Source organism: Leucobacter celer subsp. astrifaciens, from assembly GCF_001273835.1.
Taxonomy (GTDB): domain Bacteria; phylum Actinomycetota; class Actinomycetes; order Actinomycetales; family Microbacteriaceae; genus Leucobacter; species Leucobacter celer.
On record NZ_JHEI01000147.1, the window covers coordinates 1 to 57,671 of the forward strand.

General features: G+C 69.9%; 39 protein-coding genes and 1 tRNA gene (1 of these 40 running past the window's edge). 8 read left to right on the top strand and 32 right to left on the bottom strand.

Annotated features, from left to right (window positions below; translation table 11 throughout):
- From AMS65_RS16395 to AMS65_RS16435, 9 genes are all read right to left on the bottom strand, one after another.
- On the bottom strand, positions 1 to 1,266 hold a 1,266-nt coding region (locus AMS65_RS16395), incomplete at its 3' end, for a hypothetical protein (protein WP_162231782.1).
- A gap of 5 nt (positions 1,267 to 1,271) precedes the next feature.
- The gene (locus tag AMS65_RS16400; RefSeq protein WP_053385254.1) at positions 1,272 to 1,700 is read right to left on the bottom strand and encodes a hypothetical protein; all 429 of its coding nucleotides are present in this window, start codon (positions 1,698 to 1,700) and stop codon (positions 1,272 to 1,274) included.
- Positions 1,697 to 2,389, bottom strand: coding sequence for a biliverdin-producing heme oxygenase (locus tag AMS65_RS16405; RefSeq protein WP_053385255.1), 693 nt, complete (start codon positions 2,387 to 2,389; stop codon positions 1,697 to 1,699). Before AMS65_RS16405 ends, AMS65_RS16400 begins: the two co-directional genes overlap by 4 nt.
- 181 nt (positions 2,390 to 2,570) lie before the next feature.
- On the bottom strand, positions 2,571 to 6,011 hold the full coding sequence (locus tag AMS65_RS16410) for an Ig-like domain repeat protein (RefSeq protein ID WP_053385256.1): 3,441 nt from the start codon (positions 6,009 to 6,011) through the stop codon (positions 2,571 to 2,573).
- Between the two features lie 178 nt (positions 6,012 to 6,189).
- A complete protein-coding gene (locus AMS65_RS16415) occupies positions 6,190 to 8,616 on the bottom strand; it encodes an HtaA domain-containing protein (RefSeq protein WP_083451791.1) in 2,427 nt (808 codons plus the stop codon).
- Positions 8,613 to 9,551, bottom strand: a complete 939-nt coding sequence (locus AMS65_RS16420; protein ID WP_157502382.1) for a hypothetical protein — start codon at positions 9,549 to 9,551, stop codon at positions 8,613 to 8,615. Before AMS65_RS16420 ends, AMS65_RS16415 begins: the two co-directional genes overlap by 4 nt.
- Positions 9,551 to 10,396: a heme ABC transporter ATP-binding protein gene (locus tag AMS65_RS16425; protein WP_075201052.1), complete on the bottom strand. Its 846-nt coding sequence runs from the start codon at positions 10,394 to 10,396 to the stop codon at positions 9,551 to 9,553. The genes AMS65_RS16420 and AMS65_RS16425 overlap by 1 nt, the downstream gene beginning before the upstream one ends.
- A 56-nt stretch (positions 10,397 to 10,452) precedes the next feature.
- Positions 10,453 to 11,622 (bottom strand): FecCD family ABC transporter permease, encoded by a 1,170-nt coding sequence (locus AMS65_RS16430; RefSeq protein WP_075201053.1) that lies wholly within the window; start codon positions 11,620 to 11,622, stop codon positions 10,453 to 10,455.
- Entirely contained in the window at positions 11,619 to 12,725 is a 1,107-nt protein-coding gene (locus AMS65_RS16435) for a heme/hemin ABC transporter substrate-binding protein (protein WP_053385259.1), read from the bottom strand. Before AMS65_RS16435 ends, AMS65_RS16430 begins: the two co-directional genes overlap by 4 nt.
- Positions 12,726 to 12,944: 219 nt before the next feature.
- Between AMS65_RS16435 and AMS65_RS16440 the strand changes: the two genes are divergently transcribed.
- On the top strand, positions 12,945 to 16,709 hold the full coding sequence (locus tag AMS65_RS16440; RefSeq protein WP_053385260.1) for a S8 family serine peptidase: 3,765 nt from the start codon (positions 12,945 to 12,947) through the stop codon (positions 16,707 to 16,709).
- Complete coding sequence (locus AMS65_RS19580) at positions 16,706 to 17,356, top strand: class F sortase (RefSeq protein ID WP_157502386.1); 651 nt, start codon at positions 16,706 to 16,708, stop codon at positions 17,354 to 17,356. Before AMS65_RS16440 ends, AMS65_RS19580 begins: the two co-directional genes overlap by 4 nt.
- A 254-nt stretch (positions 17,357 to 17,610) precedes the next feature.
- On the opposite strand, the gene AMS65_RS16445 is transcribed toward AMS65_RS19580, so the two are convergent.
- The 5 genes from AMS65_RS16445 to AMS65_RS16465 all read right to left on the bottom strand — a co-directional run bounded on the left by AMS65_RS16445 (position 17,611) and on the right by AMS65_RS16465 (position 24,638).
- A complete protein-coding gene (locus tag AMS65_RS16445) occupies positions 17,611 to 20,709 on the bottom strand; it encodes a metallophosphoesterase family protein (RefSeq protein WP_053385261.1) in 3,099 nt (1,032 codons plus the stop codon).
- A 48-nt stretch (positions 20,710 to 20,757) separates the two neighbouring features.
- Positions 20,758 to 21,606 carry a phosphonate ABC transporter, permease protein PhnE gene (gene phnE, locus AMS65_RS16450; RefSeq protein WP_053385262.1) on the bottom strand — a complete coding sequence of 283 codons (849 nt, stop codon included), beginning with the start codon at positions 21,604 to 21,606 and terminating at the stop codon, positions 20,758 to 20,760.
- A 26-nt stretch (positions 21,607 to 21,632) separates the two neighbouring features.
- Positions 21,633 to 22,430, bottom strand: a complete 798-nt coding sequence (locus tag AMS65_RS16455) for a phosphonate ABC transporter ATP-binding protein (RefSeq protein WP_206542006.1) — start codon at positions 22,428 to 22,430, stop codon at positions 21,633 to 21,635.
- Positions 22,430 to 23,356 carry a phosphate/phosphite/phosphonate ABC transporter substrate-binding protein gene (locus AMS65_RS16460; RefSeq protein WP_053385263.1) on the bottom strand — a complete coding sequence of 309 codons (927 nt, stop codon included), beginning with the start codon at positions 23,354 to 23,356 and terminating at the stop codon, positions 22,430 to 22,432. The genes AMS65_RS16455 and AMS65_RS16460 overlap by 1 nt, the downstream gene beginning before the upstream one ends.
- 136 nt (positions 23,357 to 23,492) lie before the next feature.
- A complete protein-coding gene (locus tag AMS65_RS16465) occupies positions 23,493 to 24,638 on the bottom strand; it encodes a TIGR03364 family FAD-dependent oxidoreductase (protein ID WP_053385264.1) in 1,146 nt (381 codons plus the stop codon).
- A gap of 164 nt (positions 24,639 to 24,802) precedes the next feature.
- Between AMS65_RS16465 and AMS65_RS16470 the strand changes: the two genes are divergently transcribed.
- Both AMS65_RS16470 and AMS65_RS16475 read left to right on the top strand, forming a co-directional pair.
- Entirely contained in the window at positions 24,803 to 25,582 is a 780-nt protein-coding gene (locus tag AMS65_RS16470) for a GntR family transcriptional regulator (protein ID WP_053385265.1), read from the top strand.
- A 43-nt stretch (positions 25,583 to 25,625) separates the two neighbouring features.
- Positions 25,626 to 26,342, top strand: a complete 717-nt coding sequence (locus tag AMS65_RS16475; protein ID WP_053385266.1) for a phosphonatase-like hydrolase — start codon at positions 25,626 to 25,628, stop codon at positions 26,340 to 26,342.
- Positions 26,343 to 26,484: 142 nt separating this feature from the next.
- On the opposite strand, the gene AMS65_RS16480 is transcribed toward AMS65_RS16475, so the two are convergent.
- The 3 genes from AMS65_RS16480 to AMS65_RS16490 form a co-directional block, all read right to left on the bottom strand.
- Entirely contained in the window at positions 26,485 to 27,489 is a 1,005-nt protein-coding gene (locus AMS65_RS16480) for a hypothetical protein (protein WP_157502388.1), read from the bottom strand.
- 353 nt (positions 27,490 to 27,842) lie between these two features.
- Positions 27,843 to 28,538: an endonuclease/exonuclease/phosphatase family protein gene (locus AMS65_RS16485; protein WP_053385268.1), complete on the bottom strand. Its 696-nt coding sequence runs from the start codon at positions 28,536 to 28,538 to the stop codon at positions 27,843 to 27,845.
- A gap of 107 nt (positions 28,539 to 28,645) precedes the next feature.
- Complete coding sequence (locus AMS65_RS16490; RefSeq protein WP_053385269.1) at positions 28,646 to 29,560, bottom strand: LysR family transcriptional regulator; 915 nt, start codon at positions 29,558 to 29,560, stop codon at positions 28,646 to 28,648.
- Between the two features lie 214 nt (positions 29,561 to 29,774).
- Here AMS65_RS16490 and AMS65_RS16495 point away from each other — a divergent pair, with 214 nt between their 5' ends.
- Together AMS65_RS16495 and putP are read left to right on the top strand one after the other, a co-directional pair.
- The gene (locus AMS65_RS16495) at positions 29,775 to 33,344 is read left to right on the top strand and encodes a proline dehydrogenase family protein (protein ID WP_053385270.1); all 3,570 of its coding nucleotides are present in this window, start codon (positions 29,775 to 29,777) and stop codon (positions 33,342 to 33,344) included.
- Positions 33,345 to 33,468: 124 nt separating this feature from the next.
- Positions 33,469 to 34,962 carry a sodium/proline symporter PutP gene (gene putP, locus AMS65_RS16500; protein ID WP_053385292.1) on the top strand — a complete coding sequence of 498 codons (1,494 nt, stop codon included), beginning with the start codon at positions 33,469 to 33,471 and terminating at the stop codon, positions 34,960 to 34,962.
- A gap of 152 nt (positions 34,963 to 35,114) precedes the next feature.
- Here the strand turns inward: putP and AMS65_RS16505 are convergent, their stop codons facing one another.
- The 12 genes from AMS65_RS16505 to AMS65_RS16560 form a co-directional block, all read right to left on the bottom strand.
- The gene (locus tag AMS65_RS16505) at positions 35,115 to 35,984 is read right to left on the bottom strand and encodes an AraC family transcriptional regulator (protein ID WP_053385271.1); all 870 of its coding nucleotides are present in this window, start codon (positions 35,982 to 35,984) and stop codon (positions 35,115 to 35,117) included.
- Positions 35,985 to 36,213: 229 nt separating this feature from the next.
- Positions 36,214 to 37,629 (bottom strand): DUF5684 domain-containing protein, encoded by a 1,416-nt coding sequence (locus AMS65_RS16510; protein ID WP_053385272.1) that lies wholly within the window; start codon positions 37,627 to 37,629, stop codon positions 36,214 to 36,216.
- Positions 37,630 to 37,728: 99 nt separating this feature from the next.
- Positions 37,729 to 38,412 carry a hypothetical protein gene (locus AMS65_RS16515; protein ID WP_157502392.1) on the bottom strand — a complete coding sequence of 228 codons (684 nt, stop codon included), beginning with the start codon at positions 38,410 to 38,412 and terminating at the stop codon, positions 37,729 to 37,731.
- Positions 38,409 to 39,254, bottom strand: coding sequence for a PP2C family protein-serine/threonine phosphatase (locus tag AMS65_RS16520; RefSeq protein WP_075201054.1), 846 nt, complete (start codon positions 39,252 to 39,254; stop codon positions 38,409 to 38,411). The genes AMS65_RS16515 and AMS65_RS16520 overlap by 4 nt, the downstream gene beginning before the upstream one ends.
- A complete protein-coding gene (locus tag AMS65_RS16525; RefSeq protein WP_083451792.1) occupies positions 39,251 to 41,710 on the bottom strand; it encodes a DUF3488 domain-containing protein in 2,460 nt (819 codons plus the stop codon). The genes AMS65_RS16520 and AMS65_RS16525 overlap by 4 nt, the downstream gene beginning before the upstream one ends.
- Positions 41,707 to 43,089, bottom strand: coding sequence for a DUF58 domain-containing protein (locus tag AMS65_RS16530; RefSeq protein WP_053385274.1), 1,383 nt, complete (start codon positions 43,087 to 43,089; stop codon positions 41,707 to 41,709). The genes AMS65_RS16525 and AMS65_RS16530 overlap by 4 nt, the downstream gene beginning before the upstream one ends.
- Entirely contained in the window at positions 43,086 to 44,084 is a 999-nt protein-coding gene (locus AMS65_RS16535) for an AAA family ATPase (protein ID WP_053385275.1), read from the bottom strand. The genes AMS65_RS16530 and AMS65_RS16535 overlap by 4 nt, the downstream gene beginning before the upstream one ends.
- 82 nt (positions 44,085 to 44,166) lie before the next feature.
- Positions 44,167 to 50,157 (bottom strand): Ig-like domain-containing protein, encoded by a 5,991-nt coding sequence (locus AMS65_RS16540; protein WP_241489487.1) that lies wholly within the window; start codon positions 50,155 to 50,157, stop codon positions 44,167 to 44,169.
- On the bottom strand, positions 50,157 to 51,296 hold the full coding sequence (locus AMS65_RS16545; protein ID WP_306455235.1) for a serine/threonine-protein kinase: 1,140 nt from the start codon (positions 51,294 to 51,296) through the stop codon (positions 50,157 to 50,159). The genes AMS65_RS16540 and AMS65_RS16545 overlap by 1 nt, the downstream gene beginning before the upstream one ends.
- Before the next feature lie 202 nt (positions 51,297 to 51,498).
- On the bottom strand, positions 51,499 to 52,188 hold the full coding sequence (gene rplA, locus AMS65_RS16550) for a 50S ribosomal protein L1 (protein WP_053385277.1): 690 nt from the start codon (positions 52,186 to 52,188) through the stop codon (positions 51,499 to 51,501).
- A gap of 12 nt (positions 52,189 to 52,200) precedes the next feature.
- A complete protein-coding gene (rplK, locus tag AMS65_RS16555; RefSeq protein ID WP_053385278.1) occupies positions 52,201 to 52,629 on the bottom strand; it encodes a 50S ribosomal protein L11 in 429 nt (142 codons plus the stop codon).
- Between the two features lie 170 nt (positions 52,630 to 52,799).
- Complete coding sequence (locus AMS65_RS16560; protein ID WP_157502394.1) at positions 52,800 to 53,552, bottom strand: IclR family transcriptional regulator; 753 nt, start codon at positions 53,550 to 53,552, stop codon at positions 52,800 to 52,802.
- A gap of 111 nt (positions 53,553 to 53,663) precedes the next feature.
- On the opposite strand from AMS65_RS16560, the gene AMS65_RS16565 reads away from it, so the two are divergent.
- Positions 53,664 to 55,874 (top strand): malate synthase G, encoded by a 2,211-nt coding sequence (locus AMS65_RS16565; RefSeq protein ID WP_053385280.1) that lies wholly within the window; start codon positions 53,664 to 53,666, stop codon positions 55,872 to 55,874.
- Between the two features lie 74 nt (positions 55,875 to 55,948).
- On the opposite strand, the gene nusG is transcribed toward AMS65_RS16565, so the two are convergent.
- The 3 genes from nusG to AMS65_RS16580 all read right to left on the bottom strand — a co-directional run bounded on the left by nusG (position 55,949) and on the right by AMS65_RS16580 (position 57,206).
- A complete protein-coding gene (gene nusG, locus AMS65_RS16570) occupies positions 55,949 to 56,752 on the bottom strand; it encodes a transcription termination/antitermination protein NusG (RefSeq protein ID WP_053385281.1) in 804 nt (267 codons plus the stop codon).
- Between the two features lie 52 nt (positions 56,753 to 56,804).
- Positions 56,805 to 57,080, bottom strand: coding sequence for a preprotein translocase subunit SecE (gene secE / locus AMS65_RS16575; RefSeq protein WP_053385282.1), 276 nt, complete (start codon positions 57,078 to 57,080; stop codon positions 56,805 to 56,807).
- 53 nt (positions 57,081 to 57,133) lie between these two features.
- Positions 57,134 to 57,206 (bottom strand) — tRNA-Trp (locus tag AMS65_RS16580).
- A 332-nt stretch (positions 57,207 to 57,538) separates the two neighbouring features.
- On the opposite strand from AMS65_RS16580, the gene AMS65_RS16585 reads away from it, so the two are divergent.
- On the top strand, positions 57,539 to 57,671 hold the 5' end (the start) of the coding sequence (locus tag AMS65_RS16585; protein WP_053385283.1) for a pyridoxal phosphate-dependent aminotransferase. The gene runs 1,070 nt beyond the window's last position; the window shows 133 of its 1,203 coding nt (coding positions 1-133); its start codon is at positions 57,539 to 57,541; its stop codon lies off the right edge, out of view.

Genomic DNA, 57,671 nt, shown 5'->3' on the forward strand with positions numbered 1-57,671 from the left:
ATCCACCGGATCCACCGGATCAACAGGGTCCACCGGCTCTGCGACCTCGGTGAAGCTCAGCGTGATGGGGTGCGGCACCTTCGAGGCGTCCGTGGCCACCGCGCTCTTCGCGAAGAACAGGTTCACCCCCGGGTTCAGCAGCGCTACGAACTCGGTGGGGAAGGAGTCGTCGTAGTCGTGGGCCCAGGTGCCCGGCCCGTTCGCCTGGCCCTCCCAGTTCAGCGGGATCCGCGCCTCGACGGTGCTGATACCGCCGGCACTCGCCTCACCCGCTCCCGATGCACCGCTCTCGAGCTGCGCTCCCGAGAACGTCGCGATGGTGACGCGCACCGGCCCGTACTGCTGCGTGCTACCGACGCTGTAGAACCCGCTGAATTCCGCGGTGATGTAGCCGTCGCCGTTCGGCGCGATATGTATCTGCGGATCCTCGAAATTCCAGCGGTTGCCGCTGCCCGAGGTGAGGCGCGCGACCCCCTCGAAAGTGATCAGGCGGTTCCCCGCGGCGTCCGCCGACCCCGTTCCGCCCGAGAAGGTGAAGGGTCTGAAGTAGTAGGCCTGCTTCTCGGCGATCGTCGTACCGGGCTGCAGATCCGGAAGCGAGACATCACCGCTCACCACCTCTCGTTCGAAACCGACCCCGAAGTTGCTGAACCAGATGTTGGCGATGGTCCATTCCAGGGAGGCGTCCTGGATCTTCGCGGCGTCATCGCCGGTGAGCGCGATATCGGGCACGATCCGCGTCGTGTCGACCACGCGGTAGGTCTGCGTCGCGGCGGAGACCGCGGAGTCGAACGCCGTCCCCTCAGCCGGGGTGAAGACGGCGGAGACCTGCCGCGCTCCGCCCTGCGACCAGAGATCCGTCTCCAGCGTCGCGACACCGGCCAGAGCGGTCGTCGCGGCGACCTCCGCCGACCCGAGCGAGACGGCCCCGTCGAAGAACTCGACGATGCCGACCGGCGGGCCCGGATCTGGCCGCTCCTCGGTGGCCGAAGCGGTGACCGTGGCCCGCACCACCCCCTTCTGCCCGACGATGTACAGCGAGCGATCTCCGAGCAGCGGGAGCGCGACGGAGACGCTCGTGTCCACCGCGCCCGCCGCGAGGGTTTCCGCGGGATCGCCCGCGAGCTCCGCCCCGTGCTCCTGCGCGACGATCCCGAGCTGCCCTCCGGTGCGCTCCACCGCGACCGCGGCCGTGCCGGGCAGGAGCAACGCGCATATCAAGCCGGCCCCGAGGCCGGCCCGCAGCACCGATCCAGCGGCTGCCATCCTCGTCACCCCCTCACCGTGATGAGGATCTCGTCGGCCGCACCGTCGATCGAACCCGAGAACTCCACGTGCGATTCACCCGCGGCCCGAGCGATCAGGCGCACGGTGCGGGGCGTGCCGCCGCCGTCCACGATCTCGACCGCGTCGGGATTGCTGTTGCTGATCTCCCACTCGATCTCCGGAGTGTCCACGAGCACGCTGATCTCTTCTCCCACCGCCAGCTCTCCGTCTACCGAGGCCAGCTCCCCCAGCGGCACGGAACCGATCGTGGCCGCCGTCTCCCCCGGGCCCTCCCCCGCATCCGCAGGAGCAGCGGCCTGCCCGGACGGCGCCCCGCCCGAGGCTTCCTCAGCGCCGCTGCACCCGGTGAGCACCGCGAGGCAGAGTGCGATGCCGGCGACCGCGAGACCCGTGCGATTCGTTCTGCGGATCATGCTGCCCGGTACTCCTCGAATCGCGACTCGAGGTCGGCACCGGCGAGATTGTTGAGGCGGTACGCGAGAGCGACCTCCTCGGCGACCACACGCTTCTCGTCCTCCGTCAGCTCCGTTTCGTCGAGGAGGCGACGGTACTCCTCTTTGTAGAGCCCGGCGTCGTCGATGCCGTCGAACACGTAGAAGCGCACGCCGTCGTCGTCCTCGATCCCGTAACTGGTGCGGAACATCTTGGCGATCATCAGACCGCCCGAGAGATCAGCCAGATAGCGGGTGTAGTGATGGGCGATGAAGTGCGGCAGCGAGTCGTGAGAGGTCTTCTCGATCCGCGTCACGTACTCGCGGATCCCCGGCGTCGCGTATCGGCCTCTGACCTGCTGCTCCCAGTCGGCCCCGATCCAGTACTCGAGGTCCTGTTCCAGCGCGGGAAGCCTGCGCAGCTCCGGCAGCGCGAACGGGAACTCCGGCCCATGCCGCCGCAGCTGCGCGTCCGTGGCACCCTCGAGCGCCTCGTAGATGAGGTAGTGCTGCGCGGCTTGCGCGGCGATGCCGGCACGATTCAACCCCCCGCGCAGGTAGGCGGTGTAATACTGCGGCTCCGCCGGAGCTTCCTCCTCGGACCCCGTCCAGCTGTCTCCTCCGTGTCCGCCGAACGAAACCTGGCGGAGCGTCTCTGAGAGCGTCGTCACTTCGAATCCTTCCACACTCGTATGCATGTCGGGGATGCCTCCCTTGCCGTCCGTGCGAACGGACGGCGCCTCCGCCGGTCGAGCGGGGCGGAGCCGAGTCGAAGTCACCGAAGTATCGGGTTTCGACCGGCTCCGCTCGCTCGACCGGCGATGCTCATCCGCGCGATGAGCGCGCGAACGGCTACTGCTTCAGGCGGTAGATGAACGCGGCCATCGCCTCGCGCGTCACCGAGTTCTTCGGCTGGAACGCGGGCTTGCCCGACGGCTGCTGCACACCGGTCGTGATGCCGGCGGTCTTCATCCAGTGGATCTCAGCGAAGAACTTGTCGCCCTTCTTGAGATCCGCGAACGCCGAGGTGCTCGGAACCGAGTGCTTCGGGCTGCCCGCGAAGCGGTACATGAACGCGGCCATCGCCTCACGCGAGATCTTCGCCTTCGGCAGGAACTTCGGCTTGCCCGAGGCCTGCTGCACACCGGTGGTGATGCCCTTGTTCGCCATCCAGGTGATCTCCTTGTAGAACTTGTCGCTCGGCTTCAGATCCGAGAACGGAGACACCTTCGGAGCCGAGAACTTCGGGCTCCCCTCGAGACGGTAGAGGAACGCCGCCATCGCCTCACGGGACACCCCGGCCTTCGACTGGTACTCGATCGTGCCGTCGGCCTGCTTCACGCCGGTCGTCAGCCCGTTCTGGTACATCCAGTCGATCTCCTTGAAGAACTTCGCACCGGACTTCACGTCCGTGAACGGCAGCGTCTTCGGCTTGGTGGGCTTGGGATCCACCGGCTCGGGATCGACCGGCTTCGGATCCACCGGCTTCGTGATGTCGCTGACCGTGTAGTTCACGCCGATCGGCAGACCCGGCTTCGTCAGGTTCGATCCGGTCGTACCGCTCTGGAAGAGGAATGACCGGACGCCGCTGTTGACGTACTGCAGGAACTGGTTGGTGAGCGTGGCGCCCGTGAAGGCACCGGTCCAGGTGCCCGCGGCGACCTGCCCCTCGAACACCGGGGTCACGTCGAAGGACACGCTGGTCCCGTTCACGGAGGCGGCGCCGCCGAGGAACGTCGCGACGACGATGCGGCCGGGTGCGAACTCCTCGTCCTCGCCGCCGATCAGGCTGGCGAAGTACTCGGTCTTCACGTCCGCCGTGATGTAGCCGTCACCGGCGGCATCGGTGTGCACCTGCGGGTCCGTGAAGGTCCATCGCGGCAGCGTGCCCGAGGTGAGCTGGATCGTCCCCTCGAACGAGATCACGCTGTTGCCGGCAGCGTCGGCGAAGCCGGAGCCCCCGGAGAACACGAAGTTCCGGTTCGCACGATCGTCGACCGTGGGCGACTCGGGAAGCTCCGCCAGCGCGACGTTGTCGCCGCTCACGACTTCCTTCCCGGGGCCCGCGTTGAAGCTCACCCAGTTCGCGACCGACCACCGGAGTTCGGCATCGGACACGGTCTTGGTGTGCTCGCCGAGAGTGATGCTCGGCACGACGGGCTCGAGATCGACGATGCGGTAGGTCCGCTCCGACGACTCGGAGGCGGCGTGGGCTGCGGGATCCTCGGGGGTGAAGACGGCCTTCACCTGGTGCGCACCGCCGGTGAAGCCGTCGGTGGTGAGCGTCGCGGCTCCCTCGGTCACGGGGGCGGCACCCAGGCTCTCCGCACCGGCGAAGAACTCCATGCTGCCGGCGACGGCCGGCGCGACGGTCGCCGAGAGGGTCACGTCATCACCCGCGAAGTCGGTCGGGTATGCACCCGTCGCCTGTGCCGCGAGGATCGTGGTCGTCTCGGTCGGCCGGGTCTCCTCGACCTCGTAGCTCACCGAGATCGGCTGCACCGGCTTGGTCAGGTTGGCACCGGTGGTGCCCGTCTGGAAGAAGAAGGATCGAATGCCCGAGTACAGCAGCGAGGTGAACTCGTTGGGGAAGGACCCCGTGAACTCGCCGCCCCAGGTGCCCGCCGCGGTCTGGCCCTCCCAGATCGGGGTCGCCGTGAACGAGGTGGTCGTGTCGTTCGTTGCGGGTGCGGCACCCGTGAAGGTCGCCACAGTCACGCGCTGGGGTGCATAATCGTACTCCGCCATGCCCTCGATCTTGAAGTAGCCGGAGAACTCGGCGGTGACGTATCCATCACCCGCTGCGTTGACATGCACAGCCGGATCCTTGAAGTTCCACTGACTCGCGCTTCCCGAAGTCAAGCGCACCTCGCCCGTGTACTCGATGACCGTGTTTCCGGCCGCGTCCTGGGTACCGATGCCCCCGGTGAAGTCGAAGGTGCGGTTGGAGTTGTACTCCTTATCGCCCTCGATCGGATCCTCGATGGTCACATCGCCCGAGAGCACCTGCTTGCCGAACTCGTACCCGACCGAGCTGTAGTAGTTGGCGACCGACCAGCTGAACTCGGCATCGGAGATCGACTTGACCGGCGCACCCACCGCGATGTCGTCGACGACGCGCGCGAGATCGACGATGCGGTAGGTGACCGAGGCCGACTCGGAGGGCCCGTAGACGACGGGATTCGACGGCGTGAACACGGCCTTGACCTGGTGGGCGCCGCCTGCGAACCCCGTGGTGGTGAGCGTCGCGGCTCCCTCTACCACCGGTGCGGTGCCGAGGCTGGTCGCGCCGGCGAAGAACGCCACCGTTCCCTCGGCTGCCCCGGGCGACACGTTCGCCTTGACGACCACGTCCTCACCTGCGAAGTCGGTCGGGAAGTCGCCGGATGCCTGCCCGGTCACGGCGATGGTCGTCTCGTTCTCGGGATCCCCCACGACCACGGTCAGCTGTGCCGCACCGGACGGCACCTGCGACGCCTCATTGGTCGCGAGCACCCGGTACTCGCGACCGTTGTCGGCGAGCTGCACATCCGACACCGTCAGCGAGGACGAGGTCGCACCGGCGATGTCCGCGAAGGCGGCCTCCTCACCGAGACGCGACTGCCACTGGTAGCTCGGGGCGGGGTCGCCGACGGCCTCCGCCGTGAAGGTCGCCTCCGATCCCAGCTCTGCCGTCTGGTCGGACGGCTGGGCGGTGAAGGTCGGCGCCGTGGCCTCCCAGTTCTCCTCGGCGAAGTCGACCGGCGTGAAGACCTCGACGCCGGCGCTCTGCGAGCCGTGCGCGCCGATCGTGATCACGCCGCACTGCTGCTCGAGGCAATCGATCTGGTTGCCCGCCTGGCTCTCGAACCGGGCACCGGGGATCGTCAGCGTGGTGGTCCAGTCGCCGTTCTGATCCATGTACCCGAGGCTCGGCTCGGTGTCGTTGCCCGGGTAGTTGATCAGGGACTGATAGACGCCGGCTCCGGCCGCGTAGTCGTAGTTGGTGCCGCTGACGCCCTGCTTGGTGGGAGCCCAGCTGCCGGGGTCACCCGCGTTCCTCGGGTTCACGACGCCGAAGAGCAGATAGGCACCGCCGAAGTTCGAACCCCACTGGTTCTGGGTGGCGTACCCCGTGCCCGCGAGGGTCAGCACGGTGTCACCGTCGGGGTTCACCTCGTAGCCGGGGCTGACGGTCAGCGCGGGCGTCAGCGTCTCGTGATTCGTGCCGGTTCCCGTCTGCGAACCGTTCGGGGCGGCGAGCGCAGGCGACGCCACCAGGCTGCTCAGCAGCAGGGCCGACGCGGTGCCCACGCCCGCTGCTGAGATCAGGTTCCGACGCCACCCTCCTGCCTGGTCTCTGGGCTCGGTCGAGCGTGTTATTTTCATTACTTCCCTTTTCTCTGCGTTTCTCTGCTGGGGATGGGGGTCGGCGCCTCGGCGCCCTGTGATGCGGGTCGGAGCGTGCCAGCGCTCCGACCCGCAAGCGGTTTCAGCCGGCGGCCGCGAGCGACGCGGCCGACGTGCGACGCAGCCGGAGCAGCGCGGTGCCGAGCAGGCCGGCACTGACGATCAGAAGCCCGGCGATCATCAGCGTGCGCGCATCGGAGGGCTGCGCCACGGCTGCGATCAGGCCGCCGTTGACACCGACCCCGGCGTTCTGGCCGGCCTGGTTCGCGGGCAGCGCGTTCGGGTTCGCCGACGGGGGCGGGGGCGTCTGCACCGGTGGCTTTGCCGCCGGGTCGACGCTCGAGCCGTCGGTGTCGAAGTAGACCGGGGCGAAGACCTCGACGCCCGCGTTGATCTTGCCGTGGGCTCCGATCGTGAACACTCCGCACTGCACTTCGTAGCAGTCCACCGTGACGCCGTTCGCGCTGGTGAACTCCGAGCCGTAGACGGTGAACTCCGTCTCCCAGTCGCCGTCCGCGGTCATCACCGGAGTACCCGGCTGCGTGGAGCTGCCCGGGTAGCTCACCATCCACTGGTAGGTCTCCTGACCATCGGCGTAGACGTAGTCGCCCGCCGACATCGAGCCTCCGGCGGAAGGCATCTTGTCGACCCAACCGAACAGGATGTAGGCGCCGCCGGCGCTGTCGCCGTTGTTGTCGGTGGCGTACCCGGTGCCGGTGACGGTGACCTTCTGGTCGCGGTCGTTCAGCGAGTAGGCGGGGGCCACGGTCAGCGACGCGCCCAGGCTGTTCTTGCCGGTGCTCGTGCCGTGGGGCTCCTTCTTGCCGTCGGACGGCGGGGTGGTGCTCTGCTTCTCCACCGTGAACGGGGCCCATCCGATCAGCGTCTCGTCAGCATCGATCGCGGCGATCTTGTGCTCCCCGGCGGGGAGGCCGGTGGGCAGCGGCACGGTGACCCTGCCGTTCGCGGGCACGAGATACCAGCCCGCGAACTCCGGCTCCGAGTAGACGACGGCACCGACCCAGGTGTTCTGGTAAGCGGATCCGACAGTCAGCAGCGCCTGACCGCCCGAGACCTCGACCGAGACTCCGCCGCGATTCGCGCCGGTGAGGGCGGTGTCGGCCGGCAGCGTGCCCGGATCACTCGCGGGGCGATCCGGAGTGATCGGATCCACCGGAGTCGGCTCCTCGCCCGTGTTGCGGTCGGGCCAGCCGCTGTCGTCCTGTCCCTCGAAGAAGACGGGGGTGAAGGCCTCATTGGCGGCCTTGACGGCGCCGTGAGCGCCGAACGAGAAGAAGCCGCACTGCAGGGCCACGCAGTCGACGGTATCGCCGAAGAAGCTGGCGATGTCCTTGCCGGGGATCGTCATGGTGTAACTCCAATAGCCGCTCGCGTTCATCACCGCATCGGCCACGTCGGCGTCACCGCTTCCCTGGTTGCCGACGAACATGGGGGCGCCGTAGGTGTAGTCGCCCATGCCGACCGGACCGCTCGAACCGCCCTTGCTGCGCCGCCACTTCTCCGGGTTGCCGAAGTCCTTCATCGTGCCGAGGCCCACGTAGATGCCGCCGGATCCGGCGCCGGGCGCGACGGCGGGTCCGGGATCGAACCCGAACCCCTCGATCTTCACCTCGGTGCCGCCGTCCGGTGCGATCGCGTAGCCGGGGGTCACCCGGATGGTGGCCGTTGTATCGGGGTAGGGCGTTCCGGTGCTCGCGCCGTAGGGACCGGTCGCGGGATCCTGGCCGCCGGGGTTCTCACCCGGATCCTCGCCGCCCGGATCCTCACCACCGGGATTCTCGCCGCCGGGATTCTCGCCGCCGGGATTCTCGCCGCCAGACTCGCCGAACGTGAGATGCAGCGCGAGCGGGTCCGTCCAGTTGTTGGGAGCGCCGTAGGTGGGACCGCCGTAGGAGGGCAGGTGCTCGAGCGCCACGACGTCGGGGAATGCGCCGCGCTCGGTGGTCAGCTGCAGTTCGCCGTCCTCGATCGTCAGTCCCCCCTCGGGCAGATCGAAGGTCGAGAGCACCAGATCGTCGGTGCGGGTCTTCACGTTGTAGCTCTCGATCATGTCGACCGTCACCGTGATGCGCTCATCCGCGATGTCGAGGCGGATGTCCTCGAAGTGCAGCCAGGCCTCGCCGAAGCCGTGCATCTCCACCTCACCGCCGATGCGCAGGCTGGCGGTCCCCGCATCGGGGTCCACGCTGCCCGACTGCACGGGGAACTCGATGTGCTGCGCGCCCCTCGTATAGCTCGCGCCCTGAGCCACGTCGACGTACCCCTCGGTGTGGCCGAAGTTCTCGAGGTAGTTGCGAATGGTGCTGCGCACGATCCACTGCACCGAACCGCCGGTGACCTCCGTGCTCGCCGCGGTCGGTTCGGGCTCGATCGGTTCCGCCTGGGCCGGGGCCACGGCTCCGAAGCCGAGCAGCGCCGCCGCGAGGGCGACCGCTCCTCCCCGCAGCAGGCCGCGCCCGCGGAGCACCGTACTGGTTCGCCTGTTCACTCGCTGACTCCTTCTTCTTCTGTCGTCGTGCTCCTTGCCGGCACCGCTCTCGTCTTCGCCCGCCTGAAGACGGCGAACACCACCGCAGCCAGCAGCGCCAGAACCGCGATGCCGAGCGCGCCGAGCGCCAGCAGCGAGGTGTCGAGGCCCTCATCGGCCGCCGCGGCCTCCTCCGTCGTCGAATCCTCCACGCTCTCGGGGCGCGTCTCGTCCGCTTCGGGTTCCTGCGCGGCCTCCTCCGGCTCGGAGCTCGCGGGTGTCTGCTCCCCGTCCGGAATCTCGATCACCGTGGCATCGTCGGTGAAGCTCTGGCCCGCTGTACCCGACGCGAGATCGCCGCTCGCGGTCACGAAGGACACGGGGGTGAACGACTCGTTGTTCGCGTTCACCATGCCGTGCGCGCCGATCGTGATGATGCCGCACTGCACCTGCAGGCAGTCGATCTGCCCGCCGGCCTGGCTCTGCCCGGCGTGCGGGTTGCCCGAGACCGAGTCGAACACCGCCCCCGGAATGGTCATCTCGGCGCTCCAACCGCCGTTCGCATCGATCAGGGAGTTGGAGGCCGACGCCGATTCGCCCCCGGCGAAGCCGACGAGCAGCTGCGATCCCGAAGCGCTGGCGTATCCGAATGTGGACCCGGATCTGCCGCCCTGACTGGGGGCCCAGGAATTGGTGCCGGGATCGGAGACGGCACCGAAGAACACGTAGATGCCGCCGGGAGCATTGGGCTGGTACTGGAATCCGGATCCCGTGAGCGTCACCGTGGTGGAGCCATCGGCGCTCGGAGCGGCCGAGACATCCACCCGCCCCGCAGCCTGCGCCGCCGTCGCCGAAGACACCGCTGCGAGCAGCGCGAGCAGCACCGCGAGGAGCAGCACCCCGAGTGCTCGGACCCGGTCGGTCGATCGTGTGCTGCCTTGCGTCGCGGCTGTCATCATTCCTGCTCCTCGCTCCCTGCTGGACCGTTCTGCTGCGCGCCGAGCGCGGCTTCCCCCGAGGCCTCGCGCGGATCCTCGTCGGCGAATCTGACCGGCAGCACCACGAGAGACCCGTCGCCGTCCCGCAGCACCCTGACGGGGTGGCGATACACCTCGCTCAGCAGTTCAGCGGTGAGCACCTCCTCGGGGGCGCCGAACACCCGCACGCCGCCGTCGGCGATCAGCATCACCCGGTCGGCATAGGCCGCCGCCGCCGCGAGGTCGTGCAGCACGACGACGACCGCGTTGCCCTGCCGCGCATAACGCCGCGCGAGTGCGAGCACCTGCTCCTGGTAGTTGATGTCGAGCGCCGCGGTCGGCTCATCGAGCAGCAGCAGGGATGCGCGCTGCGTCATGACCCTGGCGAGCGATACCCGCGCCCGTTCGCCGCCGGAGAGGGAGGTGAAGGTGCGCTCGGCGAACTGGAAGGTGTCGCTGCGCAGCAGTTCCTGGGCGATGACACGATCGTCCTCCTCGACCGTCGAGATGCCCCGCCACGGCGCGCGCCCCATCTTGACGACGTCGACGACGTCGAACGGGAAGCTGATGGCGTTGCTCTGACGCAGCACCGAGCGGCGCAGCGCGAGTTCGCGGTTGCTCCAGCCGGAGATCTCCCCGTCCTCGAGACGGATCGATCCCTCGTAGGGGTGGTCTCCCGCGATAGCTCCCAGCAGCGTCGACTTGCCCGCGCCGTTCGGCCCGATGATCGCGACGATCTCGCCGATGCGCACCGAGAAATCGGCATCCTGCACGATCGTCCTGCCGCCGAGGCGCACGGAGACTCCGCGGCCCTCGAGAGCCACGGTTCCCGGATCGAGACGCGGCGGCGCCTCCGGCCTCCGCAAGGATGGGATCGGGTTCACATCCACCCCCCGTTCCGCCCGCGGCTCCGCTTGATCAGGAAGAAGAAGAACGGGCCGCCGATGAGCGCTGTCAGCATGCCGAGCGGCAGTTCCGCGTAGGGGATCGCGGTGCGGGCGAAGGTGTCGGCCGCCACCAGCAGCACCGCGCCCCCGAGAGCACTCGCGGGCACGAGCACCCGGTGGCCGGGGCCGACCAGCATGCGGATGAGGTGCGGTATCACGAGGCCGACGAAGCCGATGATGCCGGCGAATGCGACGGCCGCGGCCGTGAGCAGGGCGACGATGAGGATCGCGCCGATGCGCAGCCGCTCGATGTTCAGGCCCAGATGCCTCGCGGCATCGTCGCCGAGGCTCAGCAGGTCGAGCTTGCCCGCGATGAGGCAGGCGAAGGCGAGACCGACCACGAGCAGCGGCACGACCGTGAAGACCGACTCCCAGAGCGCTCCCGCGAGGCTGCCCATCTGCCAGAAGACGATCTGCTCCCGCTGGTTCATCGTCGCGGCGAAGGTCATGAGCGCGAGCGCGGCCCCTCCGAACGCGTTCACCGCGATGCCAACGAGGATCAGCGTGATCACCTCGGACCGGCCGCGGGACCGCGAGATCGAGTAGATGAGCAGCGAGGTGCCGATGCCGGTGATGAACGCGCCGATCGGGATCGCGAACGCGCTGCCCGCCGCGAGCCCGGTGATGATCATGAGGCTCGCACCGACGGCCGCTCCCGACGAGACGCCGATGATGCCGGGGTCGGCGAGGGGGTTGCCGAACACGCCCTGCATGATCGCGCCGGCAGCGGCGAGCGCGGCCCCGACGAAGATCGCGAGCGCCACGCGCGGGAAGCGCACCTCCCACAGCGCGGCATCGGTGTTGGGGTGGCTCGCCTCGGCGCCGCACGCGAGACCGACCCTGCGGCAGATGGACCCCACGACCTCCGTGATCGGGATCTGCATCTGGCCGAGCGCGGCCGAGAACAGCGCGGCGAAGATCAGGCCGAGCCCGAGAACGATGAACAGCAGCGTCACCTTGCCCTTGTGCGGCCTGGGCAGAGACGCCGGTTCCGCGTCGTAGGCGAGCACCCGCGGGAGCGCATCGGCGGCGGGCTCGTCGAGGCGCGCCGTACGCGCTGCGGGCTGGGATCCCTCAGTGGTGTCGATGAATCGCGAGCTCATGAGACCTCCACCTCCGAGAGATCGACCTGGTAGATCGCCTCGGCGAGCGCCTCCAGCACCTCCGGTGTGCGCGGCCCCCAGGTGAACATCTCGTAGTCGCTCATGTCGACCACGCGCCGGCGCTCGCCCGCCGGCGTCTGGGCGACGCCGGGGATCTCCAGCAGGCCGTCGACGCCGCCGACCGATTCGAGACCGAGGGTGAGCATCAGGATCAGATCGGGCTCGAGCTTCATGAGTCCCTCGGCGGTGAGCGACCCGCTCACCCAGTCCTCCTCGCCCGCGACATCGACGCCGCCGAGTTCCTCGATCAGCACTCCTGCGATCCCCCGCGTCCCGTCGGGATCGTTCCCGTACATGTAGTACACGCCGGCCCTGCCCCGCATGTAGAGGAAGACCATGCGCACCCGGTCCTCCTCGGCTCGCGGTGCGACGGCATCGATCCTGGCGAGGGTCTCATCGAGCCGCTCGCGGAAGTCGATCACGTACTCCTCGCCGAGTTCGGGGACGCCGAGCGCACTCGCGATGTCGCCGATGAGCCGCGGGATGTCGTCGATGTCGTCGGCGGGATCGAAGAAGATCACCGGGATCCCGGCGTTGCGCATCTGCAGTTGCACATCGTAGGGCCCCACGCTGTAATCGGTGAGGATCAGCGTCGGGTTCAGCTCCAGTATCGACTCGGCGTTGAGCGTGTGCGTGTCCATCACGAGCGGGAGATCCTTCGCGGAGTCGAATCCGGTGGTGAGGTCCCGCCCCACGACGTTCGGGCCGAAGCCCAGGCCGAACACCACCGAGGCGATGCTCCCGGTCCCGTCGAGTGCCAGGATGCGGCTCGTGTCGGTCACCTCCACCGTCACGTCGTCGAGTCCCGTGAACGACACGGGAAGCTCGGGCTTCGGGTTCTCGGCGATGGGTTCGATGTCGGTGGATCGCAGCAGCGCCGTGTCCGGACCCTCGAAGTTCCTCGGCCCCTCGGCCGCCGCGCGATCGGCGACCTGGGGCGATCCACCGCCGAATGCCGCGCAGCCGGCGAGCGAGAGCGCGATCGCAACCGCGACCGCGGCACGCCGGACCCGCCGATGTGCGCGCACTGGTGTCGTGTTCATATTCGAGAGGACTCATCCTTCACGTCGGGGCTGTGTCGCACCGCTGGGCTGATCCATCCGCCGAGCTGGTTCACCGTCCGAATCCGATCCATCTGACGTAAGTTAGGCTAGCCTATCAATGATCAGATGTTCTATCTCGATCCGATAGCCGAAGCCCGGCCGCCCGCGAATCCCGCTTCCGCGCGGCCCGCTCGTACCTGACGACACCGAGGACACACCGTGCACAGAACTCTCCCTTCGGGCGGTCAGCGCCGCCGCGGAAACTCGGTCCTGCGCACGCTCCTCGCGGGTGCTCTCGCGGCGGGCGTGCTGCTCTCGGGGCTGAGCACCGCCTGGGGCGATCCGAACGCCGATCCGCTCGGCGCAGTTCCCGAACCCGCGAGCGTGAACGACACGGTGACCGCCGCGATCGGCGCGCTGCAGCCGGAGGAGCTGCCGTCGCCGTTCGCCTTCGCGGACCGGGAAGCGGCGGGCGAGGAACGGGACGGTGACGCCCCCGAAGGCACACCGGCGCCGGAGGTCGCCCCCGACGATTCCACGGACTCCGGGGACTCCGGAACCGTCGACGAGGACTGGGTCGATCAGCGCTCCGGTCGCGTCGAACTGATGGTGTACTTCGAGGACGCCGGAGTCGCCCCCTCGGCGCAGGGCGATCCGGAGCTCGCGTCCGCCTCGCTGCAGGACGCGGCGGATGAGCAGTGGGAGCGGGTCGACACTGCGCTCCGGGACTTGGAGCGCTCGGGTCGGATCGATGTGCTGGGCCGGTTCTGGGTCGCGCAGTCGATCCTCGTGTCGGCGGACGCATCGGAGGCGACGCTCGCCGCTCTCGCGGCCCTGCCGGGCGCGACCGAGATCACCCCGAACTACACCGTCGAGCCGCTCGAGGAGGCCGTGCCCGAAGCTGTGGAAGACACCGAAGCGCTCGAGGCCGCCCCCCAGCTCGAAGACGCCGCACCGCACGAGGACGACGCGGCACCCGCGGCCGAGGACACGACCGAGCCACCGAACACGTACGGGATCGAGCGGATCAATGCGCACGAGGTGTGGCGCGACTTCGGCGTGCGGGGCGAGGGCGTCAGAGTCGCAGTGCTCGATACCGGCGTCGATGCCACCCACCCCGAGATCGGGAGCAGGCTGGTCGGCCGCGGTACGGGAGACCCCAGCTATCCGGGCGGCTGGATGAACTTCGACCGGCTCGGCACCCCCCTCACCACCAAGCCCACGGACCCCGGCTCGCACGGCACCCACGTCGCGGGAACGATCGTCGGCGGCGCCTCATCGGGCACCCGGATCGGCGTCGCGCCGAACGCGGAGCTGATGGCGGCGAACGTGCTGAGCGGCGGCGGCAGTACGGCGAAGATCTACGCGGCGCTCGAGTGGGTGATGTCCCCCTACGACGGGGCTGGTCGTCCCGCCGGCCGCGCCGCCGATGTGATCAACATGTCCCTCGGCTCGGGCGGCTTCGACGCCAGGATGGCGACCGCGATCCAGAACGTGCGCGACGCCGGCATCTTCCCGGCCATCGCCATCGGCAACAGCGGGGCGAACAGCACCTCGGCCCCCGGCAATTTCTACAACGCCGTGGGCGTCGGCATGACCGACACGAACGATGCGGTGAGCAGCGGATCGAGCGGCGGAACGGTGTCGTGGTCGGCGAGCATCGCGGAGCAGTTCGGCTGGCCGGCCAGCTACACCAAGCCCGACATCTCGGCTCCGGGCGTCGCGGTGTTCTCGGCGATGCCCGGAGGCATGTACGGCAACTCGAGCGGCACGTCGATGGCCACGCCGCACGTCGCCGGGGCCGCGGCCCTCATCAAGTCGGCGCAGGGCGGCCTCACGGTGTCCCAGATCCAGGACGCGCTCGAGCAGACGGCCCACCGCCCCGGTGAGGACCAGGGCGCGGTGTACCCTGACACCCGCTACGGTCACGGTCGCATCGACGTGCACGCCGCGATCGCCCTGGTACAGGGCCAGTCGGGCGTCAAGGGCGTGCTCACCGACTCCGCGACGGGTCGGCCCGTGTCCGGGGCCACCGTCAGCTACGCCGAGCGCGGCGAGACCTGGACCACGGACGCGCAGGGACGGTTCACCGCGCGGCTGGTGCCCGGGGAGTACACGCTCGCGATCACCCGGTTCGGCTACGAGAACGCGTCAACGGCGCGCCTCGTCGTGCAGGACGGGTTGTTCGTGCCGGTGCAGGTGGCGCTGAAGCCCATCACCGTCGGTTCGATCGCCGGCACCGTGCTCGACCACGCCGGTGGCGCACCGATCGAGGGAGCCGTCGTGACGGTGATGGGGCAGGACATCTCGACCACCACTGCGGCCGATGGCAGCTACCGGCTCTCGGGCCTGCCCGCCGGCGAATACCGGCTCAAGGCATCCGCTCCGGGGAAGCGGGAGCTGCTCTCGGGATCCGCGCCGGTGAAGGCGGCCCTCGAGACCGCCGTGCACTTCCGGCTCGCCGACCTCAACTCCGTGCTCGTGCTGAACGGGTTGGAGGGCGACCGCACCACGACGCTCCTCGCGGAGAACGGCTTCCTGGTCGCGCACGCGGCCTCGCTCGCCGCCGCTCCTGCTCCGCTCGACAGCTACGACGCCGTCGTCTGGGACACACCCCTCGGCGGAGCGAACGCCGCCGAGGTCGAGGCCGCCATCGCCGCCACCGATGCGTCGGGTACCGGAGTGGTGTGGCTCGACCTGGGGCGCAGCGCCGACAGCGGCATCGGCACACTGCACTCCCGGCTCGGCACCCCGGCCACCCGCGAGACGGCGGACGACCGCACCGCCTCCGAGGTCGCGTATCGTGTCACCCGGGAGCACCCCATCTTCGCCGGGGGGCTGCTCAGCCCCGACACGCTCGGCGTCGGAAGCGTGATCGTGCAGAACAGCGCGAACGGCTCCAAGAGCGCGGCCTGGTTCGACGGGCTCACCGGCACCGCCCCGACCGTCATCGGCGAGTCGATCTACCAGCATCCCGATCCCGGCGACGACCGTGCCAGGATCGCGACGGCGCTCGGATCCGGAATCGCCGTGGACGAGCGCGCGAACAACCGCCACGCGCTCCTCGCACTGCACGGCTCGTCCAACGCCATCGACGCGCGCAACTGGTCCCCGGCCGCCGCTCAGATGATGCTGAACGCCGTGACCTGGGTCTCTCCCGCGGAGGCGCAGGCCCCCGATCCTCAGATCATCGTGCCGGTACCGCCGGTCGTGCCTCCGGGTGACGGCGGCAACAACAACCCCGGAAACGGAGGGGACGGCGATCCGACGGATGACACCGGCTCGGTACCAGGGACATCGCGCCCCGACCCCGTGCCCGCTCCCACGACGCCGACCGCACCCACCACGACGGCGCCGAGCGGACCGAGCAGTCGTGCGCCGTCGACGCAGTCCGCTCCGAAGCCGTCGTCCACGCCGGAACCGCCCGTCGCGACGGCGAACCAGCTCACGCGGGCGAACAGCGGCGGCGTCACCGTGCGCATCGCGGACGGGATCGCCCACGTCACGATCCCCGGGTCCAAGCCCGGCGACTGGCTCTTCCTGCACGTCTATCCCAGCAAGACCCCGGTCGACTGGATCAGGGTCAACGACGACGGCGAACTGCGCATCGATATCGCGCGCCTGTCGCCCGGAAACTACCGCTTCGCCTTCACCTCGGCGAGCGGGGACTTCGCCGGCTGGGTGGCCGTCGAGGTGCCCGGTACCCCGCGATCCGCGTCGAACGCCGAGGATCCCGGTGCCGCAGGGTTCGATGACGCACCGCTGCTGCTCACCGAGGAACAGCTCCGGGAACCGCAGTCGGCGGGACTCTCGCTGAGCGGCCCCGAGCAGCTGATGCTCCTCGGCGCGGCACTGCTCGTGCTGTGCGCGGCTGGAGTGGTGCTCTTCGGCACGCGCGGCGCAGCGTCCTCGCGCGGTTCCGCACCACCGAGCGCGGCGGTGGTGCCGGGTGCGGCGGGCCCGCCGACCGGCGGCGGGTCGTGAGCCGGGTGCGCTCACGACCGCTCACGGCCGCCGTGGTGCTCGTGGTGCTGGTCGGGCTCGGGGTGTTCGGGGTCGGGGTGTGGCAGATGGTCGGCGCCGAGCATCCCGTCGCCGAGACCGGCGAAAGAACAGCGGTCGACTCGCTCTCCACGCGGATCGATGACGCCCCCGCGTCGCCGCCCGTCGGGCTCGAGATTCCCGCGCTTCGTTTCGAGGCGCCGATCGAGCCGCTGTCCATCGGCTCGGACGAGGTGCTGGATCCGCCCACCGCGGGCGACGCGTTCTGGCTCTCGGACTACGGTCTCCCCGGTGTCGGCACCGACAACACCGTCTATCTCGTCGGCCACACCTCGAGCACGGGCGACGCGGTGTTCGATCCGCTGGTCGATCTCGACCGCCAGCAACCCCGGCTGCAGCCCGGCGACGAGATCGTCGTGCGCACCGAGGAGGGCGCAGTGCTCTACGAAGTGCTGGCCACGGAGCGGCAGGACAAGACCGCCATCACCGACCTCGAGACCGTGTGGCGCAACGAGCCCGGACGGCTCGTCATCATCACCTGCTTCTTCGCGGCCTCGCGCACCGAGGCCCCCGACAACCTCATCGTCTACGCCCGCCAGCGGTCGGCCCCGCAGGCCTCCGCCGGTTGAGCGCAGCGCAGCGACGAGCGCGGTGCTCCTCGCTCAACCGGCGAACTGCCCCGTCATCCTGCGCGGAGAGAGCGCAGCGAACGCAGTCGCAGGATCTCGAGTGATAGATCCTGCGACTCGCAAGCTCGCGCAGGATGACCGAAGCGCAGCGGAGTCGAAACCCCGGGTCAGAGGTTTCGACTCGTCGCTGCGCTCCTCGCTCAACCGGCGGGCGCGCTCAGCGCTCGGCGCGGTACAGGAACGCCGCCATTGCCTCACGAGTCACATTCGACTTCGCCGCATAGGCCGGCTTGCCCGACGACTGCTTGATGCCCGTCGACAGACCGCTCTGCGACCCGCTCTGCGACATCCAGGCGAATCCAGGCGATCTCCTTGTAGAACTTGTCGCCCTTCCGCACATCAGCGAACGGCGACACCGCAGGAACCGCAGGCTTCTTCGTCGTGTCGATGCGGTACATGAACGCCGCCATCGCCTCACGAGAGATCCCGTCCTTCGCCTTGAACAGCGGCTTGCCAGAGGCCTGCTTCGTGCCCCTCGCAACACCCTCCTGATACATCCAGGCGATCTCCCGGTAGAACTTGTCCCCCGGCCTCACATCCGCGAACGGCGACACCTTCGGAGCCTTGAAGTTCTTCTCCCCGTTCAACCGGAACAGGAACGCCGCCATCGCCTCGCGCGACACCTGCGTCTTCGGCTCGTAGTCGTAGTAGACCTTGCCCTTCGCGTCCGTCTTCTTGATCCCCGTGGACAGACCCCGCTCGGCCATCCAGTTGATCTCCTTCGAGAACTTCGCGGACTTCGACACATCACGGAACGGATCCTTCTCAGGAACCGGCTTCGGATCCACGGGGTCCACAGGATCCACGGGGTCCACGGGATCGACCGGATCCACCGGATCCACCGGATCGACAGGATCGACCGGGGCCTCCGCCGGCAGCGCGATGTCGACGTGCTTGATCTCGCTCGGCTGCGCCTGTCCGTTGAAGCCGTAGACGGTAGCGCGCAGACGATCCTCGTACAGGGCGATGCGCAGGCCCGCGGGATCGGCGCCGCCGATCCCGACCTCGCCCCAGTCGCCGCTCGGGCCGTACTGCGTCGTCACAGCGGCCGTATTGATCACGGTCGGCGCATGGTCGGTGGTCGGGACGAAGCGCTGCTCGACGCTCCAGTCGTGCAGCAGCGGGCTCCAGTGCGTGTGGGAGCTCATGATGGTGACGTTCGGGTAGGCCGCCAGCAGACGCTCCATGCGCTCCTGGTCGTCGCCGAACTCGCGCTTGTACAGGTTCGCGTACGATCCCGATACCGAGTTCTCGAAGATGTGGTGCACGCTCAGCAGCACGGGCAGGCCCGCGTCGCGGTAGTGGTCGAGGCGATCGCGCAACCAGTTGAACTGCTCGTCCCAGATCTCGACGAAGGGACCGCTGCCGCCGTGGTACTCGTGGCGTTCGCTGCCGATCCAGAGCACGGGCAGCTTGCCGTCGACGACGACCTCGCCCCAGAGGCCCTTGTTGGGCGACTGCGACTCGGCGACGCCCAGATCGCGCATCCCGGTGTAGTCGAGGAAGCGCTGGATGTAGGTCGCGGAGCCGTTGGAGCCGTAGAACTCGTGGTTGCCGATCGTGGAGATGCGCGTGCCGTAGTCGTTGCCCCCGCCCGCGTTGAACGCCGCGTAGTAGCTGTCGTACTGGGCCGGCGTGCCGTTTCCGGTGAGGTCGCCGTTCGAGATCACGACGTCCGCGCGTCCGCCGGGCAGATTGCGGAAGCCCGGCAGCACCTGGTTCTGCAGCCTGGCGTTCGCCCCCTGCACGTCGCTGAACACATCGACGATCGCCTCGGGAGCGGCCTCCTCGGCGAGCGGCGCGAGCGGGCGCACGATCTGCACGTCGTCGAGCATCCACGATCCCGCGCCGGCGGGCGCATCGTAGGCGAACTCCACGGTCGCCGAGGCGGCTCCCTCGGGCACGGTGAAGGGCAGGCGGGGCTGCGCCGACTCCTCGTCCGCGGTGATGGTGCGCAGCGAGACCGGGTCGCCGATGTCGAACGTCACGGTCACGACTCCGGCGTGCGCGCCGCCGCCGCGAACGCGGAAGTGGCTGTCGAAGCGCAGCTCGAGCTCGTCGCCCGCCGTCACTGCGATCGGCGAGGAGGTCAGCGTGCCGGAGAATGCGGCGTTCTTCGTCTCGGCGACCGCGATCACACCCGAGGCGCGGGTGAAGGTGTGACGCCGGTCCAGGCCGTACCCGTCGATCACCTGCTGGCGGGTGATGAACTCCCAGCCGCCCTCCGCGGTCCACTGCTCGGCGGTGCCGTCGAAGCCGTTCCACCAGATCTGCGGCTCGGTCGACGAGGCCTGCCCGGAGATCTCGGCGAGCACGGTGACGGGGATCTCGACCGGGGTGACTCCGGCGCCGCCGATCGTCAGCGGCAGCGTGGCCTGCGCCTGATCGGCGGGCACGGCCACCTCGAATGAGACGGTGCCCTCGGCGGTCGCAGCGGGAATCCCCGCGACCGGGACGGCGGCGTCGCCGGAGCCGAGCGCGGCCTCCACCTGCTGGCCGGCGCGCAGTCCGCTCAGCGAGACCGTGGTGCTCGAGCCCGGCGTGACCACCGGCTTCTTGAGCGAGGTGATCTGGGGAGTGACATCGGCGGGCGCCGACTCGGCGATCGTGACGTTGTCGATCATCCAGAACCAGTTGTTGCTGGTCTTGATGTACTGCCAGCCGAACTGCACGTTCTGGGCGCCGGCGGGCAGGTCGATCCCGTAGCTGTGCGTCTGGTTGAGGCGGTTCGTGTTGAACTGCTCGACGAGCACGGGATCGCCGCCGTCGATCTTGGCGACGAGCTTCGCCTCCTGCGGGGCCTGGCCCTGCTTGTAGTGGCTGTCGAAGGTGACGTTCGCGGCCGCGGCGCCCGGATCGACCGTGTAGGCCGGGGCCCACAGGGTCGAGTCGACGGGCGTGTAGGGGCCGCTCGTGGGACGGTTGCCGTCCGAGTGCAGCACGGCGACCAGTCCCTGCCCCTTGGCGAAGGAGCTGCGGTCGCCGCCGGAGCCCCAGGTCGAGACGACCTCGGCGGTCGTGTGGAAGGTCCAGCCCTTCCACCCGTCGCGCATGTCGCGGGTGTCGGAGCTCTCGACCGACCAGCCCTCCGGGGCCTGATCGGGCCCGGTGGCGGTTTCGAAGTCCTGCGAGTAGGGCGCGGCGACGGCGTGCGCCGGCGCGGCGAGGCCCGGCGCGACGAGCAGACCGCAGGTGAGCGCGAGCAGCGCTCCCCCGGCGACTGCGCGGACGACGGCCGGCCGGCCCGGGCGGATGGTCCGCCGCTCGGCGCGGCGGAGTGAGTCTTGCAGCATGGGTGCGTGTTCTCCCTGTGTGGTGTAGCGGTGGCTGGTGTTGCGGGTCTATTGCAGGCGCTTGCGGATCCAGGCGGAGGCGAGATCGACTGCCACGATCACGATGAGGATGATGATGAGGTAGGTCAGCATCTCGTCGAACTGGAAGGTCTTGATCGACTTGTTGATGAGCAGCCCGATACCGCCGGCGCCCACGAGCCCGAGCACGAGCGAGGAGCGCACGTTGACATCGAAGCGGTAGAGCAGCAGGCCGGTGAGCTGCGGCAGCACGGTCGGGATCGTGGCGTTCGCCACCACCTGCCAGCGGCTCGCCCCGGCCGTGCGCAGCGCCTGCTCGGGACCCGGATCGATGTCCTCCATCGCCTCCGACCAGAGTTTGCCCATCACGCCGGTGTTGTGGCAGATGAGCGCGAGCACACCGGCGAACGGGCCGAGACCCACCGCGGTCACGAAGATGAGCGCGAACACGATGTCGGGCACGGCGCGGAAGAAGGAGAGGATGCCGCGCGCGATCTGGTAGACGAAGCCGTTCGGGGTCGTGGTGCGGGCGCCGAGCACCGCGAGCAGCAGCGCGAACGGCACCGATACCGTGGTGCCGAGCAGGCCGATCCAGAGCGTGGTGAGCGCGCCCTCGATGCCCTTCTGCAGTACATCCGGGCTGAGGTCGGGCGGGAACGCCTCGGACATGAAGTTGAACATGCCCCTGGCGCCCGTGATGAGCGCGTCGGGCTTGAAATCGGTGGCCTGGAAGGCCAACAGGTGCAGCACGAGCAGCACCGCGATGATCACCGACCAGGATCCCGCACGATAGGGCGCGCGCGGGTCGCGGGGAACGGGGAGCAGGTGCTGCGTGCGCTTCGAGTACTCGGAGCGTTCGCGGGCGAGTGTGTCGGTCACGGGCGGATCCTCACAGGTGCGGGTGGTCACAGATACAGTGACGCGAGCTCGACGTCGTCGATCTCATCGGTGGGGGCGTCGAAGACGAGGTTGCCCCCGCGCAGGCCGATCACCCGGTGGGCGTAGGCGCGGGCGAGGTGCGGCTGATGCAGCACCGCGGCGACTCCGAGGCCCTCCTCGACCGCGAGGTCGTGGAGCAGCCGCATCACGTCGTCGGCGGCCTTGGGGTCGAGCGCCGAAACGGGTTCATCGGCGAGGATCATGCGCGGGCGCTGGCACAGGGCCCGCGCGATCGCCACGCGCTGCTGCTGGCCGCCGGACAGGCTCCCCGCGCGGTCGTGGGCGCGATCCGCTAGCCCCACACGATCGAGGCAGGCCATGGCCTCCTCCTTCAGCTCCCGCGGGAAGAGGGGCGGCAGCGAACGCCAGTCCGGCAGTCGCGAGAACCCGCCGGCGCAGACGTTCTGCAGCACGGTTCGGCGCTGCACCAGGTAGATCTTCTGGAACACGGTCGCGGCGGTGCGCCTGGCCTCGGCGCGCCGCTGCGAGCTGGCCTCGCCCAGGCGGACTCCGGCGATCACGATGTCGCCGGAGTCCGCCTCGATGAGGCCGTTCACCGCACGCAGGGTGGTCGACTTGCCGGAGCCGTTGGCTCCGAGAAAGGCGACGACCTCGCCCGCGTGCACGCGCATGCTCATGTCCCTGAGCACGACACGATCGCCGAAGCTCTTGGAGATGGCCTGCACGTCGAGCAGCACTCCCCGCTCGGCCTCGTGCGTGCGCTCGGCAGGGGTGAGATCCTCGCGCGCGGTGACGGCGCTCATCAGACGTCTTCCTCGGTGAGACCCATCGTCTTCGCGAGGTCGAAGAGCGGCCGGTAGGTGTCATCGGTGACCGGGATCAGCGGACCGGCCGGGTCGACTCCGAGGAAGCCGCTGACCTGCTCGACCGCGTCGGCGTCGAGGCTCAGCAGAGCCTCCTTGACGGCGTCCTGGAACTCCCGGGGCAGGTTGCCGCGAACGGTGATCGGGTCGTTCGGGATCTCGTCCGATTCCCAGACCTGGCGGAACTCCGCCTGGTCGAAGGTGCCCTCCCCGGTCGCAGTGGCGAGGGTCTGCGAGTTGATCTGCGCGGCGTCGACGGTGCCGTTGACGAGCGCGAGCAGCGCCTCCGGGTGCCCGCCGGCGTAGTCCCACTGCACGTCGCCGTCGATGCCTGCGTCGACGAGCGCCGACATCGGCAGCGCGTCGCCCGAGGTCGATCCAGGGCTGCCGAGTGCGAGAGTGCGGCCCTTCAGATCCTCGAGGGTCTGGATATCGGAGTCCTTCGGCACCCAGATGCCGCCGGTGTAGGTGGTGGGCTTGCCGTCGGCGTCCCCGAACGACACCATCGCCGTGGCGTCGGCTCGCTGGCTCGCGAACACGAAGCCGAGCGGGCCGAACTGGGCGATCTCGAGCTGGTCGTTCTCCATGGCGAGCACCTCGGCGGCGTAGTCCTCGGTGATGCTCACCTCGACGGGGCAGTCGAGCTTCTCGGAGAGGGCCTCGGCGAGCACCTGGTAGGCGGGCTCGAGACGCTCGGGATCCTCGTAGGGCAGGATCCCGAAGCGGATCTTGCCGTCGGGGCAGGTCGCTGCGGCGTCGCCGGAGGCCGCAGCAGCCGAGCTCTCCTCGGGAGCGCTCGAACAGGCGACGAGGCCGAGCCCGATGAGGGCGACGGCCGAGGCGGCCAGGATGGTGTTCTTCTTCACGTTTCTCCTTGGGGTGTGAGGGGTGGGGATTCGCCGGTTGAGCGAGCGGAGCGAGCGCCGTGCTGAGCCAGGAGCGCAGCGACAAGACGAAGTGTCGAAGCCGCGTGTGTGCCGGGTTTCGACTTGCTCCGCTCGCTCAACCGGCTGAGTCGAGGGCGGCGATGGTGCGGGCGCCGAGCGCGAGGCCCACGGTCATGCCGGTACCGGTGGTCACCGAGACCGCGGTGACTCCGGGGATCGGGAGCTCGCGCAGGATGTCCTGCTTGCGGCTCGTGGCGTACAGGCCCTGCCAGCGCTCGAGCACCTCGAGCCGCGGCGCCCCGAGCACGGCGGCGACCTCGTCGAGCAGGATCCGGGACCAGCGCTCGTCGAGGAACGGGGGCGCCGAATCGTGGGCGACGTGCGAGTCGCCCACGAGGAGCGTGCCGTCCGCCTGCTGCGTGAGCATGACGTTGGCGTCGATCTCCATCAGCTCGGGGCGAGTGGCGCGCAGCTCGGCGCGCAGCGCCTCGGCTGCCGGCCCGGCGAAGGCGCCGTACCGCAGCATCGAGGTGCCCGTCAGTACAGCCGGTCCGAGGCCCATCGCGTGCGGCGCGCGAACTCGGGTCATCTGCAGCGCGCACTCGCGAACCTCGCCGCGCTCGGAGAGCTCCGGGAGCAGGCGGCCGATGAGATGGCCTGCGGCGACGACGACGTGGTCGGCCTCGACGCGACCCCGACTGGTATCGACAACTCCGGTGCCGACCGAGCGCACCGCCGTGGAGAAGCGCACCTCGCCCCGCTCGTGGGCGTGCACCCACGCGGCGATGCGTGCCACGGCGGTGCGGGGGTTCGCGGTGATGTCCCGAGGCAGGAGGGCACCCGCCCGTGGTCGCGCAGCGGCCTCGGCCGCGACATCGAGGTGCAGCAGCGCTGCGACCTCGGCGCCGGTGACGAGAGCGGCGTCCTCCGGCGCGCGCTCGTCCACGAGCTCCTGCAGCACCGCCTCCTCAGCGGCCGTGCGGGCGACCACGAGGGTGCCGGACCGTCGGGCTTCGACACCGGCGCGCTCTGCGAGCGACAGCCAGAGCGGCAACGACTCGCGCGCCAGTTCACCCAGCTCGCCCGCCTGCACCGAGGCGCCCACGTGGCCGAAGTTGCGCACGCTCGCGAGCCGGGCCGCGGCGTCCTGCTCGATCACCGTGACGCGGTAGCCCGCGTCGAGCGCGGCCACGGCGTGCGCCAGCCCGACGATGCCGGCGCCGACGATCACGATGCGCGGTGTGTGAGTGGTTGAGGTCATGCTTCGATAGTGCGGTTCGAAAAGTAGTCATAACAACTTTTCGCGGCGCTGTTCTTCGAGCGTTCATCGACCGCACGATCCGGCTCCGGAGATGTCACCGATCGTTCACCTGCCTGTCACCGGCGAGCATCTCAACTAGTCATGACAACTTATAAGCTGGCCGCATGAACGAGAACTCGCCCCTCCACGCTCAGCTGTACGAGGAGATGGTGCAGCGCATCCGCACCGGCGTCTGGCAGCCGGGCGACCGCGTGCCGAGCGAGAAATCCCTGGTCGCCGAGTTCGGCACGTCGCGAGGCCCCGTACGGCAGGCTCTCGCCGCGCTGCGCTCGGAGGGCATGATCATCGGAGGGCGGGGTGCGCCGCCCCGGGTGCAGCGCACCGCCCCGGCCCAGTCGTTCGACACGTTCATGTCGTTCACCGAGTGGGCGCGGGATCTCGGCATGGAGCCCGGCCAGCGCGTGATCGAGGCCAGCCGCCGACCCGCCACCGAGGAGATCGCCCGCGAGCTGCAGATCGCGCCCGACACGGCGGTGGTCGAGATCATCCGGCTGCGCCTGCTCGACGACAAGCCGGCCATGCTCGAGCGCTCCCTCTTCCCCTACGAGATCGGCAAGCACCTGATCACGGCGGACCTCGACAACGGCAGCATCTACCAGACGCTGTGCCAGTCGGGTGTGGTGCCGGTGCGAGCCCGGCACGTGATCGACGCGATCGCAGCGCACCCGCTCGAGGTCGAGCAGATGCACATCGCACCCGGCTCGCCGCTGCTGCGCGTGCGGCGACTCGCCTACAACGAGACGGGCACGGTCATCGAGAGCGCCGACGACCGCTACCTGCCCTCGATGGCCACGTTCGTCGTCGAGAACAGCGCCGAGCACCGCATCCCGCTCACCCGCCAGGCCGCGAACACCACCGCCGATCTCTTCGAACGCAGCGCCTGATCCCCAACTCGCCCCACCACCCCCTCGCATCCAAGGAGCACCCATGATCACCCTCGCCGTCTTCGACATGGCCGGCACCACCATCGACGACGGCGGAGCCGTCTACGAGGCGCTGCGGCGCGCGGTCGAGGAGACCGGTGTCATGGTCTCCCCCGCCGACCTGCAGACCTGGATGGGCACCGAGAAGCGCGCGGCCATCACGGCGCTCATCGAGCTCGGCGGCGGCGACCCCACCACCCCGGAGGGCCGGGTCGACGCGGCGTTCGAGCGTTTCCGCACGATCCTCGACGAGCTCTACACCGCCGAGCCGCCCACCCCCATCGACGGAGTACCCGAGGCCGTCGCCGCCCTGCGTGCCTCCGGCGTGCAGGTGGCGCTCACCACCGGGTTCTCGGTCGACGTGGCCGAGGGGATCCTCGATCAGCTGGGCTGGATCGTGGGCGACGGCGACGGATCCGCGTCGGCCGACGCGGTGCGGCTCGACGCCCTGGTCTGCGGTGACGAGGTCGCGGCCGGTCGCCCGGCGCCCTACATGATCCACCGCGCCATGGAGCGCACGGGCACCCTCGACGCCTCAGAGGTGCTCGTGGCCGGGGACACCGCGGTCGACGTGCAGGCCGGCGCCCACTCGGGCGCTGCGATCACGATCGGTGTGCTGTCGGGCAAGCTCGCGCGCGAGGCCTTCGAGGGGCAGCCCTACACGGAGCTGCTCGACTCGGTGGCCGAGATCCCGGCCTACCTCGCGGCCCGCACCGCGTAGCCGACGCCCCCTTCCCGGCTCCGCCATCTGCCCCTCCCTCTCTAAGTACACGAGACCATGCCCAACCTTCGAGAGCATGGCCGGATTCGCGTCTTTCGGGCATGGTATCGAAGGTCGGGCATGCTCTCGACGGGAATGATCCTCATGAGAGCCCCGGCACGTCGAGGCCGAAGCCGCGAAGCATGCGGCCGAACCGACGCGTCGTAGAGGTCTGAGCCCAGCCCCAGCGCACCACATCGTTGCGTGTGACGCCCTTCACCTTGACCTCGCGCTCCCGCTCATCGAGCAGCACCTGCTCGAGCGTACGCCCGCGCCGGAACTCGGGATCCGCGAACTTCACCCTCCCATCCATCTCCCCGAAGGTCCTCTGCCCCACGAAGAAGAAGTCCAGCCAAAAATTCTCGCCGTCAGGCCCGACCACGTGCACTTGGATCTCATGCGGCACTCGCAGCCTCACCAGGTGCAGGCGGCTCACGCTCTCGGCGACGGAGTCGGCTCTCGGATCTGCGATCCTCAGCAGCCACCGAGCCCGAGCCACACCCCTGCCCCCACGCATCGTGCCCAGCATCGCGAGTTCGCGCTCCCTCCACTCGTCCACGGCGCCGAGGTCCTGGTCTCGTGTCACTCCGAAAAGCCGCCGGAGTCCGGCATCCGCGCACCCGATCGCCGTTTCTGCCGGCGCCCATCTCGCGAGATCGATGACGGTGCGAGCCAACGACGTGACGCGCAGCCCCTCCACCTCGCAGATGTCCTCGTCGGGCACATCGGCGAGGTGCTGCAGCACCGGAGCCGAGCTCGTGCCCCGTCGCGCAGGCGAAGTCGTCACGTGAACGCGCTCCATCTGGCCCCGGCTGGTCCAGTAGATCGGGATCCCCCAGATCGCCGCTGCCGAGAGGTGCGAGAAGAGCGGCCTCGCCTGCTTCCGCAGCCGCGCCACCGCGAGCGTTCGCGCGAGCAGCTGCTCGTCGATGCGCATCGCATGCCAGGTCTCAGCGCGCATGTAGCATCCGCGCAGCACGCGCACGATCGCACCCGCGCAGACCGCGGCCGACAGTCCGCGCTCATCGTACTCGTCGCCGGCGAGCAGATTCCGCTTCAAGGCCAGCTGTCTGCGGACGAATCGGATCCGCTCACGATGCTCTCTCATCCCGTCAGCGTCGTCGAACACGGCGAGATTCGCCAGGCCGTTCAGGCCTGATGGGGAGAAATCGGCGCTCGAACCCTCGGATCAGCTCACTGTGAGCGAAATACCCCGATCCTGGGCGCAGGTCCCGGCGAAACCATGCCCTCTCCTCGAGAGCGTGTCTGATTCAGACGCATTCCGTCGTGTTCTCGGAGGCAGGACATGGTTTCGAGGTGGGGAGGGTCACGGCTGAAGCTCGGGCAGAGGCGGGACATGACGCGGACAACACGGGTGGACTGACCGGGCGGACCGGAATGGACCGGGACACAGCGCGGCACGAACAGACCAGGACGGACCGGGCGGACGGCGCGGACTCCTCAGGCGGGAACGGGGATGAGCGTGTCCGCGCGCAGCGAGGCCGAGACCAGGATCGGCAGGTGGTCGGAGAGACCGCGTCCGAGAGTCTGCACGCTGTTGATGTCGAGACCCGACGAGGTGGCGAAGTCGAAGTGCCCGCGGAACATCTTGTAACGGGTGTAGGTGCGCTTGTCGCTCAGACTGAGCTCGTACCCGTGATCCCGCATCTCGATGTCGAGGCGGCCCTTGAACACCGGGTAGTTGTAGTCGCCCACCATGAGCGCGGGCAGGCCGGGCCCGAGCTGGCGCAGCTGCGCGAGCGCCGTGTGGATCTGATAGCGGCGCAGCGAGTTGAGCGCGGTCAGCGGGGCCGCGTGAAACGAGGCCACGACGAGATCCCGCTCCGTCTCGAGGTCGTGCAGCCGCGCCCCCAGCAGGCGCTCGTGCGCCGGCGCGAGCAGGCGGTCGTGCAGCGACTTCTTCAGCTGGAAGGTGTGCGCCGTACGGGTGCGGAACCGTTCCTCGCGCACGTACATCGCGAGTCCCAGGCGGTTGCGCTCGGTCGCGTGCACCAGCGACAGATGGCCGAGGTGCGCCGGCAGCGCGATGGCCTCAGCCTCCTGCAAGCAGAGCACGTCGACCTCGTGATCATCGGCGAGCGCGCCGATCTCGGCGACGGCACGGTTCTTACGCAGGTTGTAGCTGACGACCTTCATACAGCGCCCCTCCTCGGGTTCTGCCGGAATTCCGACGTCACCCACTCTACCTCCGCAGATCTGGATGTCACCCGAGGCTTCTGGATGTCACCTGAGGCTTCCGGGTGTCACCGGAAGCTGAGATCCGCGGCCTCGGCGGCGAGCGCTTCGCGCACGGCGGCGAGCGCGGGATGCGAACCCCGCGAGGATCGCGCGGCCGTGAAGATGCTGCGGTGCGGATCCTCCGGCAGCGGCAGCAGCCGCACGTCGGCGGCCGCACCCGCGTGCACGAGTCCCGGGAGCAGTGAGACCGCGTTGCCCGACTCGATGAGCCGCAGGTGCGCCTGCAGGTCGGCGGTCTCGAAGCGCACATCCGGTTCGAAGCCGGCGCTGCGGCAGGCCTGCTCGGCCCAGTGCCGCGTCGCGGCCCCCTGCGGCTCCATCACCCACGGCAGCTCGGAGAGGTCGGCCAGCTCCCGGGCACGATCGAAGCGGGCGTCACCCGATCCGAGCGGAGGCAGGCCCAGGCGGATGGGATCCTGCGTGAGCGGTTCGCGATCCAGCCCGGTGAAGTGCGGAGTCGAGTGCCCGGGGTACTGCTCGGCGACCACCAGGTCGAAGCCCCGCGCCCAGGTCTCGCGCAGCGCCGCACCGGGCTCGTACTGCACCACCTCGACCCGCAGCGCGGGATAGCGCTCGCGCAGACGCCGCAACGCCCCCGGCATGATGGCCAGCACTGCCGTCTGGAAGGCGGCGACACGCACGACGCCCGCCACCTCCGCGCGCGCACGGTGCAGCGCCGACTCCGCGCGTTCGAGTGCCGCGAGCAGCTCCTCGGTCTCGCCCACGAGCGCCTCCCCCGCCGCCGTGAGCTCGAGCGTGCGGCCGGTCTTGCGCAGCAGAGGCACCCCCGCTTCGCGCTCCAGCACGGCCAGCTGCTGGGACACGGCGGAGGGACTGTAGTTGAGCGCATCCGCCACCGCGGCGACGGTGCCGCGCGCGTGCAACTCCCACAGCAGCCGCAGCCGTTTCACGTCCAGCATCGCGCTCCCGCCGAAAGCATCAGTTTTACTTCACTTTATCCTACAAAAAGCATCGCTTTACTTCATCCTTCAGAAGCCGCACACTGGCCTCAACGTCCAGTTGCACCGAGGCCCGGCGCATAGAACAGCACCGACGCCCCGCGTCATCGAACAGCACCGACGCCCCGCGTCATCGAACAGCACCGACGCCCCGCGTCATCGAGAAAGGTCACCAGTGAGCAGTCACGTCGCAGGCACCGCAGCCCGCCCCCAGGATCTCGCCGACGAGGCCATCCGTCTCGTGCAGCGCTGGTTGCACGAGGCCGCGCAGGTGCCCGCCGATCCCTCGGCCGAGCGTCTGGCCGGCGTGCTGCGCGACCCCAACGGCCTCGACTTCACCGTCGGCTTCGTCGACGGCGTGGTGCGACCCGAGGATCTGAGCGCCGCGGCGAAGAAGCTGAACGAGCTCACCCCCCTCACGCCGAAGTTCCTGCCCGCCCCCATGCGGGGCGCGATCGGCCTCGGCGGCGCCTTCGCGAAGCCGCTGCCCGGAGTGGTGGTGCCGATCGCCCGCAAGGTGCTGCGCCAGATGGTGAGCCACCTCATCATCGACGCGAGCGACGCCAAGCTCGGCCCCGCAATCACGAAGATCAAGCGCGACGGCGTGCGCCTCAACATCAACCTGCTCGGCGAGGCCATCCTCGGCGAGCACGAGGCCGAGCGCCGCCTCGCCGGCACCCACAAGCTGCTGGCTCGCGACGACGTCGACTACGTCTCCATCAAGGTCTCCTCGACCGTGGCCCCCCATAACCACTGGGCGTTCGACGAGGCCGTCGCGCACATCGAGGAGCAGCTCGTGCCGCTCTTCGAGCGCGCGAGCGCCGCCAGCCCGAAGAAGTTCATCAACCTCGACATGGAGGAGTACAAGGATCTCGACCTCACCGTCGCGGTCTTCAAGCGCATCCTCGAGCGTCCCGAGTTCACGACGCTCGAGGCCGGCATCGTGCTGCAGGCCTACCTGCCCGACGCGCTCGGCGCCATGATCGACCTGCAGGAGTGGGCGGCGCAGCGCGTCGCCGAGGGAGGCGCCCCCATCAAGGTGCGCATCGTGAAGGGCGCGAACCTGCCGATGGAGCAGGTCGACGCCGCGATCCACGGCTGGCCGGTCGCCACCTGGGGCAGCAAGCAGGATTCGGACACCAGCTACAAGGCCGTCATCGACTACGCGCTCACCCCGGAGCGGGTGAAGAACGTGCGCATCGGCGTGGCCGGCCACAATCTCTTCGACGTGGCGCTCGCCTGGTTGCTCGCAAAGGCCCGCGGCGCGCAGGCCGGCATCGAATTCGAGATGCTGCTCGGCATGGCCACGGGCCAGGCCGAGGCCGTGAAGCGCGAGGTCGGCTCCCTGCTGCTCTACACGCCCGTAGTGCACCCGCAGGAGTTCGACGTCGCGATCGCCTACCTGATCCGCCGCCTCGAGGAGGGCGCGAGCCAGGAGAACTTCATGTCGGCCGTATTCGAGTTGAACGACAACCCCGCGCTGTTCGAACGCGAGAAGCAGCGCTTCCTCTCCTCGCTCGGCGATCTCGACGGCATCACCGGCGACGGCACGGTCGAGTCGTACGCCGTTCCGGGGTCGAATCGCGTGCAGGATCGCCGTCGCTACGATGAGGCCGGCGCCGAGGCGCGCGTCGAAGCGCTCGTCGAGGCCGGTCGGCGGGGCGAGTTCGAGAACGCCCCCGACACCGATCCCGATCTGCCGGGCAACCGCGCCTGGGGGCGAGGGATCGCTGAGCGCATGGTCGACTCGCAGCTCGGCGCCGATCTCGTCGCCTCGTCGCGCATCGGCGACGAGGACGCCCTGAACGACGTCGTCGAGCGCGGTGTCGCGGCGGCGGCCGGCTGGCAGGCGCTCGGCGCCGACGAGCGCGCCCGCATCCTCTACCGCGCCGGAGAGCGCCTCGAGGCGAAGCGGGCCGAGCTGCTCGAGGTGATGGGATCCGAGTGCGGCAAGACACTGGATCAGGGCGACCCCGAGGTCTCGGAGGCGATCGACTTCGCCAACTACTACGCCATGCTGGGCCAGCTGCTCGAGCAGGTCGACGGCGCCGAGTTCCAGCCGCAGAAGCTGATCGCCGTCATCCCGCCGTGGAACTTCCCGGTCGCGATCCCCGCGGGTGGCGTGCTCTCGGCACTCGCCGCGGGATCCTCCGTGATCATCAAGCCCGCATCGAGCTCGGCCCGCTCGGGCGCCGTGATGGTCGAGGCGCTGTGGGAGGCGGGCGTGCCCCGCGAGGTGTTGCAGTTCGTGCAGTTCGACGAGCGCGAGCTCGGTGCGAAGCTGATCGGCGATTCCCGCGTGGACCGCGTCATCCTCACCGGCGCGTACGAGACCGCCGTGAAGTTCCGCGAGTTCCGGCAGGATCTGCCGATCCTCGCAGAGACGAGCGGCAAGAACGCCATCATCGTGACCCCGAACGCCGACCTCGATCTCGCAGCGAAGGACGTCGCGCTGTCCGCGTTCGGCCACGCCGGCCAGAAGTGCTCCGCGGCCTCGCTCGTGATCCTCGTCGGTTCGGTCGCCACCTCGAAGCGCTTCCGCGGCCAGCTGCTCGATGCCGTGCGCTCGCTCAAGGTGGGCACCCCCGAGCACCTCGAGACCCAGATGGGAACGGTCATCACCGCACCCGACGGCAAGCTACTGCGCGGCCTCACCGCACTCGGCCCGGGCGAGAAGTGGCTGATCGAGCCGAAGCCCCTCGAGAGCGACAGCCCGCTGGCCCGCGACGGGAAGGGCGGCAACAAGCTCTGGAGCCCCGGCGTGCGGGACGGAGTCGAGCGGGGCTCCGAGTACCACCTCACCGAATACTTCGGCCCGATCCTCGGCATCATGACGGCGAAAACCCTCGACGAGGCGATCGACATCGTCAACGAGATCGACTACGGCCTCACGAGCGGGCTGCACTCCCTCGACCGCGACGACCTCGCCCTGTGGCTGAATCGCATCGAGGCGGGCAACCTCTACGTCAACCGCGGCATCACGGGCGCGATCGTGCGCCGGCAGTCGTTCGGCGGCTGGAAGAAGTCGGCCATCGGCGCCGGCACCAAGGCCGGCGGCCCCAACTACCTGCACGGCCTCGGCGACTGGACCGACGCCCCCGTCGCGGGCGAGCTGCGGGCGCCCCGTCCCCGCGTGGCCCCGCTGCTGACGGCGGCGCAGCAGGCCGGTATCGCGGGTGAGGAGCTCGACTGGCTGCGCACGGCGCTCGGGACCGACGCCGCGGCGTGGGAGGACGAGTTCGGGATCGCGCGCGACGCCTCCGGGCTCGGCGTCGAGCGCAACCTGCTGCGCTACCTGCCCGTGCCGCTCACCGTCCGCATCACCGCCGACGCCCCGCTGCACCGGGCTCTCCGCGTGATCGGCGCCGGCCTCGCGGCAGGGTCGGCGCCCGTCGTGAGCACCCCCGTCGCGCTGCCGCAGCCGGTCCTCTCCGCGCTCGCCGCCGCGGGCGTGGACGTGCACTTCGAGGACGCCGCCGCGTGGGCCACCCGCGTGCAGCGACTCGCCGCGCTGCAGGGTCCGCAGGCGGGCGCCCGCATCCGCGTGGTCGCCGGCGCATCGCGCGAGGCGGAGGTGGCTGCGGTCTACGAGGCCACGGCGGGCAAACCCGACATCGCGGTCTACGGCGGCGAGGTCGTGTCTGCCGGTCGGGTGGAGATGCTGCCGTACCTGCACGAGCAGGCGGTCTCGATCACCGCGCACCGCTTCGGTACGCCGAATCAGCTCTCCGAGGGGCTGATCTAACCCCGCAATCCGATCGACCGGCCCGGTCCACGCCCCGCGGCCGGTCGATCTGTGTCAGGGTGGACGAGACACCACCCTCGCGCTCCGATTCTCAGAACCACCCTTCGAAAGAAAAGAGACGATGATGTCCGATCAGGTATTCCTCTACATCGCCCTCGGGTTGTACTTCGCGCTGATGCTGTTCATCGGCTACATGGCGTTCCGCAAGACGAGCGACCACGAGGGCTACATGCTCGCCGGCCGCGGGCTACCGCCATGGGTCGCGGCGCTCAGCGCCGGCGCCTCGGACATGTCGGGCTGGCTCATCATGGGCCTGCCGGGCGCGATCTACGCGACGGGCCTCATCGAGGGGTGGATCGCGGTCGGCCTGCTCATCGGCGCCTACCTCAACTGGCGACTCGTCGCGCCCCGCCTGCGGGCCTACACCGAGGTGTCGCGCAACTCGATCACGATCCCGAGCTTCTTCGAGAACCGGCTGCGCGACCGCTCGCGGATGCTGCGCACCATCTCGAGCATCATCATCCTCGTGTTCTTCACGCTCTACGCCTCCTCCGGCATGGTGGCGGGCGGCATCTTCTACGAGAGCGCGTTCGGCGGCGAGTACCTGCTCGGCATGCTCATCGTCACCGGTGTCACCCTCACCTACACGCTGTTCGGCGGCTTCCTGGGAGCCTCGCTCACCGACGTGGTGCAGGGGCTCATGATGGTCACCGCGCTCATCGTGGTGCCCATCGTGGCGATCATCAACATCGGCGGTTTCGGCGAGACCGCGAGCATCGTCGAGACGGTGGGAGCCGGCAACCTGTCGCTCATCGGCGGCAGCGAGCTGGGGGCCGGCGCCGCCGCGCTGATCATCATCTCGGGGCTCGCCTGGGGCCTCGGCTACTTCGGGCAGCCGCACATCATCGTGCGCTTCATGGCGCTGCGCAGCACGCGCGATGCGGCGAGCGCCCGCCGCATCGGCACCAGCTGGCAGTTCCTGTCGCTGCTCGGAGCCGTGAGCGCCGGCCTCATCGGCATCGCCTACTTCGAGAAGTTCGGCGGCGCGCCGTCGAACCCCGAGACCGTGGTGCTGCTGATGTCGCAGACGCTGCTGCATCCGCTCGTCGCGGGCTTCGTGCTGGCCTCGGTGCTCGCGGCGATCATGAGCACGCTGTCGAGTCAGCTCATCGTCTGCTCCTCCGCGCTCGTCGAGGACATCTACCGCGCGGTGAAGAAGCCGGCCCCGAGTGAGAAGACGCTCGTGATCCTCGGCCGCGTCGGCGTGCTGATCATCACGATCATCGCCGCTCTGCTCGCGATCAGCCCCAATGACAGCATCCTCGGCCTCGTGTCGTTCGCCTGGGCCGGGTTCGGCGCCGCCTTCGGCCCGATCGTGCTGCTGAGCCTCTACTGGCGCAAGCTCACCAACTGGGGCGCGCTCGCCGGCATGGTCGCCGGTGCTGCCGCGGTGTTCATCTGGAAGGCCTTCAACACGGGCCTGTACGAGCTGCTGCCCGCCTTCATCATCGCGATGATCGTCGCGGTCGTGGTGAGCCTCGCCACCTATCGCCGCAACGACGAGATCGAGCAGGAGTTCACCGACACCGGCACGATGATCGCTCTCGGCAAGCGCTGAGGCGGCGTCCCCCGCGGGCGCCGCGCTCTCACCCTCGCCCTCGCCCTATCTTCGCGCGCCAGTAGTTGTCGGCAAACCTCGGTTTTGCCGACAACTACTGGCGCGCGAAGGTGTCTCGCGGGGCGGTACGGAGCGGAGCGGGGCGGGCTCGACTACGCGCGCTCGATGGGCAGCCAGAGTTCGGTCGTCGCGGTGCTGAAGTCGTCCGCGCGTTCGAGTACGCTCACGATCGAGGGGCCGGGTCGCAGACGCCACGGGTTCGCGGGGAACCAATCGGTAGCAGTCGCGGCCCAGGTCTCCTGCAGCGCAGCCGGATACGGGCCCGCCGTTCGGAACACCGCCCAGTCCCCGGCAGGAACGGCGACCGAGTCCAGCTCTTCGGGGACGGTCGTGCCGGCATCGACCGATACCCCGTGCAGATAGGTCAGCTCGGTCCCCTCCGCGTAGTCCGGGTCGACGTCGGCCGACACCGCGAGCAGACCTCGGGGCTGCGCGCTCGACAGCGCTTTGAGGCGCGCGTGCGCCTCGGCTGGAAGCGCAGCGATATGGGCCTGGATGTGCGGATTCGCGCCGCTGTGGATCAGCGGCACTCGTGCGGCATGACCCACCAGCCGCAACTCGGGCAGTTCAGCGATTCGTGCGTCCATGGAGACACTCCCTTCGATAGCGATGCGCAACCGGAGTTTCGGCTGCGCGCGAAGGGGGCCGCCGTGCTCGCGCACCTCGGCGACGCTCGCGCCGTGCACCGCGCGGAACGCCCGGCCGAAGGCCTCGGTCGACGAGTACCCGTAGCGCACGGCGATGTCGAGGATTCGATCGGTGCCCATCACGTCCGAGGCCGCGACCGTCATACGCCGCCGGCGCACGTACTCGGCCAGGGGCATGCCGAACAGCGACGAGAACATGCGACGCAGGTGGTACTCGGTCGTGCCGTGCGCACGGGCGATATCCCCGACGTCGAGTTCGTCGCCAGCCAACCCGTCCTCGACGACGTCGAGGATCCGGCCGAGTGCAACGATCACGATGGCTCCCTTCGATCTCCAGCCTGGTCGCATCCCACGCCGTGCACCCGATAGTACGAGTCGGGTTCGATCGCGTTCGCGGCTGAGGCGCCGGGGCGTCGCGTCGCAGGGTAGGGGCGGGTGGATCCTGCGACTCGCTGCGCTCGCGCAGGATGACGATATGGGAGCCATGCTCGCGCAGGATGACGAGGTGTGCGCCGCGCTCGCCGCGGTCGCACGGGAGCGGCGATCAGCCGATGCGGCGCAGGCGCACCTCGAGCGTGCCGATGACCAGCTGCTCGATGACCTCGTACTCGCGCCCCGCCTCGAGCGGCACCTTCTCGCCGCTCTCGTCGACGAGCGCGACCCCGTTGGTCGACTGCAGATCCTCGATCGTCCAGTCCTCCCCGTTGCGCCGCATGCGCGCGTGGGTCTTCGACATGGTGCGCGTCGGGTCTGCGATCTGCAGCGGCCTCGCGCCGCCGACCGGCTCGGGCTTGCGCCCGACCACCACGTCGTCGCCGTCCAGTTCGAGCACTTCGCCGTCGGGCAGTTCGATGCCCCAGCGCACGCGTCGCTGCACCACCACCGTGCGGTCGTCGCTGTCGTCGCTCACCGTCGCCGGCGCGGCGGGAGCGGGCACCGGCTGGGCGAGAGCCGCGGGCACCGGAATCGGTGCTGCCGGAGCAGCTGCAGCGGCAGGCGCGGGATCCCCTGGCGCGTCGAAGATGGTGGCGCCGGCAGGCTGATCCGGCACCGCGACGGGCTCCGAGTGAGCGGTCCCCGGTGCGGGGGCCTGGTCGTGCGCCGGGCGGGCGTCGAACTCCTCCTGGGGTTCGGGCCAGGAGAAGGGCTGGGGCGGCACGGACGCCCCGAACGGCGTCGCGCTGCGAGGCGCCTGCTCCTCGGAGGCGAGTCGCTCGAAGGCGCCCTCCGTGGTGTGGCTGAATCCCCAGGCGTTCGCCTGCTGCGGCGGCTGCGGCGCGGCCGGGGCTGGAGGTGCGGCCGGCACCGGCGGAACAGCCGGTGCCGCGAGGGGGGAGCCGGGCGCCTGCGGAGCAGGGGCTTGCGGGGCGGGTGCCTCGAACGCCGGTGCCGCGGGGACGGGCGGCACCGGTGCCGGCGGGGCGTACTGCTGGGGGGCCGCCGGAGGCGCCGCGAACTGCTGCGGCGCCGGGGGCACGCTCTGCCAGCCGTCGCCGCCGGGCTGCTGATATCCCTGGGGTTCGGCCTGGTAGCCCTGCTGCTGCCCCACCCCGGCATAGGCGGCGCCGTGCCCGCGGTCGGCGTATCCGGCGTCGCGGATGTGGTTCGCGAGCAGCATCGCCCACAGCGGGGGGATGAAGATGCCGAGCACCGTGAAGCCGGCTCCTCTGCCGTGCTCCGCGTTGATACGACTGATCGCGATGATCGTCACGATGAGTACCACGATGCCGAGCCCCGGGATGAGGCCGAGCAGCACGAGCCACCCCGGCAACCCGCACCGCTGGATCAGCTGCCACTGGTTCCACAGCGGCACCCAGCCGGCCCAGGAGGGCAGCCCGAGATAGGGGAAGAGCCGCGACAGCGACCAGAGATACCAGACGTAGTAGGCGATCGCCACCAGCGACCAGATGCCTGCAATCGCCAGAATCGCCGTCGGATCGACGTTGGGACTGTTATCCATTGCTCTGTTCCGTCCTCTAACTCCCGGTGCGCGATGGTCTCTCCGACCCGCGCGCCGCTACAACTCTGCCATGAATCGCACCGTCAGCGCACCACTGCATCATCCGAAGGCGATCCTCGCGATCACCGTCAGACCCGCCGCGGCGAGCACCACCACCCCGGCGTAGCAGATCAGTGTGACGGCCCGCTCCCGTCGGAAGCGCCTCGCGAGCGACGGCAGCGGGGGCCGTTCGGCCGCGTACCGCGGCTCTGCGGCGGGAGGCGGTCCGATCCGGCGCAGCACCTCGTCCGGTTGTACCGCGGCCGACGCGTTCGCCGCGCGGGCACCGTACACCCGCGCGGGGCCTCGCCTCAGCGGAGCGGACGACGGCCTCTGCGACGGGACGGGCTCCACGATCGGAGGCGCGGGATCCCCCCGCAGTGCGCCGGCCCGCTCCCCGCCGGAGGGCACCCGCTCCCAGCCGGAGGGTGCTCGCTCCGCGCCGGCGTCCCGCGGATGCACGACGGTCTCATCGTCGACATGCGGACGCACCACCGTCGTCGCGTCCTCCACGACGTGCGGGCGCACGAACGTCGCGTCGTCCGGGACATCGGCCGCACGCACCACCGTCTCATCGTCGGAGACGTCGACCTCCCGCAGCACCGTCGCGTCGTCGTCGACCGTGCGCGACGGAACCACCACGGTCGCCTCTTCGAGCGCCTCCGTCTCGACGCCCAGCATTCGGCTTCGCGCCGGCTCTCGATCCCGCGCCGGCTCTCGATCCTGTCCCTGATCCGTCGTCATCGCACCGGCCTCGTCACCTCGATGGTCTCGTCATCGCCCTCCACGTCGGCGGATTCTTCGAGCGACGCGGCCGGGGACACCACGCCGGCCACCGTGTCGACGATGATCACGGAGACGTTGTCCCGACCCCCCGCCTGGCATGCGCGGCGCACCAGCTCCTCGGCCACGGACTCCGCTCTGCCGCCGACCGTCAGCACGGCGCGCAGCTCCTCATCCTCGAGTTCGGTGGTGAGGCCGTCCGAGCAGATCAGCAGGCGGGTGCCGGTGCGCACCGGCACCAGCCAGGCGTCGTGACGCGAGTCATCTGATCCGAGCGCCCGGGTGATCACGTTGCGCGGCGTGCTCGCCGCAGCCGCGTCACCCGCAGCCTCCAGCTCGGCCTGCAGCGAGTGGTCCACCGTGACCTGGGCCAGCGCCGCGCCGCGGTGCTGGTAGACCCGCGAGTCGCCGATGTTGAGCACGTACCAGTGCGGCTCCCCCCGGTGCTCGACGAGCACGGCTCCGGTCAGCGTGCAGCCGGCGCCCCGCTCCGTGCCGTGCGCCACCGCATCGACTGCGGCGCGGGCCGCATGCAGGGCAGTCGACACGTCGTCGATGGATGCCGCGCTCCCCGTTGCCGCCAGCTCGGCGAACGCCTCGATCGCCGCCGCGCTCGCGCGATCCCCGGCTTCGTGCCCGCCCATGCCGTCGGCGACGATGAACACCGGCTCCTGCGCCAGCAGCGAGTCCTCGTTCACCGACCGCCGCACGCCGACGTCGCTGCGCGCGGCCGCCTCGATGACCACCGGTGCGCTGTCGCGCCACAGCTGCGTCAGCGCTCCACCGCCGTAGTGCCTGTTCATCCGATCTCGCTTTCCGCCGGCGCCGCACGGCGCCGGTCCCTCCGGAGCCCGTACGAGCGCAGCGAATAGGCGGCGCGGAGTCTCGCCGCCCGCTTCATCGAAGCTGCGCGCTCCGCGCGATCCTCATCCGCTGCGCGCCACAGCAGATCGGCCTCGTCGTCCCCGATCATCACCGGCGAGAATACCGCGCGGTCGACCTGCTGCGCAGCCCAGACCGCCGGCCGGGTCGCGAGCGCCGCGCCGACCTCGCGCCGTGTCGCCGCGGTCGGCACCTCCGCACCCGCGTCCCTCGCGCGATCCACCATCTCCTCCCAGGCTCCCAGCGCTCGCAGCTCCGGGTCGGGCTCCGCACGCCGGCGCCGGCGGCGCAGACGCTTCGCAACGGGCAGGAAGAGCAGCGGGATCAGCAGCAGCGCGAGCGCGGCCGCGGAGAGGCCGACGATCCGGAGCACGGGCCACAGCCAGAAGTCGCCGCGGTCGGCGGTCGGATCGACGTCGCTCTCGCCCTGCTCGCCGAGCCCGATCGGAGGATCCACCTCGCGCACGTCGCGCTCCTCGGGAGTGGTGGGGAACTCCGGCAGCTGCTCGCCCTCCTCGAGGCGCTGCGGCCGCTGCTCGAGCTGCGGGGTGACGTCGAAGGCGACCCAGTCGCCGCGATCGCCGCGCACCTCGATCCAGGCGGCGAGATGCTCGCCGGTGCACGCGTTCGCGCACGCGGGCACGCCGGGGATCTCCTCGCCGCCGAGCCGTACGCCGAGCACGACGCGGGAGTCGTAGCCCAGGGCACGCGCCACGAGCGCCGCCGCAGCAGCGAACTGCTCGTCGTCGCCGACGCCCGCGACGAGCTGCGCCTCGTCGGGGTTCTCGCCCGCGGCGGCCTGCTGGGCGTTGAGCTGCGCGAAGAGGTCCTCGATGCGGGCGAGCGAGTGCCCTCCGGCGCTCGGTTCGAAGCTCGTGCCGTACTGCTCGGAGAGCCGTTCGAGCCATACGCGCTCACCCTCGCTCTCGCTCATGGCGTGACTCAGGTAGCCGCGGGCGCGCAGCCGGTCGATCATCTCGGTCAGGCCCTCGGCGTCGGCCGCCACGTTCTGGTGGTCGATCCACGTCGCCATCTCGGGGGTCTCATCGAGCTCGACCTGGGGGACGCCGGACGGGGCGCCGAGTTCGCCGCTCGCGGGGGCCGTCTCCATGTCGGCCGAGTATCCGTCGCCCTCGGCGAGCCCGGTCACGGCGCCGTCTCGGGGCACGGCGATCGCGCCCCCGGTCTCGCGGTTGACGTAGAACGCGTCGGAGAGGGCCTCGGCCCGCGGCCCGCTGAACCGCGGCGGCGAGCCGAGCTTCGCCGTCGGCGCCCAGATGTCGGCGTACCCCTCGCCGATCTCCACGCCGATACGGCTCGGGCTCGTGAGGCTCTCTCCGCTCGGGAAGCGGGTGAAGCGCCCGGCGGCGTCCTGGCTCACGTGGAAGTCGACGCCGTCGTAGCTGTCGAGCACCGAGAGACGCAGCCGCTGCGGCAGCCCGCGGTCGCCCTGCACCGTGAACATGGTGCGGTCGATCGTGTCATCGCGCTTGGCGCTGCGGTAGGCGGCGAGCGGACTGGGACGATCCCGGATCACGATCTCGGGGTCGATGCGGTCGCGGGGCACGGCTCGTGCGTCCGCGTCGAGCACGGGGGCGAGGATCGCGCCTGCCGCGAGCACCACCACGAGAATGGCCGCACCGGTGAATGCGCGCGCGATCCCGCCGCTGCGGCGATCACCGGCGACGCGGCCGAGACGCAGGGCGGCGCGGCGATCGGCTCCCGATGTCCACGCCACCCAGACGGCGGCGAGCAGCGCCGCGACCAGCCAGATCGCGATCTCGCGCGGGGCGACGATCGTGAGCGGGCCGAGGTGCAGCGGAGCGCTCGTCTGCGAGGCGCCGAACACGGTGCCGAACGCGACCGGGGCGAGCATGGGGATCGCCGCGAACGCCGATCGACGACCGGGGTGCTGCGCGATGACCGTCACCAGCAGCGCGGTGGCGAGCAGCACGACATACGCGGGCACGAGCACGGTGCGGTAAGTGCCCACCGGCAGCGCGAGGGTGAGCAGCTGCTTCCACCCCAGCGCGACCGCGGCGAGCCCGTCGAGCAGCCCGCGCAGCGGCCCGATCGTGAGCGATTCGGGCACCGCGACGGGCACCACGGTCAGCGCGAACACACCCAGCACGAGCGCTGCGAGCACGGGGAAGCGGATCCGCCAGCGCGCCCTCGCCCAGGCGATGCCGCCGCCGAGCACCAGCGCAACGGCCGCCACGAGCCACAGCCACGACGTCTGATAGATCGGCCAGGCCGCGAGCACGCCGAGCACGAGCGAGGCCGCTGCCGCGCTCAGCCCGCCGAGCAGGCGCACGACCGGAGTGAGGGCCGCTCCCCTGGACGGCGTGGGCGCGCCGCCGGGCACTGCGCCGCTCATCGTGCACTCCGGAGCATCATCTGGGGCAGGTCGCCGAGCGCTCCGACGGTGAACATGGTGAGCGGATCGATGCGTTGCGCACGCGGCTCCGCGTGCAGCTCGCAGCGCACCGCGAGCACGTGCACGTCGCCCGTGAAGGCGGCCGAGGCGCGTCGGATGCGCGTGGGATCGGGCAGAGCACCCGTGACGATCACGACGATGGAGAGCGGCCGCCTGGAGCGGGCGAGGCCACTGGCGAGCGCCTCGAACGGGAGCCCTTCGGGCGCCGACTCCAGCTCCGACCACGCGTTGAGCAGCTGCTGCGGATCGCGCGCCGGCAGCTCTTCGAGGCCGTCGATGCTGGGTCGCACCCGGCCGGGCGCCCAAGCCGAGGCGATGAAGCGCTCGCGGCCCTCGCGCACCGCCTGCACCGAGATCGAGGCGGCCACGCTCACGGCCAACTCGAACTCGTCTGCGTTCTGGTACTCCTCGGGTCTGGCGTCGAACAGCACCGCGACGCGCGCGGTCTGCGATTCCTCGAACTGGCGCACCATCAGCGTGCCGGTCTTGGCGGTCGATTTCCAGTGCACGTGGCGCATGGCGTCGCCCGGCGCGTACTCGCGCACGGCGTAGAAGGAGAGGTCGGAATCGGTGAGCCGGCGGCTGGCAGCGCCCTCGAGGTCGCGCACGAGACCGGCCGTGTTCGGCGGCAGCTGCGCCGTGGCCGGATGCACGTACACGAGGTGCCTCTCGGGCCAGGTGACCTCGCGGCGCAGCAGGCCGAGGGGGTCGCGGCGGGCGATCGTGAGCGGCCCCACCTGGATCAGACCGCGGTGGGGCGCCGGGATCGTCATCGGCAGCTCCGCCCCCGAGTGCGGTCCGATGAAGGGGATCGTGACCTCGCGCAACGCGTCGCCGACCGGCAGCTCGGCGACCGCGGGCAGCGCCGGGCGCGCACCCTCGTTCTCCACTCGCAGGCGCAGCTGCACCTCGCCCCCGGCCACCACGCTGCGCCGGTCGATCTCGATCCCCACCCGGTAGGCGCGGCTGCCGATGAGGAACGGCAGCGCGACGAGCAGCAGCAGTGCGCCGACGGCGGCGACGTACCAGGCCTCGATCCAGGAGAATCCCGCGCCGAGCGCGACCCCCGTCACCGTGAGCGCGATGACGAACCAGCCGAGCGGCGTGACCGCCTGCACGGTCGCGCGCCACGAACGCAGCAGGGTGCGACGGGTGCGGCGCCACCATCTGCGCACGGTGACGCGGCGGCGCTGACCGTTGCCGAGCGCACGCGTCGAGGTGCGCGTCTCGCCGAGACGCGATCCCGTGCGGGTGCCCCGCGTCGTACCGCCCCGGGTCGCCGTGCGGAACAGCCGGCTGCGGGTGTTCTCCGTGCTCACGCGGTGCCGTTCTCCTGCGGGATCGGGGTGTCGATCAGGATCTGGCCGATCACGGCTTCGGCGGTGACGCCGTCGAACTCGGCTTCCGCCTCGAGCACCAGGCGGTGCGCGAGCGCAGGGATGGCGAGCTCGCGCACGTCGTCGGGCGTGACGTAGGGACGGCCCGAGACGAGCGCCCACGCGGCCGAGAGGCGCACGAGCGCGAGCGCACCGCGCACGCTCGCACCGAGCCGCACCTCGCCGGCTCGCCGGCTCGCCTCGACCAGCCGCGAGACGTACTCGGCGATGAGCGGGCTGACGTGCACGGAGCGCGAGAACTGCTGCAGCTGCGCGAGGGTGCCCGTGTTCATGACGGTCGGCACCTCGGGCGTCACCGAGATCTGCTGCAGGATGCGCATCATCGCGGCGTCATCGGGGTAGCCGATCGAGGTCTTCACCATGAAGCGGTCGAGCTGCGCCTCGGGCAGCCGGTAGGTGCCCGCCTGCTCGACCGGGTTCTGGGTGGCGATCACGAGGAAGGGCGTGTTGACGATGTGGCTCTGCCCGTCGACCGTGACCTGGTGCTCCTCCATCACTTCGAGCAGCGCGGACTGCGTCTTCGGGCTGGCGCGGTTGATCTCATCGGCGAGCACGACGTTGGCGAAGATCGGTCCGGCGTGGAACTCGAAGATGCCCTGCTTCTGGTCGTAGACCGTGATGCCGGTGACGTCGCCGGGCAGCAGGTCGGGCGTGAACTGGATGCGCGACGAGGTGCCGTGCATCGCCTTGGCGAGAGCCCTGGCCAGCGCCGTCTTGCCGGTGCCCGGCACATCCTCGAGCAGCACGTGGCCGCCCGCGATCGCGGTGGCGAGCACCAGCTCGATCACACGGCGCTTGCCCTGGATCGCGCGCTCCATCGCGTCGGCCGCGGTGCGCACGGCGTCGCTCGCCCATCGCGCGCGTTCGTCGGTCAGGGGGCCGGTCGATTCGACGGTGAGCGTGGGCTCGGGTGTCATCTGTGTGTCCTTCATATCGATGCGAGATGGTCTGTTCGGGATCGCCGTCCGGCGCTCCGGTCGCCCGGTGCAGGGCTGCCGCTCACGGCCCGGTGTCTTCCGGATCTGGCGTTTCCGGCGGCGCCGGGGGCGCGATGATGCCCGTATAGGTCACCGGGTCCCGACCGGGGATGGTCACGATCACGTCGTTGCCGCTCACCGTATAGGTGATCGGCCCGCCGGCCTGGCCTGCCGATGTGAAGTACGAGGCGATCGTGGCCTGGCTCGGATCCGCATCATCCGGACCCCGCGGGATCGTACCGTCGGTCTTGGTGAGAGTGAACGGCCTGAGGCTGCCGTCCGCCGGTCTGATCGAGCCGGGGTGCGAGCAGTTCGTCTCCTGACCGTCGTCGCCCACCGCGCACTGCACCACGCTCGGCGTCGGGTTCTGCGGTGTGACGGGATCGTGCTTCGGCCCCGGAGAGTCGGCGGAGAGGTTGGCATCCCAGGTGATCTCGCCGGCATTCCAAGAGGCGGTCACGCCGTCGAACGTCGGGGCCGTCGGCACCGTGTACGTGCCGTTCACAGTGGGAAGCCGCGATCCCGAGCGCTCGGTGTTCGAGGTCGCTTCGCCGCTCTTCCCGTACGAGTTGGAGGCCGACATCGTGCCGCTGTAGAGCCGATGTTTGCGCAGTGGACCGCCGGTGACGGTAGCACTGGTACTCTCGCCCGCTCCCCCGGCGATGCTGTAGCGGTAGGTGAGCGCGTCGCCGCCGTTGGCGGCGAAGCCCGACCCTGTCAGCGTCCAGTCGGTGCGATCTGCGCCGCTGAGACTGAGCAAGACGGTGCCGGTGGTCGGCGCGCCGATGGGGGTCGCGGAAGCCGTCTTCGCAGCTCCACGGCCGCCGTCGGATCCGGTGTAGCCGGGCGGGATCTTATCGGCGCTGTCGGCGGCGATCACGCTGAAGGCGTGGGACTCGCCCGCGGGGAACTCTCGGGTGAACGACCCGGCAGAGACCGACTCGGTCGTGCCGTTGATCGACAACTCCAGCGCGGGCGCCTGGCTCGAGCCGATGGTCACCCTGACCCGCCCCTTGCCGGAATCAGTGTTCTCCGGCCAGGTCACGGTCTCGGCGCGGATCGACGGCGAAGTCGGCGGAACGTAGGCCCACGTCTCGGCACCGTTCGCGGTCTGCTCGGACGCGCCCACCGCGTTCACGGCGCGTGCGCCGTACATCCGCGGCTGACCGGGTCGGAGACCGGTGACAGTGCAGCTGGCCTGGCCGCCGGCCAGAGAGCAGCTTCCCACCGAGGCGCCGTTCGAGACGAGCTCGACGCCCGACACCGCCGGGTGCGAGGCCTCGGAGCTGAGCGCGACCGAGAGGGTGACGCTGCTGCCGTCGGCTCGCACCGGAGTGATGCCCACCGGCGCGCGCGGCACGCCCTGAGCGTCGAGTTCGATGGTGCCCGACCCCGTGCGGTTCTGGGCGTCGCGCACCGTGAAGGTCGCCGTGCACCGACCGCCGGGGCCGCCGGAACCCTTGGGCCAGCCGACGCTCACGCCGTTGCCGGACACCTGCAGCGAGCCGTACACGCAGGCCCCGGCGTCGATCGACTCGAGCTTCAGGCCTCCGCCGCTCTTGCCCGCGAAGGGGTCGTACTCCCCGGGCGCCCCGATGAGCTGGGCCTGGCAGCTCGATCCGACCGTGCAGTTCAGCTGCACCGTCGCGCCCCGCGGGGCATCCTTCGCGGCCGTTCCCACGCGCAGTGTGAGCGGAGCCGCGCTCTCGCCGGATCCGGTCACGCTCACCGAGAGCACGTCCTGCGCGCCCGGCACGGCATCAGCCCGTGCCTGCACCGTCACCTGCGTGCCGGCCGGGCTCACCTCGAAGCTGCCACCGCCGCCGCTCACCTGGAAGGCGAGAGATCCGGTGTTCCCCTCACGACCACCCTCCCAGCGCACCATGTCGAGCAGGTCGATCGTCTCCGAGGCCCCCGGAGCGACCGTGCGCGTCAGCCCCTCGAGGGTCACCACCGGCTGATCCGGCACGATCTGCACCGGCACCGACAGCTGCGTCCAGACCTTCTGCTCGGTCAGCTTCACCGAGATCAGGCAGCTGTCGACCCACGGCTGCTCCTTCCCGGCGCTGTATCGCAGCGACGACGCACCGGTGGCCTCGCAACGCGCCTGAGCCCGCTGCGAGGGGAACGGTCCCACCTTGAACTCGGCGTCGTCGCCGGGGCCCAGATCCACGATGTCCGCGAGTGCGGCGTCGACCGTCTTGCCCTCGTTCACGCGCAGCGGGGCGAGGCCCGGGGTCAGCGTGAGACGCAGCTCGTCGAGCGGCGGGATCACGAGGAAGCCGAAGCTCTCGACCTCCGCGCCGGTGAGGTCCTTGCCCGCCAGGCGGAAGGGCACGAGGTCGCCATCCGCGCTGTAGTTGCCCGAGATGCGGTTGCCGTCGGCCGTGAAGCGCTCGGCGGCCTTGCCCCAGACGGAGAGCTTCAGCGAGCGCACATCGCCTGCGTTCCAGTAGACCCGGTCGGTGACCACATCGACGCCGCCGCGCTCCAGCTCGGCGCGATCCCTCGCCGACAGCACGGTGTCGCGCACAGTGGGCGCCTGCTGCCCGACACGGGTCGACACCTGCACCACGATGAGCCCGTCGGCCGTGCTCTTGCTCTCGGGCGAGCGCACGGTGTAGCGATATGAGACCGTGCCGGGTTCGTCGCTGCCGCGCACGAGCACCCGACCCTCCTTCAGCTGGGAGAGGTCCAGTCGGTCGAGCAGCTGCCGGTACTGCGCCGACTCCGTGCCGCCGGCGACATTGGGAACCACCTCGACCAGCTGCAGCTTGCCGCCGGCCGGATCGATGTCGTTGTCGAGCGGCTGCACGACCGCGGGCTCCTGGGAGCCCTGCACCAGCCGCACGTAGTCGCTGTAGGTGATCGGCGCGCCGGCCTCGGGGTCCGTCTCGGTGACGATCACCCGAAGGCGCCCCTCGGCTTCCCCGCCGAACTCATCGCGCACGGAGTATCCGAGCACGCGCACCCCGGCTTCCGCCTGCGCGGACGCCTCCACCAGGATCGCGGAACTGCGCGGGGCCAGCGTCGTGGAGAGCTGGGGATCGTCCGAGGCGCCGACGCCGAGCAGCCGCACGCGATCACCATCGGGATCGACTCCCGACAGCGGCACCTGCGTCGTCACCCGTTCACCCGGTGCGAGCCGCACCGTCAGCGCGCGGGGCTGCGGGTCCCGGTTGCCGTCGCGCGGCAGCACGGTCACCCGCACGTGACCGACGTCGCTCGCCTCGGGAGTGCTCGCGCCGTAGGTCGTGTAGCTGAGCGTGTAGGTGCCGGGCTCGCTCGGTGCGAGGTACCGCAGCGTGTTCCCCGAGGCGAAGGCGAGTTCGCCCTTCGCGCCCGAGCCGCTGATCTCCGGGTGCAGCACGAGGCGCTGCCCCGGGGGCGAGACATCGTTGTCGAGCACCGGGATGTCGGCGATGGATCCCGCGCGCACCGTGATGTTGTCGGCCACCGCGATCGCACCGGCCTCACCCGATTCGGGAACCTGGAACACCGTGAGCCTGCCGATCGCGGTGTCGCCGCCCTCGGCGATCGCCACGTCGACCGAGCCGATGCGGCCCGGCGCCCCGTCGGGCGTGCTGCCCGAGACCCGCACCTGAGCGTGCTCGATCACGTCGGCGCGCAGTTCTCCGTCGACGGTCTTCGCCCCCCGCACCACCAGAGCACGGCCGTTGGCGCCGGGAACGGCGTCGAGCACGTCGACGGTGGTGTCCGCGAGCGGGCGCACGAAGGCCCGCATCGGGGGAAGCGCGAGTTCGGGCCGTGCTTCGACGGCGGTGACGCGCATCACGCCGTCGATCTCGGCGTCGGTTCCGGTGTCGCGAGCCGTGATCGCGATCACGGTCACACCCGGCTGCTTCGCCGTCACCTCGATGGTGCCCGCGTTCACGCTCGCCACAACCTCGGCTTTGCCGCTCTGCACCGAGGCGTCGACGAGCGCGTACGACCCCGATCCGCCCACGATGCGGCCGAGTGGTCGCACCCCGCTCGGCTGTCCCACCTGCGCCGTCGCCGCGATCGGGCTCAGCACGGCCTTCGCGTTGCTGCGGATCTGCACGACGAGTTCTCGATCGGTCGTATCGCCGCGGCTGTCGGCCACCCGCAGCCGCACCACGACCTCCCCGTCGGGCGCGTTGGGGTCGGCGTGGCGCAGCGCCAGCCGGCCATCCGCCGTGACGAGTGCGCGCACCGGGTCCTCGGAGTTCGCCGGTGTCGCCGATTCGAGCATCATGGGATCGCCCTGCGGGTCGACCCACCCCTCCAGCACGGGCAGCACCAGGGTGCCGCCCGGGGCGAGCTCGGGGCTCGGCCACTCCCGCTGGCACCCCTCCACCGGGCACCACTGGGGTGCGGAGTTCTCGTCGGGGCCGGCCACCGTCAGCGACACCGTGGCGGCCTCCGAGACGTTCACACCGTCGGTGATGCGGTAGCTGAACCGCGTCGAGCCCGTCGCGTCGTCAGCCGGGCGGATCACGAGCGACTGCCCGTCGGGGAGCACCGACAGCGCACCGAACTCCGGGGCCAGACCGTCGCCCAGCCCCTCCGTCACGATCGTGAGCACGTCTTTGCGGTTGGGATCGAAATCGTTGAGCAGCACCGGAAGCAGGGCGGGCTCGCCCGCACGCACGCCGAAGGCGTCGTCCACGGCGACCGGCGGCTCCTGCTCGGTGACGTCGGTGACGACGACCGTGCCGCTGCGCTCCTTGGGAGGATCGGCGAGGGACCACTGCTCCACGGGGATCAGCTTGCCGTCGGGCACGGTCCACAGCATGCCCGTCTTCACCTCGGAGAGCAGCGCGCTCGTGCCGCTGCTGCGGATCACCGGCTCGGGGTCGCCCGGCAGGTCGACGCTGTCGTCCAGTTCGAGCTGCCGCACCTCGTCGTCGGCCCAGAGCCGGGCGCCGGCCTGACCGATCCAGGCCGCATAGCGCTCGGCGCCGAGCGACACCGGCTGCGCGGCGACGCCGGCGGCCTCGGCGACGCGAACGAGCTCGCCGTCGTGCAGCGACCAGAGCCCCGCGGCGTCGGCCACGAGCACGGCATCGCCCGCGGCGGCGCCGCTCGACGCCTGCAGCCGCGGGTCCCCCGCAGCATCGATCTCGGCCGGATCCCCCGCTCCCTCGCGCCACAGGCGGCCGGCCTCGGGCTCGAGAATCGCCCACTCCCCCGCCACGATCGCGAGCTGCGCGTCGTCCGCGACGATCTCCTCGGGCACCCGGTCGACGCCCACGAACTCGTCGCGCTCGAGCGAGTACCAGCGCACCTCGTGATCGGCGGCAGAGAACAGCGCTACCGAACCCTCGTCGTCGAGAGCGACCGCCGTCGCGAAGAATCTCGTCGGCTCTTCGTCGCTTTCCTCGTCCTGCTCCCGCGCTCGCTCCTCGGCGAAGGGGTCGAGCAGCCGCGGATCCTGGAGTTGCGTCGCCGCACCTCCCGCCTCGGCGAAACGGCTCAGGTAGGCCTCGCCCTCCTCCGTGCGCAGCAGCACCGCGTCGGCCGCGACGATCGCGTCGCGAGTGCCGTCGGGCAGACGCAGCGCGCCGGCCGCGTCGCCCCCGGCGCTCACCGGCTGCGCGCTCGTCCCGTCACCGGCATCGGGCCCACCGGCATCGGCTCCATCGCCCCCGGCGGGCGCCGACTCCTCGACCAGGTCGCGCGGCAGCGTCGGATCGATGTTCCAGGCACGGCCGTTGCCGTGGCTCAGCACGACGCCATGGCCGCCCGCCTGCAGCAGGCCGCTCGGATCCTCGACGCTGCGCACCGTATCGATCTCGGCTGTCAGCGTGTTCACCCGCGCGTACTGCCCCGCGCTGCGCAGCGCCCACACCGAGGGATCCTCGCGCGGCGCCTCCCGCGCATCGTACCCCGCGGCGATCACCGCGATGGTCGCGATCATCGCGATCGACGCTCCGCCGGCGACCCACGTCAGCACGCGGGAGCGCAGACTCTGGCCCGAACGGGGCCGCGATGATCCCGCGCCGCGCCGCGCGCCGCCCTGCCGGGCCATCACAGGCCTCCCATGAGCGCGAAGACCACCGCGGCGATGCCCAGTACGGCCACGGCCGATCCCGCTCCGATGAGGGCAGGTTTCAGCGCCGACGGCGAGCGGCGCGGCTCGTCGGTGCGATCTCGTCGCTGCTGCTGCGCCAGCTCGGCCCGCTTCTGCGCGCGGCTCGACTCCTGCACCGTCGAGATCGTGGGCCCGCGCACGCCGCGCACCGCGGACGGCGGCGTGACCCAGGCCGACTCGATGACGTCGAGCGGTGTGACGTTGAAACGGTAGTGCAGCTGCAACTGCTGCAGGGCCGCTCCGAACTCCCGCATCGAAGCGAAGCGCTGCTCGGGCTGCTTCGCGAGCGTGCGGGCGATCACGGCGTCGAATGCCTCGTAGCCCGTGGCGCCGGGCACCGGCGTATAGACGGCTCGCATGATCCTCTCCTGCAGCTTCTCCTGCGTCTGCCGCTTGCCGTCCTGGCTGGCGAAGGGCGCCCGGCCGGCGGCGAAGGTGTAGAGCGTCGCCCCGAGGGACCAGATCTCGCTCGCGATCGTACCGCTCGTCTGGCCGGAGACCACCTCGGGCGCCGCCCAGGGGATGGACATGGCCTGGCTCGTGCCCTCCCCTCGCATCTGTCCGCGCAGCGATACGATGCCGAAGTCGGCGAGCACCGGCCGTCCCGTCGTGGCGAGCAGCACGTTCGAGGGCTTGATATCCCGGTGCAGCACGCCGGACTGGTGCGCCGTCTCGAGCGCGCCCGAGAGCCTCACTCCGGCGTCGAGCACCTGTTCGAGGGGCACCGGGCTGCCCTTCGAACGGTTGCGGAAGGACTCGGGGCAGTACTCCATGGCGATGTAGGGTCGCCCATCGCTCGATACGCTCGCGCTGAAGATCGACACGATGGAGGGATGGCTCGACAGACGCGCCATCGCGTCGGCCTCGGCCTCGAAGGCCGAGCGATCGCTCGCCGTCGCAAGATCCTCACCCAGCACCTTGATCGCAACCACCCTGCGAGGCATATCCTGCTCATACTGATACACCTGGGCGAAGCCACCAGAACCCAGAGGCCTGACATAGCTGAAACCTGAAATACGCGGAGGCTTCACCGCTGCACTCTTAGGCATCGGACTGCTCCGCGCAGACTTCCCCATACGCAGACATACCCCATAGCCTAAAGCACGAACGGCCCCTCCGCGCACAGCGGAGGGGCCGTTCGTGAGCGCCCGCTTACCGGGGCCTCACCGTCGCCGGAGGCGACAGTAGGAGCCGACTTCTCGCCGACTCAGCGGCGGAAATCCTACTCGTCGCCGGAGGCGACAGTCGGAGCCGGCCGCAGTCGGCTCGACGAAAAGCTCAGAGACCGGCGACGTCGAGCGGGATGCCCGGGCCGAAGGTCGTCGAGACGGCGCCCTTCTGCACGTACTTGCCCTTTGCCGACGACGGCTTGAGCCGCGAGATCTCCTCAAGCACCGAGTTGATGTTGTCGGTGAGCTGCTCGGCCGAGAACGAGGCCTTGCCGACGATGAAGTGCACGTTGGCGTGCTTGTCGACGCGGAACTCGATCTTGCCGCCCTTGATCTCGGTCACGGCCTTGGCCGGGTCCGGGGTCACGGTGCCGGTCTTGGGGTTGGGCATGAGGCCGCGCGGGCCGAGCACCTTACCCAGACGACCGACCTTGCCCATGAGCTCGGGGGTCGAGACGGCCGAATCGAAATCGGTGTAGCCTGCGGCCACCTTCTCGATCAGCTCGTCGCCGCCGACCTCGTCGGCACCCGCGGCAAGGGCGGCCTCAGCGGCCGGGCCCACCGCGAACACGATGACGCGCGCGGTCTTGCCGGTGCCGTGGGGCAGGCTGACAGTGCCGCGCACCATCTGGTCGGCCTTGCGGGGGTCCACACCGAGCTTGACGGCGACCTCGACGGTCGAGTCGGTCTTGGTGGAACCGGTCTCCTTCGCCAGGGCCACGGCCTCGGCGGGAGTGTAGAACTTGTCTGCCTGGATCTTCTCGGCAGCGGCGCGGTACGCCTTCGACTTCTGTGCCATTTGCGTAGCCCCTTACTCGACCGTGATGCCCATGGAGCGAGCGGTGCCCGCGATGATCTTCGAAGCCGCGTCGAGGTCGTTCGCGTTGAGATCGGCCTGCTTCTGCTCGGCGATCGCGCGGACCTGGTCTGCGGTGACCTTCGCCACCTTGACGGTGTGCGGGGTGCCGGAGCCCTTCTGGACGCCCGCGGCCTTCTTCAGCAGCTCGGCCGCCGGCGGGGTCTTGAGCACGAACGTGAACGAGCGATCCTCGTACACGGTGATCTCGACGGGAACGACGTTGCCGCGCTGCGACTCCGTGGCCGCGTTGTAGGCCTTGCAGAACTCCATGATGTTGACGCCGTGCTGACCCAGCGCAGGACCCACGGGGGGTGCGGGGTTGGCGGCGCCGGCCGCGATCTGAAGCTTGATCAGACCGGTAACCTTCTTGGCTTTTGCCATGATTGTTTCCTTTCCTCGAACGGGTCTCCCCGCTCTCCCGCGATTCCGGCCGATCCGGATGCGGTAGCGTTCGTTCCGCGCACGCCAGAGACGTTCGCAGACGCAAACCACATAATCTTACCCGATCCGCACCGATCCTGCACGCCCGGCTCTCACGCGCCGCGCGCCGCTCACGCCAGACGGCGAGCGGCGTCGATCAGCGCCTCGGTGATCGTCGAGGCGAGCTCGTCGTTGACGCGGGCCGCGGGGCCCGAGATGGAGATCGCGGCGGCGGGCGAGGATCCCGGCAGCGGCACCGCGATGCAGCGCACGCCGACCTCGTGCTCGCCGTCATCGATGGCGAAGCCCCTGCGGCGCACCTCGCGCAGATCCGCGAGCAGGGCGTCGATGTCCGTGAGCGTGGTCGCGGTGAACCGGGGCAGCCCGGTGGCGGACACGATCGCGCGCACTCGCGCCTCCGGAAGCGTGGAGAGGATCGCCTTTCCCACCCCGGCCGAGTGCGGCAGCACCCGGTGCCCGATCTCGGTGAACATCCGCATCTGATGACGAGAGGGGACCTGCCCCACGTATGCGATGCGGTCTCCGTCGAGCACCGCGAGGTTGACCGTCTCCTGAGCGATCTCCTCGAGCTCGACCATGACCGCGTGCGCGCGGTGCGCGAGCGGGGGCGTCGCGCTGCTGCCGAGGCTGATGAGCGCCGGGCCGAGCGCGTAGCCTCGCGCATCGGTCTGGCGCGCGTACCCCGAAGCCATCATCGTGCGCAGCAGACGGTGCACGGTCGACTGGGCGAGACCCGCGGCGCGGGCGATCTCCGCAAGAGACGCCTCGGGGGCGAGTTCGGCGAGCGTCTCCAGCACTCTGAAGGCGCGCTCGACCGACTGCACGCCACCCGCGGCGTCCTTCCCCCCGTCACGTTCGCTCATGAATTCCATGATACGGAATGATCATTCCAAATCTGGAGGTTCGTCCCTAGGGTGATAGCGAGTGCCCACCGGGAGCGCCGCACGAGCCCGCCACGAGACATCGAAGAGAGCATGAACCACACCTCACCCGCAACCGTCTCGCACGAGACCTCCTACGCCACGCGCGCCCGCTTGCGTGTCGCGCAGCCCATCATCGACTTCGCCGAGAGCACCGCCGCCGAGCACGGGATCGATCCCGCCGAGTTCTGGCAGGGCGCCGATGAGATCATCCACGATCTCGCCCCCCGGAACGCGGAGCTGCTCGCCGAGCGCGACGCGCTGCAGGCCCGGATCGACGACTGGCACCGGGAGCACCCGGGAGCACCCGACCCGGCGGAGTACCGGGCCTTCCTCGAGGGGATCGACTATCTGCGCCCGGAACCGGCCGCCGTCTCGGTCACCACCGAGAACGTGGATCCCGAGATCGCGACGCTCGCCGGCCCGCAGCTCGTCGTGCCGCTCCTCAACGCGCGCTTCGCCCTCAACGCGGTGAACGCCCGCTGGGGCTCGCTCTACGACGCGCTCTACGGCACCGACGCCATCGAACGCACCGGCGAGCTCGCGCCGACCGAAGACTACAACGTCGCGCGCGGCGCCGCCGTGATCACCTACGGTCGCGAGCTGCTCGATCGGGCCGCCCCGCTCGCGGAGGCGTCGCACGCCGATGCCACGGGCTACGCCGTCGAGAACGGCGCGCTCGTCGTCTCCCTGGCCGGAGACGCGCGCACGGGTCTCGCCGATCCCGAGGCCTTCGTCGGCTTCACCGGCGACCCCGCGGCTCCTACCGCCGTACTGCTCCGGCACCACGGTCTGCACCTCGAGATCCTCGTGGATCGATCCGGCGTCATCGGCTCGAACGATGCCGCCGGCGTTCAGGACATCGTCCTGGAGTCAGCGCTCACCACCATCATGGATCTCGAGGACTCGGTCGCGGCGGTCGACGCCGACGACAAGGCGCTCGGATACCGCAACTGGCGCGGCCTCATGGACGGCACCCTCTCGGAACAGGTGACGAAGGGCGGCCGCGCCTTCACCCGCACGGCGAATCCCGACCGCGTCTACACGGCCCCGGACGGGGGCGAACTCGTGCTGTCCGGCCGCTCCACGCTCTTCGTGCGGAACGTCGGCCATCTCATGCGCACCGACGCGGTGCTCGATCGAGACGGCCGCGAGGTGCCCGAGGGCATCCTCGACGCGATCATGACCGTGCTCGGCTCGCTCGCCGACCTCTCCGGCCCCGCCGCCGGCCGGAACTCCCGCACCGGCTCCGTCTACATCGTGAAGCCCAAGATGCACGGGCCCGACGAGGTCGCCTTCGCGGTCGAGCTCTTCGAACGGGTCGAGCGCCTCCTCGACCTCCCGGCGAACACCGTGAAGATCGGCATCATGGACGAGGAGCGGCGCACCTCCGCGAACCTCGCCGCCTGCATCGAGGCCGCGAGCGAGCGAGTCGTGTTCATCAACACCGGCTTCCTCGATCGCACCGGCGACGAGATCCACACCTCGCTCCGGGCCGGCCCGATGCTGCCGAAGGCGGCGATCCGGTCCGAGCCCTGGCTCGGCGTCTACGAAGACCGCAACGTGGCGATCGGCGTGGCCGGCGGCCTCGACGGGCGCGCGCAGATCGGCAAGGGCATGTGGGCGATGCCCGATCTCATGCACAGCATGCTCGAGCAGAAGATCGGCCACGTGCGCTCCGGCGCGTCGACCGCGTGGGTGCCGTCGCCCACGGCGGCCACCCTGCACGCGCTCCACTACCACGAGCTCGACGCCTTCGAGGCGCGTCGCGCGCTCCCCTCGCTGCCCGCCGACAGCCTCGACACGCTGCTCCGCATCCCGCTGGCGCGCGAGGGCGATCTCACCCCCGAGACGGTCTCGACCGAGGTCGAGAACAACGTGCAGTCGATCCTCGGCTACGTCGTGCGCTGGATCGATCAGGGCGTCGGCTGCTCCAAGGTGCCGGACATCCATGACATCGCGCTCATGGAGGATCGCGCCACGCTGCGCATCTCCAGTCAGCTGCTCGCGAACTGGCTGGCGCACGGCGTCATCACGGAGGAGCAGGTCGACGAGAGCCTGCACCGGCTCTCCGCGGTCGTCGACCGGCAGAACGCCGGCGACCCGGCCTACGAGCCGCTGCTCGGCGGCGCATCCGATGAAGGGCGGGGAGGCATCGCCTTCCAGGCCGCGCGGCGCCTGATCATCGAGGGGGCCGCACAGCCGAACGGCTACACCGAGCCCCTGCTGCACGCGCTGCGCCGCGTCAAGAAGCACCGCTCGTAGCGGTGCCGGGAACGACGAGAGCGCCCGCACTCCCTCGCGGGGTGCGGGCGCTCTCGCAGTGGTGAGCCCGAGGCTCAGAGCATCTTGGTGACCTGATCGAAGCTCAGCTCGACCGGGGTCTCGCGCTCGAAGAGCGACACGAGCACGGTCAGCTTGCCCGCTGCGGGGTTGATCTCGCTGATCGTGCCGGGCAGGCCCTCGAAGGAGCCCGACTTGATCGTGATGGTCTCGCCGACCTCGAAGTCGATCTCGACGTTGCCCTGCGCGGCCGCGTTCGCTGCGGCCTTGCCCTTGGCAGTCGCCGCGGGCTCGAGTTCGACGGTGCTCTTGAGCATCTCGAAGGCCTCGTTGATGCGCAGCGGCACCGGGTTGTTCGCGTTGCCCACGAAGCCGGTGACACCCGGGGTGTGGCGCACGACCGACCAGGTGTGCTCGGTGAGGTTCATGCGGACCAGCACGTAGCCGGGGATGCGCACGCGCGTCACCATCTTGCGCTGGCCGTTCTTGACCTCCATGACCTCTTCCATGGGGACCTGGATCTCATAGATGTCGTCGACCGCACCCATCGTCTCGCGACGGTTCCACAGGTTCGACTTCACCTTGCGCTCGTAGCCGGCGTAGGTGTGGATCACGAACCACTTCCCGGGGCGGCGGCGCAGATCCTTCTTGAAGGCCTTGTAGGGGTCCTCGGCGACCTCGGTCTCCTCTTCGACCTCTTCGTCGACGATCGCACTCGCGGCGGCCGCGGCCTCCTCGGCGCTGTCGATCTCGAGCGCGTCCTCCACTGCGGCGTCGGCGACCGGGTCGACCGACTGCACCAGCGCGTCGAGAGCCGACTCGAGATCGGCCTCGGGGGTGTTGCTGTTCTCGCTGGTCATCTGTACTTGCTTTCCTTGATTCGGGATCGGGATCGGGATCGCTGACCGCGGGTCAGCCGAGCGGCGTTCCGAAGATGAAGACGGTGACGAAGCCGAACACCTGATCGAGGGCCCACACGAGGGCCATCATGATGATCACGAAGGCGATCACCACCAGCGTGAAGTTGATCAGCTCCTTGCGCGTCGGCGTGACGACCTTCTTGAGCTCGGCGATCACCTGCTGCACGAAGAGGATGATCCGGCTGAACCAGTTGCGCTTCGATTCGCGGTCAGCTTTGGCGCGCTCGACGACGTTGCCGCCGCCCTCCTCGACTTCGCTGCTGCTCACTCGCACGTCCTTTCAATTAACCCGCCCGGTGCTGGAGCACCGGGCGGGATCTGCAGGGCGGACAGGACTCGAACCTGCAACCTGCGGTTTTGGAGACCGCTGCGCTACCAATTGCGCCACCGCCCTATGGAGATCTCGCGACTTTCATCTCCACCCTCAGGGCATAGGAAATTTTGGTGAAAGTCAATCACCTCGGATCACTTTACGCGATCCGGGCGCGATTGTCGAACCGGGCCGGCGCCTTGACACGCGGCCGCGCGACCCGATAACCCGATCATTCGCGCGTCAGTAGATGTCACCAAACGCGAGGAATAACCGCAACTACTGGCGCGCGTAGCGGGCACGGGCCGCGGGGTGGGTCGGCACGCCCACGCGCATCCACACGTTTCTGCCGAGAGCTCCGGATTCCCTGCCCTCGCCCAGCGTCACGAGGGCACCGCAGCCGCTAGGCTTGAGGGGTGACCAACATCTCCCGTCTTTCGAAGAAGATCGCCGCTATCGCCGAGTCCGCGACCCTCAAGGTCGACGCGAAGGCCAAGGCACTGCAGGCCGAAGGCCGCCCTGTGATCAGCTACGCCGCGGGCGAGCCCG

Coding starts and splice junctions, on each gene's coding strand:
- AMS65_RS16515 (WP_157502392.1), bottom strand. CDS start 38,412: ATGACGACGGATCAGGGACAGGATCGAGAGCCGGCGCGGGATCGAGAG.
- AMS65_RS16565 (WP_053385280.1), top strand. CDS start 53,664: ATGAACCACACCTCACCCGCAACCGTCTCGCACGAGACCTCCTACGCC.
- rplA (WP_053385277.1), bottom strand. CDS start 52,188: ATGGCACAGAAGTCGAAGGCGTACCGCGCCGCTGCCGAGAAGATCCAG.
- AMS65_RS16420 (WP_157502382.1), bottom strand. CDS start 9,551: ATGACAGCCGCGACGCAAGGCAGCACACGATCGACCGACCGGGTCCGA.
- putP (WP_053385292.1), top strand. CDS start 33,469: ATGTCCGATCAGGTATTCCTCTACATCGCCCTCGGGTTGTACTTCGCG.
- AMS65_RS16510 (WP_053385272.1), bottom strand. CDS start 37,629: ATGGATAACAGTCCCAACGTCGATCCGACGGCGATTCTGGCGATTGCA.
- AMS65_RS16540 (WP_241489487.1), bottom strand. CDS start 50,157: ATGGCCCGGCAGGGCGGCGCGCGGCGCGGCGCGGGATCATCGCGGCCC.
- AMS65_RS16400 (WP_053385254.1), bottom strand. CDS start 1,700: ATGATCCGCAGAACGAATCGCACGGGTCTCGCGGTCGCCGGCATCGCA.
- AMS65_RS16445 (WP_053385261.1), bottom strand. CDS start 20,709: ATGCTGCAAGACTCACTCCGCCGCGCCGAGCGGCGGACCATCCGCCCG.
- AMS65_RS16480 (WP_157502388.1), bottom strand. CDS start 27,489: ATGAGAGAGCATCGTGAGCGGATCCGATTCGTCCGCAGACAGCTGGCC.
- AMS65_RS16525 (WP_083451792.1), bottom strand. CDS start 41,710: ATGAGCGGCGCAGTGCCCGGCGGCGCGCCCACGCCGTCCAGGGGAGCG.
- AMS65_RS16535 (WP_053385275.1), bottom strand. CDS start 44,084: ATGACACCCGAGCCCACGCTCACCGTCGAATCGACCGGCCCCCTGACC.
- AMS65_RS16475 (WP_053385266.1), top strand. CDS start 25,626: ATGATCACCCTCGCCGTCTTCGACATGGCCGGCACCACCATCGACGAC.
- AMS65_RS16470 (WP_053385265.1), top strand. CDS start 24,803: ATGAACGAGAACTCGCCCCTCCACGCTCAGCTGTACGAGGAGATGGTG.
- AMS65_RS16455 (WP_206542006.1), bottom strand. CDS start 22,430: ATGAGCGCCGTCACCGCGCGCGAGGATCTCACCCCTGCCGAGCGCACG.
- AMS65_RS16520 (WP_075201054.1), bottom strand. CDS start 39,254: ATGAACAGGCACTACGGCGGTGGAGCGCTGACGCAGCTGTGGCGCGAC.
- AMS65_RS16485 (WP_053385268.1), bottom strand. CDS start 28,538: ATGAAGGTCGTCAGCTACAACCTGCGTAAGAACCGTGCCGTCGCCGAG.
- AMS65_RS16490 (WP_053385269.1), bottom strand. CDS start 29,560: ATGCTGGACGTGAAACGGCTGCGGCTGCTGTGGGAGTTGCACGCGCGC.
- AMS65_RS16430 (WP_075201053.1), bottom strand. CDS start 11,622: ATGAGCTCGCGATTCATCGACACCACTGAGGGATCCCAGCCCGCAGCG.
- AMS65_RS16560 (WP_157502394.1), bottom strand. CDS start 53,552: ATGAGCGAACGTGACGGGGGGAAGGACGCCGCGGGTGGCGTGCAGTCG.
- nusG (WP_053385281.1), bottom strand. CDS start 56,752: ATGACCAGCGAGAACAGCAACACCCCCGAGGCCGATCTCGAGTCGGCT.
- AMS65_RS16465 (WP_053385264.1), bottom strand. CDS start 24,638: ATGACCTCAACCACTCACACACCGCGCATCGTGATCGTCGGCGCCGGC.
- AMS65_RS16545 (WP_306455235.1), bottom strand. CDS start 51,296: ATGGGGAAGTCTGCGCGGAGCAGTCCGATGCCTAAGAGTGCAGCGGTG.
- AMS65_RS16435 (WP_053385259.1), bottom strand. CDS start 12,725: ATGAACACGACACCAGTGCGCGCACATCGGCGGGTCCGGCGTGCCGCG.
- rplK (WP_053385278.1), bottom strand. CDS start 52,629: ATGGCAAAAGCCAAGAAGGTTACCGGTCTGATCAAGCTTCAGATCGCG.